Raw genomic sequence first — 57,671 nt, 5'->3', positions numbered from 1 at the left:
AATATATCATTCAAGAAGCATGGTTAGAGCTTAATTCTAAAAACGAAATCGGTTTACAAGAAATGCGTCAATTGTTAAACCGTTTTCAAAATTTTCTGACTATGGGGATATACCAAAGCGTTTACCCTCATAAAATTATTCTTTATAATAATAATTTAAAAAACGATTTTGGTATGGCTGGAAAATATAGAAAACCAATTAAATTTTATTATTCAAGTAGCCGTCAAAGAAAAAATAAAAAAGAAAGACATTCATTTGAGATGCTTTTTAATTATACGAAAATTAAAGATGTTTTTCCGTCAATTATAAAAAACTGGTTTGAAAAGTATGATCGATTAAGCCCTGCTTTTAATCTTTTGTTTGATCAATTTTATAATGGAGCAGTATTCAATGAAAATACATTCCTCAATCTTGCACAATCAGCAGAAACCTTGCATTCAAGAATTTATGATCATACAAAAATACCGAAGGAAGAATATGAGGCAATGAAAAAAGAAATATTAGAAAAATTACCACAGTATCATAACTGGATGAAAGAACAGCTACACTTTGGTAATCATCTAGATTTATCACAAAGACTAACAGAATTAACTGAGAAATATTCTAATGACGTAATAGATAAGATTATTCCAGAAAAAGCTGATTTTGTTAAGCAAGTAAAAAATCTACGAAATTATTACACTCACTATAGCACATCCCTAGAAAAAAAAGTAATTCCTGAAAGAGATTTACTGTTTTTATCTGAAAGATTAAAAATGTTACTTGTAAGTGGATTTTTATTTGAAATTGGTATTCCTAAAGAATTGTCAAGTATACTATTCAAAAGTGCTAGTCCTAACTTATTTAGGCATTTAGTTCCTTGATATGGACATAAACATAGAATAGCAATTATTCAAAAAAATAAAGAGACTCATCAGTCTCTTTATTTTTTTGAATTAATATATATTTTAAAAGCTTATTTGGCTTTCAGTAATTTTTCCAAATATTCGACTTTGTCTTTTTCTGCTTGAACCAAACGTTCATAAAGCTCAACAACCTTATCTAGCGGATTAAAGTTAATAGTGTCTTGTCGCCCAAAATTATTATTTGCAACAGCTTCATTAAAAGTGTTGAAATAATTAATTACGCCTTCATCAGAAAAGTTTTTAATGGCCTCCACACTTACATCTAACGCTTTTGCCACTTCTTTTAATTTTTCATCATCAATGGTTTCGCTGTTTTCCAAAATAGAAACAGCCTGCTGGTTTGTTCCCATAGCTTGTGCGAGTGCTTCCTGCTTCATGTCTTTCAGTTCACGGATACGGCTGATCTTGCGCCCCATGTGATTTGGTTTTGTTAGTGTGCTCATAGCTCAAAGGTAATAATTAAGAATAAAAAAGCCAGATTTATGTATGATACATATTTTCTTATGTACGGTACGGGACATTTTGATAGCGTACCATACGGGTAATTGCTTACTTGCCAGTGTGTTTAGCAAAAATACAATTTTTCAGACAAGTATTAACTAAAATGAGTAAAATTATGAAAGCAATTCAAAACACCACATCCGACTTAATTTATCGAGTTATTTCACAGAACATCGATCCGATAGGCATTTACTGTTTTGCAGAGAAGAAAAGCAGTTATACTTTTAGTAAGCCTTTCCAGAAGCCCAGCCAGAAAGAAAAGCATATTCATCTTTATCTGCTGGTTATAGCCGAAGAGTTCGAAGATAACATAGGCAATGACATCACCGATAAGATAAAGAGCAGATCAAGAGGACAGATAACGGTAACCATTCTGCTTCACAGAGTGAGAAATATTATAAAACTATATGGAGACCAGAAGTATTTCTTCTGGAATATTTTTAAGAATGCGCAGAGAATCCATATAGACGCATACAGATCGCCTACAATCTGGGCTAAGCATCCAGAAAAGAGATATGTGAAAAGCACTTCAGCATACGCAGGAGACAGAAGAAATGTTACGGCATCGATCTGGGATCTCATTTATAATAACGACCAGTATTTTTCATATGAAGTAAGAATGTGTTCCCTTCATCAGATAGTGGAACAGACCTGTCTTTCCCTTATAAGGGTATTTTTGGGATATACGCCTAATCATTTTTCTCTTGGCTACTTATTTGAGCTTTGCGAATACTTCACGAGCTTGACTTCTGAATACTTTCCCCGAAACAGCAGGGATGAAAAAAATATGTTCAAACTTCTGAAAAAGAATCCAAACACGCTTCGATTCAGCAGAAGTAACAGTTTTGATTATCTGTATTATGGGCTGATGGAAGACAGATGCCGTGATTTTATGAAAGAGGCAGAAGCCACTATTCAGAAGGAACTGGAGAGGCTTGAAGGAATTCATCAGGATGTGACATTATCAGCATAAAAGCCGAAATCATGAAAACCGATGAAATCAAAAAACTAGAAGACATCAGGGTGTTAAGCGGAAAACTGCTTAATACCCTGAAAAAAGCAGAGGATAAAAGAGGGATGTATAATGCAGAAATCAGGGTTTATGGCTATTGTGAACTCGGTTCTGTTGTCAGAAACCTAATGAAGCTCTGCATTATCGCTTTAGATCAGGACAGCGCAGAAGTTCCGTCTACGATTCAAAACCAATACATTGATGTTGGGCTTATACTGGGAATTGCTTTGCAGTTATTTCCAGTTGACGAACTTGAATTTTTAAATGAGATTACGGATCTGTTTTCAGAAAATAAAGAAGAAACAGAATGTCAAGATTAAGATTTAATATTTGAAAATTATGGAGACTGATAAAATAAAAACACTGGAAGAATTTAAAGATTTTGCATCCTATCATTTTAGGCTTCTGAAACCTGCCAAGGACAAAGACGGGGAATCAGTACGCGAGATAAAATTTTATGGATATTCGGATATGACATGTCTGGCAGTGAATCTCATCCGTATGTGCCTGAATGTGGTTTATTCGGATGAACTGGATAACAGGGAGATTTATATAGGCTCTGTTTTGGAACTTGCACTTCAATTAATTCCAAGCGCAGAAATAGAAGTTCTGGATGAAATCTACAGAATGCTTGATAAGAGGAATGAAGATAAATGAACACTGGCAATCACAATAATTCCAGAACCGCTTTCACGGACATATTATGTCCATGACATTGATGGAAATACATGGTATCTTTACCGAATAAAAAATTACGTTCTACGGCTTTCACAGGTATATTTTACCCTTGACAAAGAAAACAATACCAATTATCTTTACATGATCCTGCCCAAATTTTGGGCAGGATGCGTATCGAATTCTGGTTTATCTTTGCAGTAGAAATCCAGTTATAGATTTCTATTCTCATAAACGGCCGTCCCTGTCACAGACGGCCTTCAAAATTAACGCCCATACCGCACTTCCGCCTGAAAAATGATTTCAGGCTGGGCATCGCTGTGCTTATAACAGCGCAGAAACCAATTAAAAAAATTAAAGCATATGGAAAGTTTAGAATCACTGTTCCGTTCATTTGAGACTGGCATCAGAAGCGCAAAGGCTGTAAAGCCTAAAGCGTACCTGAAAAGCATCGGACTGGAATATTCAGACCTGAGAATAGGCTTTAATTCGGGACAGTTCCACCACCGCAAGACCCTTAAATCCAAAGAAAGGTTTGAGGAGCTTGGAGTAATAACCAAGAGTGATGCAGGAGTGCGGGATGATTCGCTGACTGCCTATACCGTCTTCGGGCGCTACGGGCTTATATTTCCCCTGCTGGACAGAGACAATGCGATTGTAAATTATTTTGCGCTCCGTTTTGATCTGGACAGCCCTAAGGAGGAATATCTAAACCAGAAAGGAATCTATCCTGCATATCCTCATCCGCTTACCAGAAAGCTTTATCTGGCGCCTACTGTTATTGACTGCGCCAGCCTGATGCAGAGCAGAATACTGGATCAGAGAGAAGCGGTCATTGCACTTCATGACGGTAAACTGCTCGATGAGCATATTGAAATTATTAAATCATTGAATGAACTGGAATCAATAGTAATCTTTAAGCGGTGAGAAAATGGAGAAGATCAGATTACAAATGCAGGAGGCAAGACCAGACGTTCCGCTTTCAATAGCGGAACTTCCCGATGGGCACAGTCTGAATGACATGTGGGTCAATTATGGAGCGGAAGGGATATCGAATCTTTTAAAAAGCGCAAAAACGGAAAAAGCAGGCGAAGGACTGCAGATTGTAAACGGCTACAAAATCAGCTACAAAGGCCTCTCGGGGACTTTCTTTGTTCTGGGAAACCTGCCGATGGACTTGGGAAATCTCAGGATTTCGCTTCAGATTGTGGAATACAATACCAACAGAAAACACAGGCTTAAAATCGACCTGTTCGATTTTTCAGGCGTTCAGAGCCAGTGCACGGACTTATCCGAAAAGCAGGGTTTTGATTATGACAGCCTTGAAAAGGATCTGGTAACGCTTACCGATCTTCTGGAACAGCACAGGGAATCGCTTTTTGAGGCTGAAATAAACCCGATGGCGGAACGTTTTGCCGAAAAAGAGCTTACGCCTCAGGCGCAGGAAAATGCTGTCGCATTTCTCGCAAAACCCAGACTGCTTGAAAATATAGACAGGCTTTTGGAACAGAACGGCATTGTGGGTGAAGAAGAAAACAGGATCGTACTTTTCATCCTCGCATCCAGCTATAAAATGCCCTACCTGATGCACGGGCTTGTTCAGGGATCAAGCGGTGAGGGAAAAAGCCACCTGATAAACGGCATTGCAGGATGCATGCCTCAGGAGGATGTGATGAATATGACACGAATTACAAGCAAATCGCTCTATCACTACAGGGAGAAGGAACTGATCAACAAGCTGATTATCATTCAGGATTTTGACGGGCTTGATGAAGAGGCGCAGTATGCCTTCAGGGAAATGCAGTCTGCCAAATTCCTAACCAGCTCCACTGTGGTTAAAGACATATTCGGCAATAACAGGGGAAAGATCAAACAGGTTCAGGCGCACTTTGCCAGCCTTACCACAACCACAAAAGCTGAGGTGTATTACGACAATATGAGCCGTTCGGTGATTTTGGGAGTGGATGAAAGCCAACAGCAGACACTGAGAATCATCAAAAAACAGAACCTGAAAACAGCAGGACAGGCAGACAGCGACAAGGAAGAACAGGCAAAACAGCTTTTAAGAAACGTGATGCGCGTGCTTAAATCCTATGAGGTCGTAAATCCCTTTGCCGATAAGCTAAGCCTTCCGCTGGAAGCCAGAATGCTCAGAAGACTGAACTCGCAGTTCCAGAACTTTGTCTGCCAGATTACAATTCTCCACCAGTACCAGAGAAAAACAGATTCTAAAGGAAGGCTGATTGCCGATAAAGCAGATATAAAATCAGCCGTAGATGTTTTCTTCAGTTCGATCATCATCAAAGTGGATGAGCTTGATAAAAGCACCCGACAGTTTTTTGAGCACCTGAAAGATTTTATAAAAAAGCAGAAAGAAGGAACATCAAAAAAGTTCACGGCAAGAGAGATCAGACAAGGGCTGAATATCAGCAAAACATCAGCTTTCCGCTATATGAACCTGCTTCAGGAGCTTGAATACATCCAGCCTGTTGAAGGCTCTTTTAACAGGGGATTTAAATTTATGATCTCCTACTGGGATGATATGGAAAAGCTTAAAAGCAGAATCCGAAAAGAACTGCACAGACAGCTTGACGAATTTTAGAGAAATCAAGGAATTAAAACTCAAAAGTGGAACACCACGGAACGCCAGCGGAACACCGAAAGCATTGAAAACACTGGCAATACGATACTGGTGTTCCGCGTTCCGCGGAGTGTGCAAGCGGACACTTTTTTAAAGCAGAAGATAAACAGCAAAATCAACATTAAGAAATATAAGATCAAATGAAAAAAACGATACAGAGCAGGGAATTTCTAAGGCTCACAGTGGCATTCGGAGAATTTGTAAAAGTCAGGAATTACAAGCAGGGAAGATCAAATCTGTATAAAAACATCATAACGGAATTTCTGATCTGGCTCGAACAGGCAGGAATCAGCAGAATCCAGAATGTGACTTCAAAAGAATCGGTGAAGTATCTGGAGTATCTCAGTTCAAGGCCAAAGAAAAGAGGAAACGGAATTCTGGCAGAAAAGACCATCAAACTGCATCTTTTTGTTCAGGGGCTTTTTCAGGTTTATCTGCTTGAAAATAAAGAAATCCAGAATACCTATTACATCCCATCCATCACAGGCGGAACACAGAAACCGAGAAACATTCTCACCATTGAAGAAATCAGACTGGTCTATGAGCATGCTGAGAATGAAATGGAAAAAGCTTTGCTTTCCATTGCCTACGGTTGCGGACTCAGAAGATCTGAAATTGCAAACCTTGATCTAAAAGATGTAAACCTTATTAAAGGAATGCTGGTTGTCAGGCAGGGAAAAGGAAACAAGAGACGTGAAGTTCCAATGAGCGATACTGTTCTGAACTATCTGACAAAGTATGTCAGGGATGAAAGGCCTGAAAGGCTGACTGGGAGAAACCAGAATGAGGAAGCCTTTTTCATCAACAGCAGAGGCAGAAGATCGACAGGCGAAAACCTCAATGAGATTTTAAACAAGATGATTGAGCAGACGGGAAAATTCGAGCTTGTCCAGAAAGAAATAACGCTTCACTGCCTGCGCCACAGCATTGCCTATCATCTGGTAGAGAATAACGCGGGAATTGACTTTATACGGAGTTTTCTGGGACATACGCAGATCAATACCACCTACATCTATGCGATTCAGAACAAGAAAAGAAAACCAGTCGTAAACTTCTAAAAACGTAACCAATGGAAAACAAGAAACCTGATTTGGAAAATTACCTCAGAGGAATAGTAACAGAAAAAACAGCGGAGAGCTACCTCTATACAATCAATCACTTTTTAAAAACCAATCCAAAGGCTAAGAGATACCAGTACAAAGATATAGTCAAACACATGGATAAAGTCAGCCAGAAGCAGTCGAACGTGCAGTACCGAATCAGAATACTCTCAGCAATAAAAAAATATTATGACTATCTGGTGCTGTACGGCTATAGAAATGACCATCCATGCAGAAAGCTTAATATCAAGATAAAGGGCAACCAGACTATTCAGGTGCAGGATCTATTCAACAGCGCCGAACTACAGCTTTTAATGGAACGGGAGAACCGCTACAAACATCTTGATATCAGAAACAATGTTCTGATTTCCCTTTTAATCTATCAGGGGCTGGCAAGCGATGAAATAGCAAGGCTGGCTCTAAAAGATGTTGATCTGGATAACGGTACAGTTTATATTAAAGGTTCTGCCAATCTCAATAAAAGAACACTGGAACTTGTGCCAAAACAGATGATACTGCTTCATAATTATATAAATGAAACACGTCCAGCCTTACTGCGCGGATGCAGTGATAAATTCATATTGACAAAGCTTGGACAGCCTATTGTGGTGAACAGCATTCATGCAATGATTGAGCCGTTAAGAGGATTATTCCCAGACAGAAAACTAAATCCTCAGACCATCAGAATGAGCGTGATCTGCAACTGGCTAAACGAAAAAAACATTCCATTGGAAAGAGTTCAGGAATTGGCTGGGCATAAGTGGCCAGGTACAACTGAGAAATATATTAAAGTTAACAGCTCACATCAGAGAGAGCTGATTAATAGATATTTTCCAAGTATTTAATATAATAAGTTTTAATCTGATTTTTCTTGGTAAACTAATATTTATTCTTTACGTTTGATCTAAAACGATATTATAGTGACGGAAGAACAAACAAGCAGAATTGGAAATATTGAAGGACAGATTTCTAAAATTGATATTTTAATAAGTAATTATAGAACATTAGCTATATCGATTATTGTTGTAGGGTTTTTGTTGATTTTTGTTTTTTACGGTATTCTATTAAAAGGCAATACAAATCAAAATGAATTAATCGATAAGCTTGGGTCAATATCAGGAGGTGTCGTTTCATCATCATTTTCACTTGCAGGATTGTTTTTAGTTTATGTTGCTTTTTTAGGTCAGAAACAGCAGATCTTATATCAACAGATAGAGCTAATTCATAACAGATATGAACTTGAACTTACAAGGTCTGAAATGTCAAATCAACAGATTGAAATGAAAAAGCAAAATGAAACTTTGGAAGTACAGAAGTTTGAAAATTTGTTTTTTCAATTGTTAAAGAATCATAACGATACAAAGAAAGCCTTCTATTATATCATGGATATGAATCTCTTCTCTAAATTCAATTCAGCTTTTTCAAAACATTTGCCAAATAGTGATGGCAGAAATTATGAAGAAGAGACTTTACTTCGCTGCTATAGTGAAACTTTGAATTCAGTTTCTGCCTTTGATTATGCATTTTTGTACCAGATTAATTCATTGCTGAAATTTGTAATGTTAGAAGAAAACGAGAATATAAATAAGGATCAGTATATTCAATTTGTGCTTGAATCATTATCACTCTCTGAAAGAAAAAGCATGTTCCTTATCTGTAATTACTGTACTTCAATAAATTTTGAAAATAAAAAATATGTTTTAGAATGTGATGTTCTAAATGACATTAATATTTCCAACTTCGAAGATTTTGGCGGAGGAGTTTTTTTCTTTTAAATATGATGAATCAATAAATGGAAGAGACAATTTTTAATAATTCTTTAGATGAGGATTTTAAGTTTGAAAATCAGACTTTTGATAAAATACTTATTGAAAAAAAGCTTGATACAGAGCGAGATATTTTATTTCATAAATGCACATTCAAGGATTTTGCAGTATTTGAGAATTTTACAGCACGGGCTTTCGCTTTTATAGATTGTCATTTTGATAAAGGATTGTATATTGGGAAATCAACGTTACATTCATTATCTTTTTTCAATTGCGATGGGTGGGATATTGATATTGGTACTAATTCATCAGATTCACTATCACTGAGAAGTGTGAAAGCTAACATAATTGAAATAAACGGTGATTATACAGAACTTCAGATTGTTTCATCAACTATCAAAGAAATTAAGTTAAATAATGTAAACAGTACTTACTCGTTTAGAGAATCTAAAATTAATTTTTTAGCGGACAATAAAATTCAAAAAGTAAATTTAGAATGTTCAGCTAATTTTTCAATAATATCCTTTAAAGCAGGGATTTATGATTCGGTTTTTTTTGAAGGAGAATTTAAAAAAAGAATCTTATTTAGTGGAAATTTTGAGATAAAAAATTTATATCTCGACGGTTCTGTCTTTCATAGCAGAATTGATTTTGAATCTGGAATATTTGAACATGTAAGTTTTTATAGAAGTTTGTTTAAAGGTTTAATTTTAATAAATGATGTAAATTATTTTGAAAATAAACCAAGAGAGTTAATCATGCATTCTCTTACTTTTCATTCATGTAATTTCGAAAAAGACGTTACAGTACATATTAGAAAAATTCAAAGATTTGATACTTCTAATTGTAATTATCTTGAAATACTGAATGTGAATAATTTTGCCCTTCATAAGGTTGATTTGGTAATGATTAGTTTAGCAGGAGTAAATAAGGGAACAATAATAATTGAAAAAACATACGCTGATATTTCATTATTTGGTATAAACCTTGGAAATATATTCTTTAAAGATTTAGATGTTTCTACGTTTTATCTCTCTGAATTTCAAAATATAGGATCACTTTCGTTTTTAAATGTTATGTCAGGGCATTTTTTTGTAATTCAAGACAGTATATCAGGCAACTTAAATTTTTTAAATTCAGATATTAATGTATTTCGTGAGATAATTATAGCGAATAGTAATATTGATGGAGCAAATTTTAATAAATATCCTTTGAAAATTTTATCCTCTAGTAAGTATCCTAAGGCAGGCTATGGTATTGAGAAGAAATCTCAGCGTAATCATAATTTAAAAAATGTTTACAATCAGCTTAAGAAAACAGCAAGATTGAAAGGGGACATTGACAGTGCTAACCGATTTGAATCCCTTGAGCATAAACAATTGCTTCTAAGCAAAAGGTTAAGTTTCGACAGTGTTCTCTTATTTTTAAATTTAATATCAAATAATAATGGAAGAAGTTGGTTTCAAGGAATTATTTTTACTGTTTTAGTCGGATTATTTTTCTTTAAATGGTATTTAAAAACGATCGGGATCAATTTTAAATTGAGCGATTGTTATCAAGATTATATTTTATTTTTTACTTCCTTCCCAAGACTGTCCCTTGATGGCTATAATAATGATAATTGGGAGACGCAATTAGTTATATGGTTATCTAGAATTTTCATAAGCTATGGTATTTATCAAACAATTGCTGGATTTAGGAAATATGGTAAAGCTTAGAGAGATAAATTATGCTTTTTTAGTTCTCTTATAAAATTTAAAGATAGGTGTCTCATAGATAACATGAGCTTTAATCAAAAAGACATCTTAATAGTTGAGAAAGCTAATAATTTAATTACTGTGAAAGTATTACTAACTTCTTTTGAAAATTATCACTTTTAAGCTACATTCGCTTTAAATTACATTTATTTTAATTCGAGAAAGCAAAAAAATATTTTTGTTATTATTAGATGTTAGGATTATAATTAGTTAAAAATGATAAATCATATTTACATAGAGGGTTACAAATCTATCAAAGAAGTTGATTTCGATCTTGATTCTATTAATGTATTGATAGGATCTAATGGTGTTGGAAAATCAAATTTCATATCCTTTTTTAAAATGGTCAATAACATTTATGAAGAAAGACTTGAAAATTATTCAATCAGAAAAGGAGCAGAAACTCTTTTGCATTTTGGAAGTAAAAATACTGCTGAAATAAAGGCAAGATTAGAATTTGATAATACAAATGCATATTTCTTTACATTACAGCCTACTGCTAGTAATGCCTTAATACTAGGAACTGAAACAGGCTATTTTAATAGTGACAAAGGTTCTCAATTTACTTATGCGGGTACTTGGTTTCCAAAAAATATTAGCCGTAATTCTAAAGAGAGTAAATTAAAGGCTAGTAAAAGCAGTGTTTCAAACTATATTAATTCATATCTAGATAGTTTTAAAATATATCATTTCCATGATACTAGCGATTCGTCACCACTCAGAACTCCTGCAGATATTAATGATAACATTATATTAAGGGAAGATGGAGCAAATTTGGCGGCATATTTGTATTATTTGCAGGAAATACATGAAAAACATTTCAAAAGGATAGAATTTGTTATTAAATCGGTTGCTCCATATTTTGAAAGATTTCAACTGCAACCAGATAGGTTAAATGAGAGCAGAATTAACTTAGAGTGGACGGAAGTTAATCATCCAGATATTTTATTTAATGCATCGCATTTTTCTGATGGAACTTTAAGATTCATTGCATTAGCCACTCTTTTAATGCAACCCAAAATGCCAGAAGTTATATTAATTGATGAGCCTGAGCTAGGCTTACATCCAGTTGCTATAAATACACTTGCAGGTCTAATAAAGAAAGCCTCTGCTAAAAGTCAAATTATAATATCGACACAATCAGTTAATCTTGTAGGTAATTTTGAACCAGAAAATATAATAACTGTTGACAGAGTGGATGGGCAATCGGTGTTTAACAGATTAGAAAAAGAAAATTTAGAAGGCTGGTTGTCCGATTTTACATTGGGTGATTTGTGGCTGAAAAATATAATAAAAGGGCAGCCATATTAAGATGAAAAGAGTACATATTATAGTTGAGGGACAGACAGAAGTTAAAGTCTTTTATTCAATATTAGTGCCATATATACAGTCTAAAGTTGAGAATGTATATATTGAAATTACACCTATAAAGCATTCTGGAGGCGGTATTGTTAAATATTCAAAATTACTTCCCGAACTTAGAAACCATCTTGCTGATAAAGAAAAAATAGTTACTACCTTCTTTGACTACTATGGGATAGTCGAAGGACATAATTATCCAAAGTATAAAGAGGCAAAAATAGACCAGACAAATTCTAAGATTGGTGTCGCAATTCTGGAAGATGCACTGAAGGAAGATTTAACCGAGAAAGGAATAAATACAAGAAATTTTATTCCTTATATACAATTGCATGAATTTGAGGCGTTGCTTTTTTCTTCTGATGAAGGTTTTGAATTTCAGTATGACAATGAAAGAATACTCAGGGATTTAAAGGCAATTTCTCCCCGTTATGAAACTCCTGAAGACATTAATGATAGTCCTGTTACTGCACCATCTAAAAGGATAATTTCAATTTTAGAGAAGCGAGGAGAAAAATATGAAAAAGTTATTGATGGAGACGCTATTTCAATTATGGTTGGTATTGAAGCTATGATGGATAAGTGTCCAAGATTCAGGACATGGGTAGAAAAATTAATTGAAAAGATTCAAGAATAATTATTAAAATAACCACCGGCGAAATTGTAAGCCCTCATTTTGAGGGCTTCTTTTGAACTCAACCTCCGAAGATATTTTAATAACCTGTAAATACGTGAGATTGGTTATTTGTAAATTATTGCTTTTTTTCTTGTTTTACATTGTATACTTTCATCAGAGATGGATCTGCACCATAAATATCTTTATCGGTCATATAATGTGAAATACTAAAAGGTTCAATCTTGGAGTTATTTAGATGATTAATTAATTGGTTAAACATAGTTGCTAAACAAAGAATTCCCGATTTTCTAACTTCAATCAGACCATCTATATCGGATTCTTCATCAATTATTTTCGGAATTAATTTTTCATTTTCCATTTTTCCGTAAATGTAAAATCCCCAATTTAGGATGTAAATATCATTTGGCATGAATTCATTTGAATCGTCAATTTCTAAATCATCAATTTTTTCTTCATCTATTGCAAAAATGAATGAAAATAATGAATTTTTATATTTTTTGCTACTTGACATATTCATCATATCATTTAAAGTAGTACTTGGATTTAATTTTTCTCCAAAAAAAGTATTTTCGATAAGTTGTCTTTTCATATCAACTTTTAAAAATTTAATTTTTTTTCCAAAATCTACAAGATCATTCTGCCTTAAAGTCTTTTTGATTTCACCAACTGCTAGCACAGATTCAATCGGATAAAATACGGTTTGGTTTTTTGATTCGAAAAATTTAGGGGTACTTAAGCGATCAAAAATTATTATATCAAACTGATTACTAACTTTTCCTTCAGAATTTACGATATGCCCTTGTTTGACGAGATATCTTTCAGGAAGGAACAGACTTATTTTTTCACGAATTAGATCTTCGACTTCATCTCCAGAAGTTTTTATATTTCCAGCTGAGTATATAGAATTAGCTTTTCGCTTTGCCTCATTAATGTCTCCAATAATATTTTCTAATATTTCTTTAAATTTTAATTCTTTTTTCATTCCGAAATTTCTAAAAATGTTTCTTTAACGAAAATACGATTAAAAATAATAGTTCATTTAGCTTTTAACAAATTGAAACATCAGAGATTCATTAATGATGTTGTGTTAAGAAGTTTTCGATAGTTGTTTTTTAAATATTATTAGGAAAATAATTAAACTAAATCTACTTTCGTAACACAGAAAATGGTAAGAGAACGTTCTTTATAGATGGATTTTTTGCAAGAGGTCAATCATTGTATAGAAAAATTTTACAGACCCTTATAAGTATAAGTACAATGGAAAGGAGCTTCAAGACGAGCTGGGGCTTAACATGTACGATTATGGAGCACGTAATTATGACCCTGCTCTTGGTCGCTGGATGAACATTGACCCGTTGGCGGAAAAGTATGATAACTTTACTCCATACGCATATACTGTTAATAATCCAATCTTTTTTACTGACCCAGATGGAATGAGAATAAGATGGGCATCTTGGAGTGATGTGAAAAATGATGAAAATTTGAGCAAGCAATTTTCTTCTAGAAAAGAATACAGAGAAGCTAGACGAGAATTAAAAAAACAGTATAATGAGGTTTTAAAAAATTCAGAAACTGCTACAAAAATATATGGAGATTTAGATGCTGATTCAGCGGTACATACAATTTTTGCTACTAAAGATACTGGAGGTAATACAACAGTAGCCGAGGGAGGAGGGACAAATATTAAAATAGGTATCGGGGATGGCTCTTCAAGTTTTTTAGATGGAATTACAAGCAATGATTCTAATATTCAGGCTCAAGTTGGACATGAAGGTGGGCATGCTTGGCTAAAGATGAATGGTTTAGAGGTAGAAAAGAGTGTACCTAACATGTCAACTGCAAGTAGTTTTGATGTATTAATTTACAATAATCATTACGAACAACGTGAACGTGGCGCATCACATATTGAAAATATAATAAGAGGAGAGTTGATTTCGAATGGTGCAAAAAACATGAATCTTAGTTCGACTTATCACGCTCAAACTCTTAATTATACAGGAGGGTCTCTTTTTAAGTATGATTTTAAAACTTCTGCATTAAAACTATTACAAAATAATCCATATAACGCTAATGGCTATTTAAATAAAACGTATAACCTTCCAACACCGAAAAAATGAAAAAGATAATTGTAATTTTATTTGTAATTTTTAGTTATTCATGTCAAAGTCAGAAGAATAGTATTTTAGATAAAGAATGTAATGTTATAAATACAAAAGATTTAAAAGAATTTGAATCATTAACCAAAAATATTGATACTACAAAATTATTTAATGATGTATTACAAAATTTTACAAATATTAAAGAGGGAGTTTTATTTTACAGATTAGCATCGGGAAATAAGTATGGGTATTTTACAATATTTAATGAAGAGAAATCAAAAATCTATTGCCAAAAAATTTCCAAAAATCTCAACAAAAAAATAAATGTAAATGAAAAGGATAGTAAAAAAATACTTAATGAAATAGATTTAATTAAAGAACCTAGCACTTTTTACTACGAACAATGTATATCAGATTCTTTAGACTTTATTTACCTTTTGATTATTAAAAAAGATGGGAAGATAATTTCAAAATATCTTTCTCATAATTATAGAGAAGAAATAGTAGATAATAATATTGATTTAAAAAGAATTAAAAATATTTTGAAGGTTTCCTACGAATATTCTTTTAAGTAGGTTTAAAAGGAATCAAAAGCCACTTTGTAATGAAGTGGCTTTGATTTAAATATTGTTCTTGTGGAATCGCAATAAAACTACCTTTAGTGATGCTGAAAAATCTTTCTTTTATCTGAGCACCGTTACAGAATCCTATGTTAGAATATCCATTGCTGTTACTTAGGTTACTAATACTAAATTCACCCTTTATAGTTTCGCCATCAAAGCTGGTTATTTTAACTTTTCCTATTGTTTTATCATGGTTAAATAAGGTCACACTTGTATAACATAAAGCTGGGTCTTTAGCTAAAGGCAAATCCAAAACTAAAGCTACATCAATATCAATATCGTATGTTTTGTTGACCTGCAATGTCTTATCAGATGTTATAATATTAAAATCGACATAATGATAATATTCGTCTGCTTCTCCTTTTATTGAAACACTAGAACTAATTATGTATTTGCTTTCAGAAGTATTTGTAAACCGCTTCTTTTCCCATGTCGTTGGGAAAATATCATAGTCATTTATCTTTTCCCCCTGCTAGCGCGAGCATCTTGCTCGTGCCCGCAAAGAAATGGTAATCAGATGTATTGGTAGTTAATTAATGCCTCTAACATTTACAGAAAATCAGATATTTATATTAATATCGCATAAAAATTAAAAAAGCCTTCGGGCTGTTTTTTTATTTTATAGTGCCTTAAATCGAAAAAAATGTAGTCAAACCAGACTAGGTGTTGCAGGTGTGTTGATGATATTCAAAAGATGATAAAGTGTGGAAAAACAAAGTTTGGCAGTCAGAGATATTTTTGCAGAGCATGCAGGAAAATTAGAATTGCAAATTATGTATATGACGCTTATAAGCCAGATATAAATGAAAACATTATTCAATTAACCAAAGAAGGTTTAGGAAATAGACAGATTAAAATCCTTAAATTCGTTAATAAAAAACAACTTTCACTCAACAAAACTAACTAACAATCAATCATGCGAATAGTCTTTACAGGTTCACACAGAGTTGGAAAAACAACTTTGGCAGAGGAAATTGCCCAAAGTTTATCTAACTACGAATTTAAGACAGAGCCTTATTTACAGCTTGAAGAAGAAGGATATGAGTTTTCTGAAATACCAACAATTGATGATTATATAGAACAATTTAATTTTTCTATTGAGCAAATAAGTGACAGTAAAAAAGATGTAATATTCGATCGTTGTCCATTAGACCTTTTGGCCTATATTTATGCTAAAAGCAAAACAAAAAATATAGCAGTACTTTACCAAGAAATGGAAGAGGCAATTTCAGAAATTGATCTCTTAATTTTCGTTCCAATAGAAACACCGGATTTAATACTCTGTCAGAAATCAGATCTGCCAAAATTGCGATACGAAGTAAATGATGTTTTACAAGATTGGATTGGTGATTTTAGTAATCAAATTTTAGAAGTAAACGGCACTTTAGAAAATAGGAAAAAGCAGGTATTAAGTAAAATCAAAGCATTAAAAAATGTATAAAAAAAGCGCAAAGTCCAAAACGTTTGCGCTGTATGCATGAAGAATATTGTAGTTTTAATGAAAATATTTAAGACCAATTATATTCAAAATATTGTTTGTTGCCTGTTTGGTTATTAAATACAGAATAGAAATAATAATAACCCTAATAATTAGCTGTGATTTTTTTAAATCAAAAGCAGAAAAGTATTGATAATAGAAAATTGATACATATAAACAAGTCAATACAGTTAAAAAGTAGTTTACAAAAACAAGAAAGTTTTCGTTGTCACTAAAAATCATACAAATTACCAGTATAAAACTTATTACTAATGTCCCGCATAACAAATATGAATTAAGGACTAGATTTTCTGTATAATTTTGTTTACTCTTTTTAAACAAAAAATAACTTAAAAGAGAAACAATCGGTATGTGCAGAAAAATTGTAATTTTCGCATAATCTTTTAAGACTTTCAAAACACCTTCAATCTCTTTTTTATCATCATAAAAGTATGATGCATCAAAATTGGTCCATTTTTTTAGAAAATATCCTATTGCCAATAAAAGAATTATAGTTGAAAAATAATTAAAGTGCTTTACCCTTTTTCCTTGTACATATTCTCTAATACTATGTCCCGGTCTGGTAAATAATTCTTTTATGGTATAGAAAAAACCTTTGTCAAAGTGAAAAATTCCGTGAATAAAATCGTGTTGAATAACATGATGTAATGAAAATCGATGTGTAGATGCTGCCTGGCTGCAGTTGCTGCAAAATTTTCCTAAAATTTCTTGATTACAATTTAAACAGTTATTAGTCATTGTCTGGTTCTAATTCTTTTTGTTGTTTGGGGTTTGTTTTGACTGGTTGAGCCGTGGCTAAAATACAGAAAAAATGCAACACCCGCAGCATAGAAAGTAAAGGAAATGTAAACTTTAAATTAAAACCATTATTCTCCAATTTTGTCAAATACTATATAAATTTTTGCTTATATTTTTATAGTTTTTTTGTTTAAATAATTCAAAAAAATAATTAGAGACCTATTTTAATCTAAATAGTTATTAATTACAACCAATAAAAATATATCAATTCCGGATGCGTTCAAAAATAGAAACAAAACATAAAGATTAATGGAGAACGGAATCGAAAATATACATCAATTAATTTTAAATTATATTGAAATTAATGATGCCGAATGGGATTTTTGCCGTTCATCATTTAAAACGGCTTCTTTTAAAAAGAAAGAAATTTTGGTTAAACAAGGCGATATCTGCGATACCATTTATTTTGTAGTCAGCGGTTTACTGCGAATTTATTTTCTTGATGAAAAAGGCGAGGAGAAAATATTTCATTTTTGTCTTGAAAACACTTTTGCAACAGATTATGAAAGCTTTTTAAAAGGAATACCTTCCAGTTTTTCTATACAGGCAATGGAAAACACAAAGGTAATTATCATAACATTTGAAATGCTTCAAAACTTATACAGCGTTCTTCGATACGGAGATAAACTGGGAAGATTAATTGCAGAAGATTATTTCTTTATTATAAACGATAAAATAAAATCAATGTATATTCACAGTGCTATGGAACGCTATAAAAAGATGAATACAAGATTTCCAAAAATCTTACAGCGAGTGCCGCAGCACTATATCGCTTCATACCTTAATATTAGTTCTGTTCATTTAAGCCGTTTAAAATATGCCCATAAAAATGAATGACAAAAAACTGATAACATTTGTTATTGTTTTGTGATTTGTAACATATTTAATTTGTAAAACCATACCAGTATTAATAACTTTAATACAAAAAACACTTTTGCAAAGAATACAAATCAATCTTTTTTCAAAAAAAATGGCTTCACAAATTAAAGATAAAATCAAGAACATCAGAGAACTCAAAAACTACACTCAAAATTATCTGGCAGATCAATTAGGAATCAGTCAGGCTGCCTACAGTAAAATTGAAAAAGGAATTACAGATTTAAGTTTTAATAAACTGGAAGAAATCGCGGTTATTTTAGAAGTTAATTTAGAAGATATTTTACATTTTGAAACGGATCTTTTCTTAAATAACAATTCTGAAATTGTAATGACCGAAGCAAAAAATAACAATGATCTGGTTCAAAATTTATACAAAGACAAAATAATACTTTTAGAAAAACTTCTCAATAAAACAGATTTAGAATTAAAACGATACCGCGATAAGTTTGGTATATTTTGAACTTCATCTTTAACCAATAAAAGCTTTGTGTATTAAAATATCCGATATTTGCATCTCAAAAATGAACTAATTTTTATGATACAAATAAACGAAAAACATACATATCCGGCAGAAGAAGTCCTGTTTACATTTGCATTGGCCTCTGAAGCAGCAGAAGTTTTTAAAGATCATACCGCACTTATAACAGGAATAGGAAAAGTGAATGCTGCTTATGAACTAACTAAAGCTATACAACAGCATAAACCCTCATTAATCATAAACCTGGGATCAGCTGGAAGCACGCATTTTAAGAAAGGCGATGTAGTATGCTGTACGAAATTTGTTCAAAGAGATATGGACGTTCGAGGTTTGGGTTTTGAATTATATGAAACACCTTTGTCTGGTTTGCCTCCGGTTTTGGAATATGGTTTAGAAATGAACGGACTTCCGTTAGGAATCTGCGGAACGGGAGATAGTTTTGAAATGAAACATACTCAAACTATTTACGATCTTGTTGATATGGAATCGTATGCGCTGGCTATGATTGCCATGAAAGAAAATATTCCGTTTTTATGTTTAAAGTATATTTCTGACGGTGCCGATGATAATGCTGCCGAAGACTGGACTGTTCAGGTTCATAAAGCAGCAGAAGCGTATGGCAGTATTTTAAAACTGAATGTAAAAGAGTTTACCGCAAACTGATTTTTAAATAATAAAAATCCCATCCGGTTTAATGGATGGGATTTGTAACTGCAGTTTTTAAGTACTAATTCAAAAGTTTACGACCAGTAGTTACTTTAAGATTAGTTAATTCCACCTCCTAAAGCCTTGTACAATAAAACCTGAGACTCTGCATTTTTTAACTGAATGTCTACAAAGTCAAGTTCGGCCTGCAGTTTATTTTTTTGTGCATTAATAATTTCCAGATAATTGGCATAACCGCTTAAGTACAAATCGTTTGAAACATTTACTGCAATTTCCAGATGTTCAATTTCTTTTGATTTGTATTTTAAAACATCTACAAAAGATTCTGTTCTGTGCAGTAAAGCGCTCAATTCGTTATATGCCGTTGTAATCGTATTTTGATATTGCAATAACGAGATTTGCTGTCTCTTATTGGATACAAAAAATTCCTGTTTAATTTGTCCTTTATTAAAAACAGGAGCTGTTAATCCGCCTAGTAATTGCCATGCAAACGATCCGTTGTCAAAGAAAGTCGAAAACGAAAACGAGTTAAATCCAGCATAACCGCCCAAATTTAAAGTCGGAAAAAAAGCAGCGCGAGCCGCTTTTGCATCAGCATTTGAAGCGCGAAGTTCATGATATGCTTCGGCTACGTCAGGTCTTTTATGAATAATCGAATCTACGCTTATTTTTTGATTTAAAACAGCCAAATGACCAGATAAAAAATCAGAACTTCTGTCGATTTTTCCACCGTATTCTCCTAAAAGACTCAACAGCGCTTTTTCAGTTTGATCGATGCTTAGATTTAATTGTTCGGCTTCAGCCAAAATATTATTATTCTGAGCATTAAACTGCTGAACGGCTAATTCTGTTGCTTTTCCCACAGATCGCTGCGCCGAAATAATATCAAGCGCTTTTTGCTGTGTTTTTAAATTTGTTTGGTAAATCAATGCTTGTTTATCTAAAGCAATCAGTTTATAATACAAATCAGCAACATCACTTAGTAATCTCGTTTGCAGCAAACGCATTCCTTGCTGTGAAGCAAAAAAACGTTCGCGTGCTGCTTTTTTACGATTGCTTAGTTTTCCCCAGATATCAGCTTCCCATGAAACTTTTCCGCCTAGAAACAGGTTAGGCGAAACATTTTCGTTTATTCTTTGTTTTTCGTTAATATTCTGCGAAAAATTGGTATCGAAATTCCCAACACCGTCCATTGTATATTTTCCGTAATGCGTTCCGGAAGCATCAGCAACAAGATCTAAAGAGGGAAGAAGCCCAAGTTTAGCCACTTTTAAATTTGAATTGGCAATCAAAATTCTTTCCTGCATAATTAAATAATCAGGATTTTGAGCCATGGCTTTCTTTAAAAGCTTTTCCAGTTTTTCGTCTTTAAAATATGTTTCTGTTTTCAGCGGAATAAAATCCTGAAGACTGTCTGTCGCTTTTTTGCGTTTCAGATCGAAGTTTTCGGGTAGTTCTTTAGCCGCTAAATTATCATTGATTTTGGGAGCAGAACAAGCTGTAAGCAGCAAAACTCCTCCGCAAATTATATATCGATTTATTTGATGTGTCATTTTTTAATTTTTATTCATTGCTTTTTCTAATTTGGCAAACAGAATGTAAAGTCCCGGAATTATGATTAATCCAAAAACAGTTCCTATAAGCATTCCTCCGGCAGCAGCAGTACCAATAGAGCGGTTTCCTATCGCTCCGGCTCCGCTTGCAATACACAACGGAATTAATCCTGAAATAAAAGCAAATGATGTCATAAGAATAGGTCTGAAACGAAGTCTTGCGCCTTCAATCGCTGCTTCGGTAATATCACGTCCTAATTTGTTCTGTGCCATGGCAAATTCGACAATCAATATGGCATTTTTGGCGAGTAGACCAATCAGCATGACGAGCGCCACCTGAGCATAAATGTTGTTATCTAATCCTACCATTAAAAGTGCCAGATAAGAACCAAAAACTCCAACCGGAAGACTTAATAGTACCGGAAACGGAAGCAGTAAACTTTCGTATTGTGCCGCAAGCAATAAATACACAAACAAAATACATAATGCAAAAATGTAAATGGTTTGGTTTCCTGAGAGAATCTCTTCACGCGTCATACCAGACCATTCCAATTCAAAACGGCTAGGGAGTTTTTCTGCAGCAATTCTTTCAACAGCAGCAATAGCATCTCCAGAACTGTAACCTTCTGCTGGTTCACCGTTAATCATTGCCGACATATACATATTGTATCGTGTTAAAACTTCGGGTCCGTAAACGCGTTCCAGTTTTATAAATGTCGAAAACGGAACCATTTCGCCAGCGTCATTTTTCAAATACATATCTAAAATGCTTTCCGGATTTTGACGGAATTGCGGACTTGCCTGAACCATTACTTTATACATTTGAGAGAAACGGATAAAATTGGTTGCATAAAAAGAACCTAACATGGTCTGTAAAGTGCTCATGGCATTATCAACCGAAATTCCTTTTTTAGCCGCCAAATCATAATCAATATGAATTAAATATTGCGGAAAAGTAGCATCAAAACTAGAGAAGGAGTTCTGAATTTCTGGCGAAGCATTTAATTCTTTTATAAATTCTTTGGTTACTTTATCTGTATTGGTGATGCTTCCGCCAGATTTATCCAGTAAACGAAGCTCAAAACCACTTGTGTTACCAAATCCGGGAACAGTTGGCGGTGCAAAAATCTCGATTTGTGCGTCGGTAATATTTTTTGTTTTTTCTGTAAGCTCCGCCATAAATTCGGTAACCGAAATATCACGTTCGCTCCAGTCTTTTAAGTTAATCATTCCCATTCCGTAAGAAGCTCCGGCGATTTCAGTTACAATACTGTATCCGGCAAGAGTAGTAACGTTGTCAACACCTTTAATTCCTTGCGCAATTTTGGTTACTTCGTCTAATGCTTTTTCAGTACGTTCCACTGTTGCTCCCTGTGGTGTTGTAACGCTCACATATACCATTCCCTGATCTTCAGTTGGGATAAATCCTGATGCTAAAAAGCGGGTTGTTCCCCAGGTTAGAACACAAAACAGCACCAATAAACCAACTGTAACGGTATTACGATCAGCAAATTTTACTAATACTTTGATGTATTTTGAAGTAATACTATCAAACCAATTGTTGAATCTGTGGAAGAAACGATCTAAAAGCGATTTTTTTTCTTTATTTGGATCGTGTGCTTTCAGCATAATAGCACATAGGGCAGGAGTAAGGGTAAGAGCATTAATACCCGAAATCACGATACTAATTGCCATTGTTAACGAGAACTGCCTGTAGAAAACTCCAACCGGACCGCTCAGGAAAGCAACCGGAATAAATACCGCGGCCATTACAATTGTAATTGCGATAACGGCACCAGTAATCTCTTTCATGGCGCTGATTGTAGCATCCATTGGCGACATGTGTTCTTCGGTAATTTTTACGTGAACAGCTTCGACAACGACAATCGCGTTATCGACCACAATTCCAATAGAAAGTACCAGAGCGAAAAGAGTCAATAAGTTAATCGAGAATCCCATCATCGACATAAAAGTAAATGCACCAATAAGCGCGACAGGAACGGCTAATACCGGAATTAAAGTCGATCTCCAATCCTGAAGGAAAAGGAAAACTACGAATGCCACTAAAATAAAGGCTTCAACCAAAGTTCTTAATACTTCATGAATCGAAGCGTCAAGGAAACGAGATACGTCATACGCAATGTTAAATTCCATTCCGGGAGGAAAAGAAGAACCTTTTAATTCCGTCATTTTTTCTTTTACGCTCGCAATTACTTCAGAAGCGTTTGAGCCCGGACGCTGTTTCAACATGATTGATGCAGAAGGTTTTCCATCGGTTTTAGAAACCATTCCGTAACTCATTGCACCAAATTCAATTTTCGAAATGTCTTTTAATCTTAAAATTGTTCCGTCTGGATTGGCTCTTAACGGAATTTCTTCGTACTGATTTGGCTCAAAGAATTTCCCTCCGTATTTAATTACATATTGTAATTGGTTGTTCATTTGTCCTGAACCTTCGCCCACTTTACCCGGAGCGGCAGAAATGTTTTGTTTTTGAAGTGAAGCAATAACTTCATTTGCCGAAATATTATACGAAAGCATTTTTTCCGGATCTAACCAGACACGCATCGAATATTCTTTCTGTCCCATGATTTCGGCACGACCGACACCATCGATACGTTTTAATTCCTGAAGAATATTAATATCCGTAAAGTTGAAGATAAACTGTTCGTCCTGCGTTTTATCTGTACTGGTAATGTTCAGGTACATCAACATACTGTTTACCTCTTTTTCGGTTGTAACTCCGGCGCGGATAACCTCTTCCGGAAGTTCATCCAGAATCGTTGTAACCCTGTTCTGCACGTTTACGGCCGCCAAATCGGGATCTGTTCCTACTTCAAAGAAAACCTGAATTAAAGTTAAACCATCATTAGATGTTACGGTTGACATATAGGTCATTCCCGGAACTCCATTTATGGCTCTTTCTAACGGAAGGGCAACGGCATTGGCTGAAACCTCTGCATTTGCTCCTGTATATTTTGCTGTAACGGTTACAGACGGTGGTACAATATCTGGGAATTGGGTAATGGGAAGCTGAAACAATGCCAGCAATCCCAGAAGGACTATCATAACCGAGATGATTAATGACAATATTTTCCTTCTGATAAATAACTCTATCATTTTAAATTTTTTAGATAAATAATTAAATAACTGTTTTACAAGTCGATAACCTACATTTGTTTAATGTTGATTTTATCGCCGTCTCTTAATGACTGTGTACCTTCCTGTACAATAAGGTCGTCGCTTTTTAGACCTTCATTCAGGATATACACATCATCCAGAGTCGTTTCAATTGTAACATTTGTCATTTTAACTACTCCATCTTTGTTCACGCGGAAAACGTATTGTTTGTCCTGAATAGAAAAAACAGCTTTCTGCGGAATTAAAATTGCATTGGTTTTGGCTTCTGAAATAATCAATTTTCCAGAAGTTCCGTGTTTGATAAATCCTTGAGGATTGTGAAATTTTGCTTTGTATTGAATAGAACCGGTCTGTCTGTCAATATCTCCATCAGCCGTTCTTAATTCTCCTTTTTGATCGTAAACTTGTCCGTTTGGCAATACAAGTTTAATATCGCCTTGCGTGTTTAAGCTTTTGTCTTCCATCATTTGGAAATACGTGTTCTCAGGAATTGAGAAATAGGCGTAAACATCGTCTAATTGAGAAACAGTGGTCAATAATGAACCGTTTTCTACTAAACTTCCTTCTTTAAACGGAATTCTGTCAACAGTTCCGTCAAATGGCGCGCGGATAGTGGTAAAACTAATCTGCTGGTCAATAGCTTTTTTCTCTGCAGCGGCGTGTGCTACTTTCGCAGAAGCAGCTTCATGTTTTGCTTTCGATAATTCTAATTCTTTGTCTGCAATTACTTTTTTATTGAAAAGTGTTTGAGCTTGTTCTAATTCAACAGTTGCGATTCTTAAATCGGCTTTTGAGCTTTTGTAAACGGCTTCGGCTTTTAAAAGCTGAATCTGAAGTTCAACATCGCTTATTTTGAAAAGGATTTGTCCTTTTTTTACTTTTTGTCCTTCACTGACGTATACTTTATCTAGTAAACCAGGAATACGAACGTGGATTTCTACATTGTTTTTAGCATGTACATCGGCAACAAATTTGCTCGAAACTATAGTGTCTTTTAGTGTAACCTTATAAACAGGAAACGTTTTAACTTTATTAGAATCTTTTTTTGATTTATCTCCGCACGAGACCAAAACGAATAAAGCCAGGGCGCATAAAAGAAATTTATTTTTATAAATACTGATCATTAGGTTCAAATTTTTGAATAAATAGATATTCTCCCATGATACTAAAATATCGGGAGTATGAATTTGGATTTTGTTTCCGAAAACATTCGGAATGAAAAATAAAAATGGATTGCGATGCTTCTCTGCTGGAAAAGTACCGTTTTAGGAATGTTTTTATAGCAATAACAGCTCAATTACATAGGTAAATGAGTTATTGTTCCGGAAACCAGAATATAAAAACGTCAAAAAATTAAAGCCTAGAACAACTGATACAAATGAAGATGTGGATGTCTATCGATGTGGTATATTGAAGCTATACCATATATCAAAGTCTCTTTGCAGAGCTTGAAGTTGACTAAATTACTAAAATACGGAGCTTTGATCGTACTTTGTTCCAAAGTAGTCGCTCTGCATTTCATTTTCTTTTTGAGCTTGTAATGAACTTCTAAATTTTTAGAAGAAGAAAAGTCTGTAGAAAAAATCTGCGTATCATCTGCTTCAACGCTGTCTAAGGTAATGCAGCTGCTGGTGTTTAAAATCGGGTGATACGTTTCGGTGCTTCTAAAAAAGCAAAGCAGCGAAAGTAAAACGACATATATGAACTTAGCAGGTTTCATTTAAAGTGTATAGCAGATATTATAAAATTCGTCCTTAAAAAAGAGGATTTATTATTGTTTAAAGTGCGTCAAATATAGTAATTTGAAAAATAAGGTTTCTTAATTTTTTCAAAAAAAGATGCAGAAAAAAAGGAAAATTGAGGATTTTCCTAAAATTAGTTTTGTAATTTGGTTTTTGTAAATCAATATTTTTAAAACTATGCCCCAAAATCCTTCTCCAGAAGATGTAAAAAAGATTTTTGATTCGTATTATCCTTCCAATACGAATATCTGGGACGGATTTTCAGAAAAGATTGAAGTTCGGAAATTCAAAAAATCGCAGATTATAAAGGAATACAATCAGGTAGAAAAATTTCTGAATATCATTATTAAAGGTTCGGCAGGATTATTTGTCTGGGACGGAAACCGGGATATCTGTATTAATCTGCTTTACGAAAGATCTTTTATAAGCGATTATCTTTCGTTTCTAAATCAAAAACCGTCTATTATTAAGGTAGAAGCTTTAGAAGATATTGTTTTATGGTCTATTTCTCATAAAGATCTGAATGAACTTTATAGCCGCTCTGAAGCCGGTCTGCGGGTTGGAAAAGCAGTTTCTGAAATGTTATATATACAAAAACAGCAGCAACAAATCGATCTGTTAACGCTCTCGCCTCAGGATCGTTATTTAAAATTGATAGAATCCAGACCTGAGATTTTCCAGCGAACGCCTTTAAAAGTAATTGCTTCTTATCTTGGATTAACGGCAGAAAGTTTAAGCCGTATTCGAAAAAGAATTAACGAGAAGTAATTTCTTACCCAAAGTCAATTTTATTTTGGTTTCCTATTGCTAAGTTTGTCTCAACCTAAACAAAAAGATAACTTATGAAACCAAAAATTAACTACGGAGCCATTACAGTTTTTTACATCATCGCTATTGTATGCCGATATATAGCAGTAAAAACAGATATAATAAGTGCTAATGTTCATGATTACATTTTTATTTTACTTCGCGGAGTTGGGCCGGCTTTGGGCGCATTTGCAGCTATAAAAATATTTTCACTAGAGAATCCAATGTCATTAAAAGGAATATACAGTAATCTTGTTTTGCCTTTTGTTGTTTTTTGGGTGCTTCCGGCAATTGTAATAACAACATTATTTTACTTTTTATACGGCACTTTTCCAATCGTATTTGCTTTTACCGTTTTAGTATATGGACTTTTAGAAGAAATTGGATGGCGTGGTTTTTTGCAGGAACAATTAAAAGGACTTCCAAAATTTACTTCCATTTTAATTATTGCCGTTCTATGGTTTGTATGGCATTTAAATCTTAACATGACGCCAACAAATATGATTTTTCTTGGTATTATTTTCTTCGGAACCTGGGGAATTGGTAAGATATATTCTAAAACAGGTTCACTTATTGCCGTTGCAGGAGTTCACTCGCTGAATAATTTCTTTGTAAAAGGAGTACGCGATCAGGAACTTATGGTAATTATAGCGCTTTTAGCGGTCTGGATTACCTTTGTAATTGTTTACGACAGAAAAGTCACTGCCAAATTAGCTTTAGAAAACTAACCAGCCAATAGTTCCATTTATATTGTAGAAAAAAGCCAATGAACTGATTGTCATTGGCTTTTTACTTTTCTGTTTTCTGATTAATCAATTTTGTATCCATCATCAGAAAAGCTCTCTATTTCACGGTCGTTTTCGTCATAATCTTCAACTAAATCATCGTCGAGGTCATCTTCATCCAGATCATCGTCTTCATCCCATTCATCTTCTTCCAGTCCATCTTCTTCCAGTCCATCTTCATCATATTCCGGTTCTATTTCGTCATCTTCATCTCTGTCCAGCGCATTTGTAAATTCGTTATCCAGATAATTTTGATCCTGATTTAGTAATTTTTCTTCTTCAAAAGCCTCATCGCCAATGTGTTCTTGTTCATATTGGTCAACATAACTCTGATTATCGTTTGTGAAATTATAATCGTCCTGATTATAAAATCTATTAGTATCTGTTGTCATATAAAATCTGTTTTTAATAATTTATCGTATATAAGTTTCAATTCAAAAATAATCACATATCCAAGTAATTATTTTATAGCATTTTATGTAATAGTTACTTAATTATAAGAACGATTTTAGATAAAGCGGCAATTAAAAGCGACCGTTTTTGAACTATTTATAATATGTTCATAAGGTGTTGATAAATAATAGGTTGTGGGGTGTGTTAAAATATTTTTTCGAATTACTAATTATTATAAATTTATAATTGAATGAGAGTTAACTATTTAAAAATATTTACAAATGGAAAGAGCTATAAAACTACAGGTTCGTAAAGAGCTGGACGGCAAGCAGCAGTCAAACATTATTAAACTGAAAGGCACTTTGATATCGAAAGGATATACAGAAATTATCCACATCAGCGATCAGGATGATGAGTTTCATATCAATTCATTTGAAACAAAGGTCGAAGCCAGCCATGAAGTTAAGGAGTTTATTCAGGACTTTATTATTAAAGAAAATCTAAGTAATACTATAAGCGTATTGGTGAAATAGACTCTCTCAAATTATCTGGAATATAAAAATCAGGGATTTTCGGTAGAATTTCCCTAATGGATTATTTGTTCAGATATAATTCTTTCTAATGTATTTTCTCGATTCCTGATGATATTTTGTTTATTATCAGGATTATTTTTTTCCTTCTTACAGCATTATGGTTTTTTAAGATTTTACACAGAATGTTATTTTCTGTATTATCTGCACTTATTTCAGATTATAGGACTTATTTTGTTTTGTTTTCTATGCAGAATGAACAATTAGGTAATAAATAAGTAAAAAAAAGCAGATTAAAATGAGTAAAAATACCCGTTTTAGTAACCTGCTACCGGATATTTTTATTTGATATAACTTATTGGGTAAATGACCTGTTTTAAAGGGTAAAATACAATGAAAATCGAGCTGCTCGATTATTTACGCTGTTAACAGCAAATTACTTATAATTTTAAGAAATCTAAAATCTACGCTGTTTTTCCGGGTATTGCGCTATTTTTCAGAAACTAATTTTTACGGTTGGGTCTTCAATATTGATTATTGGGTAACTTTAAAAATAAAGGAAAGGAATAATTAGACATTTTTACCCTAAAAATGTTTAATCAATATATTTATGATTCCTCCACTTACTATAATCGCCGCCACTAATTTTTCTTCAATAGCAAACAACGCTGTAGCGTATGCTGCAGGATTAGCTAAAGCTACGGGAGCTAAACTTATTTTATTTAATTCGTTTTCTTTAAGCGTTCACAGCGCTAATTCTTTAATTACTGCTGAATCAATGCAGAAGCAAATGGATAAAGCAGCTTTAAGACTTAAAACATTAAGCACTGAAATTGCTGATTTGTTTAAAATATCAACAGACAGTATTTGCAGTTATTCTTTTTTAGAAGATGAACTTCCGGCTATAATTAGCCAGACTGAAGCAAATCTTGTTGTAATGGGAATGGCAGAACGTTCTCTGGAGCAGGATTTAATGGGAAATTCGACTACATCGGTCATAAAAAATTTAAATATTCCGGTTTTAGCCGTTCCGCAAAATGCACGTTTTAATAATGCTAAAAAAATCCTGTATGCCTGCGATACTTTAAGTTTATCGTCAATACGAAGATTTACCTGGATTAGAAGCGTAATTGGAAACTTAGGTTCTGAAATTGAATTTTTCAGCGTAGACAAAAAGCTGGATGAAATTAAAGAAGAACAGGGCAAAATTTTACTTAACTCATCTGTCGAAAAAGAACTGGAAGAAGTAAAATATATTTACAAAAATGTACGATCAAACGCCGTAATCAACGAAATCAAGAAAGAAATCAAGAATTTTGAGGCCGATATTTTAGTAATGGTGCCTCAAAAATATGGTTTTTGGGACTCACTGGTTCATAAAAGCAAAACCAGAATTATGGCAGCAGGATTAGATATTCCGTTATTATCTATTCCAAAGAATTAATAAACAATAAAATAGAAAAACAGCCCCAAAATAATCAAAAAAGGGAGTTATTAATTCTTTGTTAATATTGAAAACAGTGCGTCTTGTTACGCTAAAAAGAGGTAATTTTCTGTACTGTTTAATAAAAAATAAAATAACAAAAAAACAAGAAAAATGAAGGCAGTAATTACAGCTATAGGCGGTTTTGTACCCACTTCAATCCTAAACAATAAAACAATTTCAGAAACTGTTGAAACTACAGAAGAATGGATTGAAAAAAGAACCGGAATAAAAGAGAGGCGAATTGCAGTAGGCAAGGGCACATCTGATCTTGCCAGTGCGGCGATTGAAAATTTAATGAGCAATTATGAAGTTGATCCTTCAGAAATTGATGCGCTTATACTGGCAACAGCAACACCAGATCATCTTTTGGCACCAACCGCGAGTAAAATATGCGAACTAAGCGGACTAACGAATGCTTTTGGTTTTGACATGAATGGTGCCTGCAGCGGTTTTTTGTATGCGCTTGAAATGGGTGCTTCGCTGATTGAAAGCGGACGTCACAAAAAAATTATCGTAGTTGGAGCAGACAAAATGAGCTCGATTGTAGATTATGAAGACAGAAATACCTGTATTCTTTTTGGAGACGGAGCAGGTGCGGTTCTTTTGGAAAAAACAGAAACCGAATATGGATTAATGAAAAGCATCCTGAAAACTGACGGAAGCGGGACAGAATCTCTGGTTGTACCGGCAGGAGGTTCTAAATTTCCGGCTAGTATGGAAAGTCTTTTGCACAGAAAACATTACATTAAACAAGACGGATCATTTGTGTTTAAAAAAGCTGTAGCGGCAATGTCGAGCGTTTCGAGAGATGTTTTAATAAGCAATGATCTCGATGCTGATGAAATTGACTGGGTTATTCCGCATCAGGCAAATTTAAGAATCATTAATGCTGTAAGCGAAAGCTTAAACATTGACAAGGAAAAGGTTAAAGTAAATATTGACCGATACGGTAATACAACATCGGCAACTATTCCTTTATGTTTATGGGATTTTGCGGCAGATTTTGAAGAAGGTCAAAACCTTTTGATTACTACTTTTGGAGCAGGATTTTCATGGGGAGCAACCTGTTTAAAATGGGGAGTTATGAGAGAAAGAAAATCTCAAAAAACAACTAAAATAGAAAATAAAAAGAAAATTTTAGTACCAGAGTTGTCGTAAATCATAATTAACACATTAGAAACATAGGTTTTGATTGTGGTTAAAAAGAATTGAAAGAAAGTACATTTTCCATAACAGATATATGATGTTTGTTAATGAAACTGAAACGCTTTTTTTGAGGTTCCAAAACCTATGTTTCTATGTGTTTTTAAAACTATTAATTTTAGTAATTACCAAATTGTTGCAAATGTAAATGGGTTCAAATATTCAAAATAAAATCACCGGAAAAAATTTTTTCTACAAATACTATAGAGTTATAGTAATTCCTGTGGTTTTTTTAGTGTATTTGTCATCATATTATCTTCTAAACCCAAACCAGAAATTCGAACAAGATTCCTTAATATCATTCGACAAGTCATTTGATATTTTTATTATTCTGGTATACTGCGGCGTATTAACAGAATTAAGCCTTTTTGTAGGCCGAAGTTTAAACCGGTTAATTCGCTGGGAACACAATCCTATTTTTAGGGCCATAGCACAATTTATCTGCCTTATTGCTGGAAACATTCTTTTAAACTTTATTTTTTCGCATTTGTGGAATTATTTATATCCCGAAACTTGTTTAGAAGAAAACGAACTCCTTATTATCTGGCAGTCTAATATTATGGCCGCCATATTATCTCTTTTTATCAGCTCCGTTCATACCGGAATATTTTTGCTTAACCGCTGGCGTTTAACGTCAAACGAAGCGGCAGAACTTAAAATCAAAGCTTCAAAACTTCAGGAAGCCGTGACACGATCTCAATTAGAATCTCTTAAACTTCAATTAGATCCGCATTTTATTTTCAATAATTTCAGCACATTAACAGAACTTATTCATGAAGATCAGCAGGAGGCAGCTTCATTTTTAGAAAACATTACGCGCGTTTACCGCTACATGATTTCAAACTTAGATAAAGATATTATTACAGTAAGAGAAGAAATCGAGTTTCTCAATGCCTATTTCTATCTGCTAAAGAAACGATTAGGCGAAAAAATACAGCTGCAGTTAGAAGTCGACAGCAATTGTCTTGATCTTCATTTACCACCTTTATCACTGCAATTATTGGTCGAAAATGCCGTAAAACACAATATGGCAACCTTATCAAGTCCGCTGATAATTTCGATTTATTCCGAAGAAAATAATATAATCGTAAAGAATAATTTACAGCCTACATCGGGCAAAACTTTGGTTTCTACAGGCGTAGGACGTAAAAATATAGAGTTTCGTTATAAAATTTTATTCAACAAAAAACCGGTTTTTTCACAATCGTTAGAAAGTTTTACAGTGCGTTTACCATTAATATAGAGAGTATGAGAATTTTGATTATTGAAGATGAGAGTATTAATGCCAGCCGTTTAAAGAGGCTTTTGGAAGAATTAGAACCCAATTGCGAGATTCTGGATATTATAGACACGGTTGAAGGCGCCGTAAAATGGCTCAAAACAAACGATAAGCCAGATTTAATAACCATGGACATTCGTCTTGCTGACGGAATTAGTTTTTCTATTTTTGAAGAAGTAAAAATCAGCAGTCCCGTTATTTTTACAACAGCTTATGACGAATATGCAGTAAGAGCTTTTAAAGTCAACAGCATCGATTATTTGATGAAACCTATTGATAAAAGCGAACTCGAATTTGCACTGCAGAAATTCAAAACCTTATCTAAAACCGACAGTTACAGCGATATTGCCGGAATTTTACAAGGCTTTATCAATAAACCTACTTTCCGTCTTCGCTTTTTAGTTACGTATCGTGACGGTTATAAAAGCGTAAATGTTACCGATATTGACTTTATTTATTCAGAATTTAAAACCTCAAATCTGGTTTTAAAATCAGGAATGGTTATTCCTATTCCACAAACCATGGAAGAATTGGAGCAGGAACTCGACCCTGATATTTTCTTTCGTGCCAACAGACAGTTTTTTATTCGTGCCGAAAGCATAAAATCTATTGCGAATTACTTTAATGCCAAACTTAAAATTCAGCTGAAAGCCGATGCTGAACGTGAAGTAATTATCAGCAGAGAAAAAGCACCTTTTTTTAAGCAGTGGATGGATAGATAAATTTTTTTAAGTTGCTAAGGTTCTTAGGTGCTAAGCTTCTAAGGTTTCTTTTTTCTGAATTTGTTTCTTGCTTTTGTTATCTGCGAAAGCAATTTTTTCTTTATTACAATTATACCGATAATCATTTTCTTGGTTTAAAATGTAAACTATCCTCGTTGTGCTTCTCGACACTATATTGAACATTCGTTTCAGTATCGAAAAATTACGTTTGGGTAAATTTATCCCTTTTTAAAGGTGTTTTGAGCTGTTATTTTGCCGTCAAATTAGACGAATTCATTAAAGTGAAATTAAAATGACAAAACAATTTTTCCAAAATTATATAACACTCAGTAAAGCGGCTGTTTTATTGGTTATAATCAGTTTCTCATCCTGTGGTAAAAGCGGGAGCGATGCAGGAGCCCCTGCTGCGCCAAAGCCGGAAGTAGACTTTTTTCAGGCTGAATCTATTACGGGCGAAGTAGAAAAAAAATATCCCGGAACTGTAGAAGGTATGGTGAACGTTGATATAAAAGCACAGGTTTCAGGTTATCTTGAAGCTATTTATGTAAAAGAAGGAGATTATGTAAACAAAGGCCAGTCTCTTTTTAAAATTAAAGGAGATGTTTATGCAGAGCAGGTAAACAACAGCCTTGCGGCATATAAAAGCGCTCAGGCGAATCTGGCAAACGCTAAACTGGAAGTAGAAAAAATCAAACCTTTGGTCGACGGGAAAGTTTTCTCTGACATGCAGTTAAAAACAGCTCAGGCTAATTATGAGGCCGCTGTGGCACAAGTTGCGCAGGCAAAAGCTGCACTTGGATCATCACAATTAAATGCTGATTTCTCATTAATAAAAGCTCCGGTAAGTGGTTATATCAGCCGAATTCCAAATCGTGTCGGCAATTTAGTTACGCCGGCAGATGCAGTTCCGTTAACAGTGCTTTCAGACATTAATACTGTTTTTGTTTATTTCTCATTAACAGAAGCAGATTATCTTTCTTTTTCAAAAGATTCAAAATCAAATCAAACTGTAAGCCTGATTATGGCTGATGACAGTACTTATGACCAGAAAGGAAAACTGGAAGTTGCCAGCGGTAATATCGATCGTACTACAGGAACGATTTCATTAAAAGCTATTTTTCCAAATCCTAAAAAACTGCTTCGTTCAGGAGGTTCTGCCAGAATTATTTTAAATAACAGTTTATCATCTGTTATTACTGTTCCTATGGCAAGTGTTAAGGATATTCAGGATAAATTCTTTGTTTTTGTTTTAAAACCAGGAAACAAAGTAGCCATGGTTCCTATTGAAATTGGAGGAAGTTCAGGAACGAATTATTTCGTAAAATCAGGTTTAAAATCGGGGGATAAAATCGCCCTAAATTCTATCGACGTTCTTTACGACAGTATGGAAGTTGTACCCAAAACTGCAAAAGCTGTAAGCAGTAAATAATTTTTGATTTAATATAAATAACATTATCCATGTTAAAAAATATAATAGACAGGCCGGTATTGGCCACCGTAATCTCTATTGTTCTGGTAATATTGGGGATCATAGGTCTTACGAGATTATCCGTTACGAGGTTTCCAGATATTTCGCCTCCAACTGTAATGGTAAGCGGTTCGTATCCGGGAGGTAACAGTGAAACCGTTATTCGATCTGTGGTAACACCGCTCGAAGAACAAATTAACGGAGTAGAGAATATGCAGTACATAAAATCTACTGCAAGTAACGATGGATCGTTTTCGATCAGCGTAATTTTTAAACAGGGTATTGACCCTGATCAGGCTGCGGTAAATGTGCAGAACAGAGTGCAGCAGGCGACTCCAAAACTGCCTCAGGAAGTAGTCCGTATGGGACTTACGACTTCAAAACAACAAAATAGTATGATTGTTATTTTCAATCTTTATACAGATGATAACAGCAAATACGACGAGTTGTTTTTGCAGAATTATGCTAATATAAACTTGGTTCCGCAAATTAAACGTGTACCGGGAGTAGGGCAGGTGCAGATTTTCGGGCAGAAAGATTACTCGATGCGAATTTGGCTGGATCCTCGAAAAATGGCTAATGCAGGTTTAGTTCCTTCAGATGTAACACAAGCCATTGCAGATCAGAGTTTAGAGTCGGCACCCGGAAAACTGGGAGAAGAATCCAAAGCTGCTTTAGAATATGTAATTCGTTATAAAGGAAAGAAAAACAAACCGGAACAATATGAAAATATTGTCGTTAAAAACAACGGAGGCAGTCTATTACGACTTAAAGATGTTGCGAGAGTAGAGTTTGGTTCTATATCATACAGTGGAGACAACAAATCGAATTCCTTAAATGCCGTTACAATGGCTATTTTACAGACTTCGGGCTCCAATGCAAACGATATTGAAATTGGCGTAAACAAAGAGGTAGAAAGATTATCAAAATCTTTTCCTCCGGGAATAAAATACGTCAATGTAATGAGTACCAAAGAAAGACTAGATGAGGCAACCGGTCAGGTAAAATCGACTTTAATCGAAGCTTTTATTCTGGTATTTATTGTAGTGTTTATATTCTTGCAGGACATTCGTTCTACGATTATTCCGGCCATTGCGGTTCCGGTAGCGATTGTAGGTACATTTTTCTTCCTGCTTGTTTTTGGTTTCACGATTAATATTTTAACGCTTTTTGCTTTGGTATTAGCGATTGGTATTGTCGTCGATGATGCGATTGTAGTTGTCGAAGCCGTGCACAGTAAAATGGAAGAAGATGGAAGTCTGACAGCCAAAGAAGCGACTCACGGAGCCATGGCAGAGATTACAGGAGCCGTTATTTCGATCACTTTAGTAATGTCGGCTGTATTTATTCCAATTGGATTTATGACCGGATCTTCGGGAATTTTCTACAAGCAGTTTGCTTATACGCTGGCCATTGCAATTATTATTTCGGCAGTAAATGCGCTTACGCTGACTCCGGCATTGTGTGCACTTCTTTTAAAAAATGTCCACAACGGCGAACATGGCGAAAACCACCATAAAACAAGTTTTAAAGAACGTTTCTTTATCGGATTTAATACTGGTTTCAATAATCTGACTGGAAGATATATCAAAGCAGTTCGTTTTCTTATTGGAAAAAAATGGCTTGCTGCAGGATTAGTAACCGGAATATCTGCAATTGCGGTATGGATGATGATGTCGACTCCAAAGAGTTTCGTTCCGCTGGAAGACGACGGATTTATGGTTTACAGTTTATCTATGCCTCCGGGAACAGCGCTTGATCGTACGACTGAAATTGTCGAGAGAATGGAGAAAATATTGGAAACAGAAAAAGCGATTGATGTTAATACCAGTATTACCGGATTTAACATTTTGAGTAATAGTGCCAGTACGGCTTATGGATTAGGTTTCATTAAATTAAAACCTAAAAAAGAACGAGGCGAAGTTAAAGACATTGACGAAATTTTAAATAGTGTTACAGCGAAATTGTCGACAATTAAAGAAGGTTCGATCATGGTATTCAGAATGCCTCCGGTTGAAGGATTTGGAGTAACGAGCGGTGCCGAAATTGTTTTACAGGACAGAATGGCAAGAAATCCGGAAACTTTAAAAGCAATGTCTGATAAAGTGATTGGACAGATTATGCAGCAGCCGGGAGTTCAATATGCGTATACAACTTTTAGAGCCGATTATCCGCAGTTAGAATTAGAAGTTGATGAAGAAAAAGCGCGTCAAATGGGCGTGAATATAAAGGAACTTTTAGGAAATATTCAAACCTATTTTGCAGGAGATCAATCGTCAGATTTTACCAGATTTGGTAAGTTTTACAGAGTAAATGTAAAAGCCGACGGAATTTTTAGAATGGATCAGGATGCATTTAATGAAATTTTCGTTAGAAATGCCGATATGCAGATGGTTCCTGTAAAATCGATAGTGAAATTCCATAAAGTGTATGGACCGGAATCTGTAAACCGTTACAACCTTTACAATTCGGTAAATATTACCGCAATGGCTTTGCCGGGATATAGTAACGGTCAGATTATGGGGAATTTGGAAAAAGTTTTAGATAAACTTCCATCTGATTACAGTTACGAATGGACAGGTTTAAGTTTGGAAGAAAAAGCAGGAGGAAACCAGACTATTGCCATTTTTGGATTATGTCTTCTTTTTGTGTTCTTCTTACTGGCAGCACAATACGAAAGTTATTTATTGCCATTGGCTGTATTGCTTTCTATTCCAACGGGAATTTTGGGTGCATTTGCCGGAATTAAAGCAGTTGGTTTAGATAACAACATTTACGTTCAGGTAGGATTAATTATGCTTGTGGGGCTTTTGGCCAAAAATGCTATTCTTATTGTAGAGTTCGCGTTGCAAAGGCGTAAGGCAGGATTAACCATTACCGAAGCGGCTCTTGAAGGTGCAAAATCAAGGTTAAGACCTATTATCATGACATCGCTGGCCTTTATTGTGGGGATGATTCCATTGATGTTTGCTTCGGGAGGAACTGCAGTAGGAAACCGTTCGATAAGTGTAAGTGCCTCAATTGGAATGTTGAGCGGGGTAATTTTGGGAGTTTTTGTAATTCCGCTTCTTTTCATTGTATTTCAATATTTACAGGAAAAAGTATCAGGAAAAAAAGCCATTCAACCTATAAAAGAATAATAATGAGAATACTATATAAAATTGGAATCACGGTATTTTCGGGTATAATTTTAACGTCATGCGTTGTGGGCAAAAAATATGCCCGCACCGAATTGAACGCTCCCGATAAATACCGAGAGGAATTAACCGTAACAGGAGATACTATTTTACATTCCTGGAAAACGTATTACAAAGACCCGCTTTTAGTTAATTTGATTGATAAAGCCCTCGTTAAAAACAACGAGGTGCTTATCGCGGTCAAAAGCATGGAACAGCTGGATTTAAATTACAAACAGGCAAAATTATCATTGCTTCCAACATTAGATTTTGATGCTGCGGCAAGCCGTTCGTATTTGTCTAAAAATTCATTAAACGGTTCATTAAGTGCGCAGTTTACAAGCAAAGATTATATGGACGATTATAGTGCTAATCTTCGTATGTCTTGGGAAGTAGATATTTGGGGAAAAGCTGCTATGCAGAAAAGAGATGCAAAAGCCGCTTATTTTGCTCAGAAAGAAAATTTATCAGCCTTAAAAACCCGAATTATTGTTCAGGTAGCGCAGGCGTATTACAATCTTTTGGGATTAGACGAGCAGCTTAAAATTGCAGAGCAAAACATCGAATTGAGTGATAATACTTTGAATATGATGAAACTGCAGTACAATTCAGGATCAATAAGTTCATTGGCTGTAAATCAAACAGAAGCTCAGAAAAAAACCGCAGAATTACTGGTTCCTTTGGCAAAAGTCAATATTGCGATTCAGGAAAATGCTTTACAGATTTTATGCGGTGAATATCCAAATACAATCGCCCGTGCAGGGAATTTAAATGTAGATGAATTTGCATTTGAAATGCCGTCTGGAGTGCCTGCTTCGCTTTTAAGCAGAAGACCAGATGTAAAAGCCAGCGAATATGCCGTAATGTCGGCTACTGCGAAAACAGGACTTGCGAAAGCAACAATGTATCCAACGCTGAGCTTAAATCCGTCAATTGGAATTAATTCATTTGAATTTGATACGTGGTTTAATTTTCCGGGTTCGGTTACTAAAAATATAGCGGCAAATCTGGCACAGCCTATTTTTAGAAAAAAAGCTTTAAGAACGGCTTATGAAGTTGCTGTTATCGAACAGGAAAAAGCGGTTGTACAGTTTAAGCAGTCATTTATAACGGCAGTAGGAGAAGTTTCAGATGCAATGGCACGTTTAAAATATGCCGATGAGCGAATTAAACTGGCAGAAGAAAAAGCCGCTTCTTTAGAAAAAGCAACAACAGATGCCTCTCTTTTATACAAAAGCGGTATGGCTAATTATTTAGAGGTTATTGCGGCCCAAAACAGTGCGCTGCAAAACAACCTTGATGTAGTTACCATAAAATTAGAAAAATTAAATGCAGCAGTAAATCTTTACCGGGCACTGGGCGGCGGTACAGAATAAAGCTAAAATCTTTAATCCATCATCTTGTTAATTTAAGATGGTGGATTTTATCATTTTGAAGTTTAGTAATTATGGACAAAGTAACCTTTACACGTCTGGAACTTTATAATTTAGTTTGGAAATTTCCAATAATTCAAATTGCAAAGCATTATGAGATTTCGAGCATGGGAATCAAAAATGCCTGCGAAAAAATGCATATTCCGCTTCCGGGAAGTAAACACTGGATAAGACTGTACTATGAACGAAAAAGCGTTCCAAAACTTTCCGGAGATTACAACGGAAGCAGTCAGATTAGTATTATGCGAAAGATGTATGAAAGTCCGCTTCGAAAAACAGCAAGATCAACACCTTTGATTGCTTTAATTGAAAATATTGAATCTGATGTAGAAGCGCCTTCAAAAGTTCCGGAAATTTTAAATAATCCAAGTTTTGTTGTCAGGAAAACTCAAATGTACTGGAATCACGCCGAACTGAATAAAAATGAAAATCTGGAAGAAAAAGGCATACTTCATCTAAACGTTGCACAAAAAAATATTCACAGAGCATTATTGTTTATGGATGCTTTAATAAAACTATTAGAATACCGGGGGCATCGTTTTTCAAAAAGTATAGATGACAGAGATATTATTTTAATGAATGGCGAAATCGAAATTGATATTCATCTTCGGGAAGCATTAAAAAGAATACCACCCAAAATACATCAGGATACAGCAGATTATATTTTTACAGGCGAATTTATCCTTCAAATTAGAAAAGGATCATATAAAAAAGAGTGGAAGGACGGCAAGATCTCTTTAGAAAACAGTCTCACTGCTATTACCGCGAAATTAGAATTAATCGCCCTTGAAGAAAAATTGTGGAAAGAAGGTTCTTTTTAATAAAACATTCGTGATTTTAAATAAAAATTTCCCGTTAACAAGGGGAAATTTTTATTTAAACATAGGAATACCGATTGCGTGGATTTGTAATCAGTGTACGCAACAGTGAGTATAATACAAAAAATCAAAAAAAATTAATCAATCTTTTTAGAAACAGATTGCAAATCCGCGCGATCGAGTTTTTGTCTCAAAATATACAGCCCTGCATTTTTTATAATAGGCTCATAAATACCTGTACTATCGTTTGCATAGCCACCAATATTAACTGCATAGTGCATAAAAGCCACTTTTGATTTTGTTCTAAAATGCTTGGGTAATTCGTATAAATATAAATCGCTTTCACATTCTAAATTTTTAGAATACATTATTGCTTTCTCCTTAAAAAATAAGCTTTCGTTGTTATAAACAACTTGATAATAGGCTGTGTTAATAAAAGATGGAAAAAACCAATCTGGAAAATTAAAGTAACCACCCGTGTGATAATACTCATCTTTTTTTCGAGAAATCAATTTAATTGAATTTGAACTTTGATAATCAAATTTTTGTTCTTTTAACAGTTGTGTAGAATACATTTTTAGATAATTATCATCTATTTCTTCGCCAATCTGTTTGGTAGAATAGATTCTTTTTTTCTGGTCTTTTAAAACAATTAACCTTTTATCAGCAAATTTTGCTGGAAAATTTAAAAAATCAATTTGCCCAATAGTTTCGGTTTCAAACTCGCTACTTAGAGAATGTGTAAACCTATTATCTCCTTTTTGTGAGAATAATAAAATCCAATTATTTTTTATTTTAAAATACATAGGAAGATTGTCAGCTTGATAATCAAAATTCCTAGCAGTATCATAAACTACAATTTCTGCGTCGTTGTAATATTTTTCAAAAAGTAGTTTAAAGTCAGCGTCCTTAATTTCATTTTGAGAATTTAATATTTGCAAAAATTTAGTATAAACCAACTTTTTTCCTGAAAAATCGTATACTCCATTTTCTGCAAATACATACGGAATAAAATTTGCGAAATCAAAAACAGAAGTATATTTTTCTTTTGCTAAATCATCAGAAATAACAATGTTACCAAAATAATCGTATTTAGTCAATCCCTTATTATTAGAAACGTAAAATTCATTATTAATAGTATCGTACAATATAGGAAAAGTACCCTCCACTAGTACAATTTCATAATTTTTAGATTGTGGTTTTTCTATAAGGCTTTTAGAATTTTTTAAATCTTTTGACCTAAACAAGTCATTTGTTGTTATGTTATAGGCTGTACATCTATCTAAAAACAATAATAGTAGAATAGCAATAAGAATCAAAGCGTAAATATTTTTTTTCATATTTTTTGAAATGAAATTGTTATCGTTGTTAATTAAATAAGGTACAGGAAATACTTTTTCATTTTATTCCCCTGCTGGCGCGAGCGTCTTATTTGAGCCAGCGGGGGATTTTATTTCCGTAGCTTGAAAGGTTGCAATTTTAAATTTTGTTTGATCATTTCCATTAAACTTTAGTATCCACACTGTAAGTTTACCTTTGGGCTGAACTTCCGCAATAAAATGAAGAATGTTATCTAAATCATAATGGTTTTTGATACTCGGAAGCATACCCATTTGAGCCGCTTTTGTTCGAATAATTTCAATAGGTAAAGAAAAACGACCACTATAAAATTTTTGTTCATTGTAAGAGAACCATTTTATGGACAAACTATCAGGAAAGAAAGTGTTCTTCATATAGTCTTCAAAATCATTTATTTCATCCCAGCTTTTGTCTGCTATTTTGTCTTTAGTAATATAATAATTGTTTCCTTTAAAATCGCAGATAGCAACCTGTATAATATTTCCTTTGCTGTTTATAACACTTCCACTCCAATCAAATCTTTCATATGATTTGTAATTATAATATTGAATAACATTTGCAATTATGGTTATTATCAAAACTATTGTAAGCAATTTATTCGTTCGATTATATATTACTCCTTTCTTCATAACTTAATTTTTAAAAGCTTTATCCAATTCCATCATATATAAAAAGAATAGATAAAAAATATTCGAAATAATTATACAACACACCAATAAAGTTCCTATTACTCTTCTGTAAACTAAATTTTCGTTGTCAAAAACATAAATAAGTATAAGTAATATATCAATTGTTATAAGTGCTCCAAAACAAACAGCCTCATCAGAATGCGATTCTCCATTTAAAAAATAGGTTTGTATAGACAAAGCAATTAGTATTAGCAAAAAGATGGTTATAGTTAATTTCATTTTGTAGTCTGATAAAAATTCTCGTTTTTTACTTTACATTTTTATACATCATTCCATGAATCATACTTGGTGACCAGTCAAATACTCTAATGCTTTCTGCTTCAAAAGGGTGGCCGTTTAGCAGGATTTCTATAGTATTTGTTTTTGATATTTTAATTTGCAGATCTATTTTATTGCCTGCATTTTTAAAAGCTTCATTTGCTTTTTCCCAGTTTAAGTAAATAAATGCCTGCTTTTTGTCGGCTTCATTTTTACTTGTAAGCCAGACCACATTAATTTCTGATGGAACAGCTCTTTCTTTATAATAAGAATCTGAAACCCACGGACGCAACATAGTTTCTGCTTCGCCGTTATAATAATTCATTTGGATTTGTATAAGTTCTAATTTAGGATTTTCTGCATGTACTACCGGACGCCAATGGTAACGGTTTCTATAATTATCCCATTTTTTTGGGCTGGCGTCTGAAAGAAAATATTCTTTGGCTGCTTCATCATATCTTTCTGAACTTATACGATAACTGGCTAAATATTTTTTCTTTGTTTTTTCGATAACGGCAGAATCTGTTATTACATTTGCTTGATATCTGCCTAGTTCAATTCTTGTAATTCCAAAGTTAAGCCATACTACTACCATTCCTTTTGGAGCAAAACCAAAAACAAGAGTGCTAAAACTATCATAGGATTTTCCGCTGGACGATTCGTGACCCCTGCCCAGTCTTTTATATTCATGAGTTTCTCCATTTAAATCATCTAATCTGGCATAAGCCCTTTCCATATAATCTTTAATAGTATCTACAGGAAAATCAACATTTAAACGATAATAAATATCTTCGTATCTGGAATAATACGTAATATCAGCACCAACAGGAGTGCCGTGCTGTGGTGTCCAGGTTGAACCTGAATCTCCCCAGCTGCCTGATGAACTGCCATAAGGCAGGCCTGCAGGAACATCCTCTAAGGTTTTTATTTTATCAAAAATGGGAGTAATCCTGTATTTGTTATCGGGAGCAGAAATTTCTACACCAAACTCGGGTAAGTTTTTTTTCATCTGACATTGTATTATCTGAATAAACAATAATAAGAATACCGTACTTACTGCTATTTTTATTAGTTTATCCATTTTGTATATTACGGGTTCTTTCGGTTGCTTTTTTTATACCTCCTAATCTTGGACCTAATCCAAATTTAGTAGCACTGGAAGACCAGTGAAGGTAATCTCTCCTGAGTGTTTTTAAATCGTCGAGATCAATAAAATCCTTATAATGTATTTTTTTTATCTCGTCTAAATACTCTTTTTGAACATTTTCTCCTTTATTGAATCTCTTTACATATTGATTCCTTAAAAGTGTACAGCTTTTAATATAATCTACAAGTTGTTTATTAACATTAGATAGAAAATTATCTTTTATTTTATTATCTTTCAGCATATCTTCAGAATAAAGTACATCAAATTGTTTCGAATAATGGAACATTTGATTGAGTGCTACTTTATCGTATGTATTATGTACAGCTTCTTTTATACCTACTAAACCGTAAAACCCTGCTGGATTATCATTATGTTCTTCGGGTACTTTGTTGGTAAAATCAGTTGTATACGAATGTATGATATGAAGTTGTTCTGGATTGTACCATCCTTCATCTATCAGAATTTGTTTAAATTTTTCGCATTCTCTATTAAAATAACGTTCATAAAAAAGATCTACTCTTTCTGAATCGTTCTCGACATAACAACCGCCAATATCAGAATGCACCCCAGGCAGCGTAATTTCTAAACCATCTACTCCGGCACTTTCAATATTGGTTAAATCAAAATTATCCCGGTGTTCGTCATCAGCGGCAAACTGTAGTACAAATGAAGCTTTTTTAACCGCATCTAATCCCAGTTGTTTAGTATCATTATCAATAATACTAATGCCAAAAATTTCAGTTCCGCGATGGTTTGCGCCATAAGCTGCTACTGTATCGTATAAGCCTACAAATCTGAAATAAATTTCACTTGGAGTAAATTCTTTAGCCGCCAGACAGGCTCCAAAAAATCCATGTTTTTGTATCAACATATCTGTCTTTTCTGTTTTAATATAGCTTGCTCCTTTAAGTCCATAAGGTGGGAGCGCCGTTTCATAACTGCTGAATGCAGGTTGATGAGTTTGAGCCGGTGTTGTAGCTATATGCAAAAAATGCCTTGCCGCCGTTGCTCCCCTGCTGAAACCGTATACGTTAACCTCTAATATCATTTTTTTTCCAGCATATTTCAACAACTCTTCAGCGGCTAGAAAGCAGGCTTTTGTCACCTTGGCTTTAATGCCTCGGTCACCTTCCCCTAAAGGTATTCCTGAATTGTCCGGCATGTTTCCAAAAAAAGTAGTTTCGCTCTCTAAATCTTCAGTACCTATACCTTCTATATAAATTCTAACTTGATTTTCTGCATTGGGATCTATAGCATCAAAGCCACGGGCTACATTAGAATAATCATTAGTATAACTATCATCTGTATGATTGGAGTTTTCGTGTTCTTTTCCTGCTTCAGTATTTGTTTTATTATTCTGTGTTCCGTCAAAAAACAGATTCAAACGCACTACTTTTTCATTTATAAGAGAGTCATTAGGGTTTAATGGTTCGTAATCACGATAATTTGTGCCTTCTTTTCCATGCTGGATGTTATTTCCTGTCGCAACAACAGTTAAATCTCCTCCTGTGGCATGTATTTCTATATTGCCAGTGGCAGTTTCGGTAAAAGTTCCTTCAATAATACTTATAATGCTCATAATTATCCATTTTTAGAGTTTTCGCCGCTATGGTTATTTACATTTTTTGCGCTCAGCATTGTAATATTTTTTTCAGTACTGTTTATGAATATTTCTTTGGCTCTTTTTTTAATTTCCTTGCTTTCAGTTTCTTTATTTCCTTTGATCCATTCGGTTACACTTCCTGTAACGCTAAGAATATAATTAATTCCAATACTAAGAATTTTCGAACCTGTAATTTCTTCGCTGTAATTACCTCCAACAATGTTGGTTTTATTATGACTAATTGTTGTATTCATGTTTTGCCCTGCATTTATATTGATGTTTTCTCCTGCATTAAGCGTTATGTTTTTAGGTGCGTCAAAACTAATATTGCCATTTCCATCCATAAAATATTTGTTACCGCTTGGATCTTCGATTAAAGCACTTCCTTCGGCATCGTTCATAATGCATTTAATTCCGCTTCGGGTTCTAAAAACTTTCAAATCATTATTTGGTGTGCTGAAACCGCTTTTTTCTGTATTGCTCGTCATGGTTCCTGTTACAATAGGCAGTTCGGCGTTGCCTCCCTGAAAATCTACAAAAACAGTGTCGCCAATTTCCGGCAGAACATGGCTTCCTCTGGCGTCTCCACCATATTTTTGCACCATGGGTATATAAGGTGTCGTTTGTCCTGATGCAGTCTGCCATGGCATCTGCACCTGTACGCCGCTAAGTCCGTCTGGATCGGCATTTGCAGTTACTACTGCGGTCTGGCTTTTGCATTTTGGCACCAAATCAGGATTTGTTTTAGGAGAAAACACAGAACCGTTAAAGTTTACCGCTTTAAAATGGTTTTCGTAACTGCCTCCGTCATCACATAAATGGGTAATCTGCGTTACGCGATACGAACTTTCGAGCTGTATATCAACGCCGTTTATTCTAACGAGGTTTCCAAGCGTAATTCCGGGAACTTCGCTTGATGCTTTTATCTGCATCATTTTGCTCATAACAGATCGCATTTTGTTTTTAGCATATTCTTCTAAAGCGCCATTTCCAGAACCGCCCACAGGATTTTGATTAAGCTGTATAATGGTTTCTTTATTAAAAAAGCCATTCGATTTATTTAAAAAATTCTGATGAAAACCATCAATTTCTTTTCGATATTTTAAGGTTTCATCGGCAGTAAAACCGCCTTGTCGATTGTCATTTTCTAAAACTTTAAAAAGAGACGGCACCAATTTCATTTCATATTCAAAATCCTGCATATTAACGCCGTAAACTAAATTAGGTTCGCCGCCTGTACTGCCCGGAAAGCCAAAAACCATTCTGCGTCCGTTATCATAAAACCAATGACCGTAACGTCTGGCAAGCTGGTTTAAGAATTTAAAACTGCTTGTATTGTACTGTACCGTATAAGGGAGATTTTGGGTATAAAAAGGTCTTATATCCATATCGATATCATATCCGGATTTTACACTGCTTACGATATCGTTCAGCGGCATTCTGGTAAAAGAATTTGACTCGGGACCATTGTCGAGAATTATGGAAGAACTGTGCCCTGTAATTAAAATCGTTTCTTCCATATCTTTAATACGCGATTTTTGAAGTTTGACTTTGGTTACTACACCGTAAAACTGCATGATATAATCGTTAGGGTTCTGTATAACCATTAAATCATCGAGACCGGGAATTGGTTTCACTTCGATACTTATTTTCTCGCCGTACAATTGTTGTGAAAAGGGCATAACACTTTTAAATTCTTCAACAAACAAATCCTGTCTTATCTCAAATGAAAATGTATGATGATCATGAATTTTTTGAATAATTTTTAAATTATTGAAATTGGTAATACTAGTTTGACCAATTTTAATTGTAGTATTGGTTTGCAGTGCCATGATAAAATATTTAAGCGTTTTTCCAATTATTTTCGAACATTGTATTTCCTACTTTCACTTCGTTTGAAGTAATTATAATTTCAGTAGTCATAGGCACAGATCCTTCGCTGTGGAAGCTTTTGCGAAACGAAATACAATACGCTTTTTTAAATGTTATATTTTTCATGGTGCTCATGGCATCTCTGCGGTAAAAAATTATTTTGCCGTCTTTTACGCCGGTCTGCGAAACCATCCAGTCTGAAAATAAATCAGTCTGAGTGCTTTCGACCACTAATCTAATTTCACCGCCCTTGGCTTTATTGGCAGGCTTGCCGTTTTTGTCGACATTCTGGGTAAACTGAATATCAAATTGCAGCACATTAAAAACTTCATTGTCTAATTCTAATTTGGCTAAAAAACTCATGTGTTATTTTTTTAATTAATTACTGGATATAAAGGCGTCTATTTGAGGATGAATGCGGGATTTAAATTTTTGAAACACAACAAAATACTTATCGGTTTTGTCGTCGCTGTTTTCAAAAAAGGACATACCCTCTATAACTGTCTGAATGCCAAAATGATGATTTATGTATTCTTTAAAATAATTGTATGCCATTTCTATAATAGCTTCTTTTGTTGTAAAAGAATACGATGTTCCGTCGTTGTTAATAATTCTGTCTCCGAGTTTTGGGTAGTACTTTTTGCCGTTTATAGTTAATTGGTTCGGAATGGTAAGCCAGCCATTTTTATTTTGATCCTGAAACATGAATAGAAAATCTGAAGCGACACTAAAAACAGTTCCGCTTTCAGGATTTAAAAGAGCGGCACTTTTACTGGCTGCGTAATTGCCTTCAACGACAATGGGTTTTATATACCTTTCGGTTAATAAATTTTGAAGTATTTCATTAGTCTGCATATAATTACTTTAAATAATTTGATGGTTTAGTAAATATATACTTACAGTTTATGGCAGACTGCCGCTAAAAGACATTTTTATAATAGAATAAGGTAAATTATGCAGGAAAAAAACAAACCCTGCTTTTTTAATACTAAAGTTCCGGATTGTCTGATTATTTGAATTACATACTTTTTAAATGGGTTTTAAAGCTTTTTCTTTCCGGATTGACATCTCCAGCTATCGCTTATTTTCTCAATTTATTCTGTTCAATTCCAAAATATTTTATAAATGAATTTTATAAATATCGATATTTCTTAAAATCACGTTTTATTTCTCAAAGAATGTAGAGAATTCTAATCTCATCTAAATTATTCAGTTCATTTTTTTATGAAATATCAATTACTGAAAAAAATTAAAAATAGGTACGTATTGCGGATAATTAAATAAATTGAGTTCTATAATTTTGTGTAAAATCCTAAAGAAAACGGATTCTGAACCCCCAAAATTAAACCAATAATATATGTCTGATTTTTTAAAACAATTTGGAGAAGACCTAAAAAAGAATGTACCAGGTTTTATCGCAGTTGCTGTGGCTGAAATACAAACAGGAATGTCTTATTATTCAAATTCTGTTTTGAGTGATTTCGATCCTGAATTAGCGTCTGCTTATAATCTTGAAGTAGTAAAAGCAAAAATGAATGCTATTAAAGCCTTAAAATTAGAAGGGCAGGCGGTAGATAATATCATGATTACGCTTACTTCACAAATTCATATCATCGATGTTTCTGATAGTGGAGATTATTTCATTTATCTGGCCGTAGATTCAAATAAAGCCAATCTAGGTATGACAAAATCAATTTTGAATAAGTACAAAAAAGATATTACCCAAAAATTGTAATAAACCTGATTTGTAATTAAAAGAGGATTTTCTATTTTGAATTTCCTCTTTTTTATTTCATACCGTTTTTTGTCTGTAAAGTTTGGTTTATATTTAATCCGAAAACAAATTTACAGATGGAATTACGGAAGTACTTCGAAAAATACCACGACGAAGAAATCTGCATTGAAGAATTTAAAGATAAACGGCTGCAAAATGGTCTTTTGTGTCGAAAATGTTCTCATAATCAGCATTCGTTTCGAAGGGTTGATTTAAAATTTCAATGCAAAAAATGCGGCAGCAGAATGAGCCTGCGTGCCGGTACCGTAATGGAAAACTCAAATCTGCCAATACGATACTGGATGATCTGTATTGAGTTGATGACGCTTTCTAAAAGAAAATTTTCTATTCTGCAAATACAGTATCTGCTGGGGCATAAGCGTTATGAACCCATTTGGCTTATGGTTCAGAAAATTCGTCTCGTGATGCATAAAAGAGACCAAAAATACACCCTGCGCGCGTACTCAGAATTTGATTCTGAATTTTTAAGCGAAATCGAAAAACTGACTTTTTCCAAAAAGAAAACATCAAACAGCATTGAAAACGGATTTAGTGAAGAAAATCTTCTCTAAAAACTTTGTTTCATATTATAATCTGCAACCTGTAATTTCCTGACCCAATATTCCTGCCTTTTATCTTTGTGACACTTTATAAGAATTTTTCTTTTTAAGGTGAAATCAAAAATTATGAGCATAATTAAAAAAGGTTTTATTGTACTGTTTTGCATCATGACGCTGCAAATCGTTAAAGCGCAGGATGCTCCGTATTCTATAGGTTTTATTCCGGCTTCGATAGAAGAGGCAGATGTGGCTTTTCCTATCTATGACAAATGGCATTTAAGCGGTCAGGCCGATGTACAGCTGGTTACACAGGGAGCTTATACAAACGGAAATCCTTTTGAATATACACAAAGAGTTGTAGTAAGACCGTGGCTTATATATTCTGGTTTTAAAAACATTAAATTATGGCTTGGTTATGCACACAATCAAAAGTATGCGGTGGAAGAAGCCGGAAATTACGAAACTCTGGAAAACCGACTTATTATAATGGGAACTTTTTCTCAGGATATGCCCAAAGGCTCCATTTTTGAACAGGTGCGTTTTGAAACTAAGTTTTTTGACGATAAAACAGGAACGCATCAAACCATTCCCAGAATAAGAGCAAGGTTTGGAGTGAATCATTTTTTGCGCCAAAATAAAGAAAAGCCTTTGTTTCTGGCACCAAATTTAGGTTACTACACAGAGCTGATGCTTAAATTTGCATCAAAAGATTATGCCAAAGAACATTTTGATATTTTTAGATTATCGGTGTATTACAGCGCAGGCATAACGCCTAATGTTCATTTTCTGGCGGGTATAATAGGGCAGATGCAGCTGCGTACAAACGGAACTCAATTTGATATTTACTACGGTCCAATGGTTTCTGTTAAATACAGCATTCGGCCAAAAGAAAGAGAAACTTTTGACAGCGTCGATGGCGGTGCTGATTAAAATTTATACGATGTTTTCGAATACTTTATTTAAATAATGGGTTGGCTTTATGAGTGGAATCCTGTTTGGTTTAGCTGAACAGGATTTTTTTTACATAAATATATAAATTTTAATAAATAGATTTTCTTAATAAAATCAAGCCTTTACAGCTTTTTTTTGTTCTTACAAGCGGCAGTTTTTTAAATCAAATTACTAACTCATTAGTTAAAAAACTAATTAATTAGTTGTACTACTAATTAATTAGTAGTATCTTGCATCAAAATATTTCAACTATGATAAAATTAGCCAAACGAGAAGAACAGATCATGCAGGTATTTTGGGATTTAAACAAAGCTTTTATTAGAGATGTAATTCCGTTGCTGCCAGATCCAAAACCACATTACAACAGTGTGGCCACAATAGTAAAGATTCTGGCAGAAAAAGGTTTCTTAAATTATGAAACGGCCGGAAACATGCATTGTTTTTTTCCTGTTATAAGCAGAGAAGAATATCAGCAGTTTGCATTAAAAGATATTGTAAGTCAATATTTTGATAACTCATATCCAAGAATGCTGGCTTTTTTTGCAAAAGAACAAAAGCTTTCAGAAAAAGAATTAGACGAAATCGTAAGCATCATTAAAAAAGAAAAGTTATGATACCTTATATTTTATATACAGCCCTTATTCTTTCTGCCTGTTTTATATTCTATAAACTGCTTTTGCAAAAAGAAACTTTTTTTCACTTAAACCGATACGTACTGCTGTTTTGTATGGTTTTGGCCTTTGCACTGCCTTTAGTTCCGGTGCCTCAGCAATTTTCGTTTAGAAAAAATGCTGTAGAAAATACTATTTCTAATATCAAAATTCCGACTGAAACCAAAGCATCGCAAACCATAAAAGAAAATCCGGCTGAACCTGTTCAGGAGACAAAACAAGTAATCAATGTTGATGTCGTACTGAAAGGTATACTGTATTTATACTGGTTTGGCGTGGTCATTTTTGGACTGAATTTTTTAATGCAGGCCTTTGTTTTATTGTTTAGATCTTATACAGGATCGGCTATTCAGGATGGTAAATTTCGTATTGTAGAAATTACCGGCGACAAAGCGCCGTGTTCTTTTGGAAACAATATTTTTATTAATCCCGAAAAATACGAATGGGAAACCTACAATCAAATTTTACTTCACGAAAAAATCCATATTGAACAAAAACATACTATAGACCTTTTGCTGGCAGAGATTGTTTTGGTTTTTCAGTGGTTTAATCCTTTTGCGTGGCAGTGGAGAAAAGCATTAGAAACAAATCTGGAATTTTTGACAGATGACCAGATGCTGCAACACGATACAGTTGAAAGAGAAAGCTATCAGTTTAGTCTTTTAAAAGTAGCTGCGCCCCAATTTCCTTTGAGTCTTACAACTAATTATAATCAATCATTATTAAAAAAACGAATCATCATGATGAACTCAAAAAAATCAAATGTGCACACCACATGGAAATATTTTTTCCTGGTGCCGCTAATGGTGCTTTTTGCCTGCCTTTTTAATCAACCGGCAGCGCAGAGCCAGACCCTGAATGTTAATGGGGAAGAGAAACAAAACGCAATTGTTCATGACGGAATGAAAACCGACGGAAACTGGTTTGCTGTTATTAAAGGAAATACGATAGAAATCACTTTTAAAAGCGATGAAAACAACAATTCTTCGACTACTTTTCAATTAAATGAATTGAGCAGTGTTCCAAGAGATAAACAAGGTGATTTTTCTTTAACCCGTGAAGCAGGAACCATGAATTTTAAAGGAAAATTTGAAGGCGACAGAGGTATGGGAACTTATAAGTTTACAGCTAATAAAGATTACAGCACTACAATGCGCAAAGAAGGATTAGACATTTCAAAAGATACTGATTTAATGGTTTTCTTTATGATTAATATTAAAACATCTTATGTGCAGATGCTTAAGAAAAACGGCTACAATAGTTTAGACAAAGATCAGGTTATTCCGCTTGCTGCTTTAGATGTAAACGAAGCTTATATTACATCAATTAAAAAAGCAATTCCAGATATTGATCTTGATAATCTTGTTCCTTTTAAATCATTAGATATCGACCAAAAATTCATCGACGAAATACGATCATCTGGTTATAAGGATATAAGTCCAAGCAATATCATAGCATTAAAATCGCAGGGAATCGACGGGAAATACATCAAAGATTTCCGCAGTTCTTCTAAAATCCAAAAGAATGCTGATAACAAAGGAAACAGCAAAAATAATGACGAAGACAGCGACGATGATATTATTGCTTTTAAAGCATTAAATGTTGATAAGGCTTTTATCGATTCTTTTAAAGAAATTGGTTTTGATAATATTTCAAACGGTGATCTTATAGGTTTAAAATCGCTGAATGTAACGCCGGAATATATTAAGAGTTTTCAAAAAGCAGGTTACAAAAACATCGATATTGAAAATGTAATGGCTTTAAAATCTCAGAATATTTCGCCGGAATTAGTAAAAGAATACAAAAGCCTTGGTTTTGACGATTTGAGTCTGGAAGATATTGTAGGAGCAAAAGCTATAGGAACTACACCAGCGTATATTAAATCAATGCGCGAAAAAGGACATAATTTTAAAAGTCTGGAAAAATACATTGCCTTAAAAGCTCTGGCTAATAATTAAAGGCTTGTGAATTAGTAAAATCAATCAGGTTGTAAGACACAAAAAGCCCGGATCTAAAAATCCGGGCTTTTTTATTTAGAATATTTTCTATTTGTTTTTTCTATTTAAACAGCGTCCTCGTGGTTCGTCGCCTTCATGAAGCACTATTTCTGAATGTAAAAACTGAGCCGCTTCTGCAGAACCTTTTACTTTTACGGCGCTTCGTTCCAGCATTTCGAGTTCAAATTCAGTTAAAACGTTTTTTCTGATTCCGTTTTTTCTCCATTCAGATGAAACTCTGCATCCTTTAAAAATTCCTCTTGCGAGTGTAAGAGCATCAAGCAGCGCCTGATTTGCCCCTTGTCCTTTAAACGGACTCATTGGGTGAGCAGCATCGCCAATGAGCGTTGCAGAACCTGCTTTTTCTAATAAATCGGCTTTCAATAATTCGCGGTCATAAACAGGATATCCAGAAATTTGAGCTTCGTTTGTAGCCATTAAAATCTGCGGAATAGGCTCGTGCCACTGCGTTCTGCGAATGGCTTCCTCTTTTAGTGCTTTCGGACCTTTTGCACTCAATGTTTTTGCTTCTTCTTCAGACATTGGAAAACTAAGCTGCCACATTACAGAATCAGCTTTATAAGGCATAACGTAAATACGCTCATTTCCATTGGCGGTTTGAAATACGGTTGCAGAGTCTAATAAAGGACTTTCAAGGTTTTCGAGTGCGCTCAAAGAACAAATTCCGAGTATAACAATGCAATCCAAATAACGTAAAGGAGCAATTTCATCATCAATCAATAATTTCCGTACAGAACTTCGAATACCATCGGCGCCCACAACAAGATCTGCTTTGCAGGTTTTTAATTCTCCATTTACCAGAAAATTTAAATCGATGCCATTTTCATTTTCTTTAAAATCAATTAACTGATGTCCCCATTGTATCGTATCATGACTTTCAAGCTGGTTAAGCAATTCCAATCGTAAAGACTGCCTTGCGATGTGCATATTGGTACGTTTAGAAGTGGTTTTTACTTCTTCCTGAAGCCATTTCCGAATTCCCCATTCTCCAATTACTTTTCCTTCGGTAGTATGTACCAAATGTCGGGTTGAAATTACTTTATCTTCTAATGCCATTATTCCTAAACTTTCAATTGCTTTGCTGGCCTGTTGTAAAGTTAATCCGTAACCCTGAGATCTTGCGGCAAAATTATCGTCGCGTTCATAAAGTGTAAACGGAATACCGCGTTGTAAACAAGCTGCAGCAAGCGCCGCACCGCCAATACCGGCGCCAATAATAGCAACGTGAGGGAAATTTTGAGTATCAGGTTCAGGATTTGTTAGTGAAGAAACCAGTCCGGAACCATTACATTTTAAACAGGTATATAAATGGGCTTTTGGGCGAATGGGAGCAGGGCCCTGATTGTTTTTTTCAAATGCTGCCAGAGCGGTTTGATAATCACGACGGGCTTTGTTGCTCAGTCCGCGGTTCTTTTTGCCCGTTCCCTGACATTCTTTGCAAATAGTCCAGTTTAATTTTTCTCTTACTGCTTTTTCCACTTTCTTTTTAATTTTACCGGACTTTTGTGCTGATTTTTTTCAGCATTTTAGGTTTGCAAATTTAAAACAAAAGCTGCGCTGTGCCAAATGGCTTTATATTTTATGATTAATACAAAAATATTTTTATTAAGTATTTGTAATTAAGTGTTTTATGAAAACTAAATCTTTATATTTATAGCTTGTTTTAAACGCATAAAAATCAAAAAACAATATGATTGAGACACATAAAGAAGTTTTTTTAAATTCAGTTAGGAAAATCTGTCCTAATGTTACTGATTTAGAACTGTCTCAATATGCCTTAAAACTGACAGTTGAAGAGCTGTGCAAAAAAGATTATTTTCTCGAATTTGGTAAAGTTCAGAAAAATATAGGTTTTGTAATAAACGGATTAGTACGCTCTTTTTTTGTAGATCAAAACGGCAATGAAATCACAGTAGGTTTTTATGCCGAAGGTGATTATGTAACACATTATCCGGCTTTTATTACCCAGCAGCCCAGTAAATATTCTATTCAGTGTTTAGAAAATACGACGATGGTCTGTCTTTCTTATGAAAACATGCAGCTCGTTTATAAAGAACTCCCAAATCTGGAACGTTACGGCCGATTAGTGGCTGAAGAAATTCTAAAACGTCAGCAGGCCCGTATTGAAAGCTTTATATTTCAAACGGCAGAAGAGCGTTATCTTGATTTTGTAAAACGGGATTCAAATTTATTTAACAGAGTATCTATTTCACATCTTTGCAGTTTTTTAGGAATTGAGAGACAAACACTTACGCGTATTCGCCATAAATTAGCCCACCAATAATTTTTGACACATTTGTGTCAGGAACCGCCTTCTAATATTTAAAATCTTTGCAGTGTAAAATTAAAACTACTGCAATGAAAACGAATATCTTACTTATACTTGGACACCCTTCTCAAAATTCCTTTTGTAATGCATTATTGGATTCATACAGAAAAGGAGCAGAAGCAGCAGGAGCAGATTGCAAAACGATTTATATATCGGAATTGAAATTTGATGTAAATCTTGCCGATGGTTATAAAACCGGAGAAACTTTACAGCTCGAAAAAGACCTTGTTCATGCTCAGGAACTTATTTTATGGGCAGACCACATGGTACTGGCTTACCCAAACTGGTGGGGTTTTATGCCTGCCGTTACCAAAGGTTTTATAGACCGAATTTTACTGCCCGATTTCGCCTTTAAACACCACTCAGGAAAACTATTTCCGGAAAAACTTTTAAAAGGAAAAAGCCTCAGATTGTTAGTTACGATGGATACGCCAAAATGGTGGTTTTATCTTATTTACCGTGCTTCACAATATCAAATACTAAAAAATATCGTGTTTGGGTACGTGGGATTTAATCCTATTAAGTTTTCCACTTTTGGTTTTATTCGAAAATCAACAGAAAAATTGCGCCTCAAATGGCTTAAAAACACAGAAAAATTAGGAACACAACTTCAATAAAAACAATCAATTAACCATAAAATTTAATATCATGAAAAATTTAGCAAACGAGTATAAAGTTACTCAGGTTAACCCTCAAAAAGGTTTTAGAATTCACTTATTAGTATTTGTATTAACCGTTCCTGTGCTTTGGGCAGTATGGTTTCTTACAGACAAAACACATTTATGGCCGCTTTGGCAAAGCAGTGCCTGGGCAGTAGGTTTACTGTTTCATTATCTGGGAGTTTATGTTTTTAAAAACAGAAAAACGAATTAAAAATGAAAGTAATAAACAAACAAATTCAAGGAATTTTTATCGTGCTGTTTCTCCTGCACAATGCATTTGCAAAAGCACAAAACACACCTGAAAAGAAAGAAAAAATGACAGCAGCAATTATACGTTACGAAGTAAAAAATGAATATCAGGCAGAGTTTCAAAAAGCGATAAGTAATTATGTTCATCAATCTCTTTTAAATGAAAATAACATGATGTCTGAAGCGTATTTTGAGCAGGACAATCAAACCGTTATATGGCTGTTTGAACGATGGAATAATCAAAAAGATCTGGATAAATTCAGAAATAATTCAAATGCTGTAACGACATTATTGAAAAAAGCATTGGTTAAACCCGAAGAAATAATCCATGTTAAAGATTTAGAACCCATTTCTAAACAAGAATGGCGAAAAAGAAGCAGAGCCGAAGACAAACAATTAACGATTATGCTTTTTGTTGATGCCAAACCGGGAACCGAAGAAAATTTTAAAAAGATTTATCATAAAGCAATGCCGGAATTTAGAAGTGAAGCCGGAGTGGTTACCTATCAATTATCTGAATTTGAAAATGATAAAACCAAGTTTGTAACCTTCGAAAAATTCCGCAGTAATGATGCTTTTCAGTTCCATCTTAATTTTCCGCCCATTCAGCCAGTAATTGATTATTTAAACACGAGCATCAAAAAACCGCCTTTTCACGACGGAATTCATAATCTGATAGAATTTGCTCCGCTTACCCGCGAATAGAATTAAATCTACAATCAATACATCAATAATTTAAAACTTAAAAAATGAAAACAATTAAAATTCTCGCAGCAAGTATTTTGACTGCACTAAGCACGCAAGCACAAGTAACCGTAAAAACAAAAGAAATGAAAACAAACTACAGTAATGAATTAGAAGTTGTAAATCAATTATCTACACAATCGGCAGTTGTAAATATGCCGGTAACAAAATTATTAAACGCACCCGGAAACGAAGCTTTAAAAGACTTCTTCTTTACTCCGGTTAAAAACAAACAGGCTCTAAAAGGGAAAAAAATAGCCGTAATCGCAGCCGACGGTTTTGAAGAAATCGAACTGACAGGTCCGGTATGGTATTTTAAAGAATTGGGAGCAGAAGTTGAAATCGTGGCTCCAAAATATAATCCGGCGCCGGAAAGATACGGTTTGGCATATCCTGAAATGTCTAAAACGCATATTATGGCGATACAATATTTACAGCCCGTTGGATGGCTTAAATTTGACCGCACAGCAGACCAGATAAAAGTAAGCGATTACGATGCTGTATTTATTCCGGGCGGCGCGTGGAATCCGGATAATCTGCGTTATGACAAAGATGTAATTAAATTTATTCAGGATTTTAATAAAGCAGGAAAACTTATTGCGGCTATTTGTCACGCTCCAGTTGTATTGGCTTCTGCAGATATTTTAAAAGGAAGAAAATTAACGGGTTACTGGAATATTCAGGTCGATTTGAAAAATGCAGGAGGAACTGTATTAGAAGAAACCGTAGTTACCGATGCCAATATTATTACAAGCCGACATCCTATTGATGTTGCTGATTTTTCGAGAGCAGTAGAAAAATGGTTGGTTAAAAAATAATTAAACTTTTTAAACATCAAAATTCCCTGAATGATTT

General features: G+C 34.2%; 55 protein-coding genes and 1 pseudogene (1 of these 56 running past the window's edge). 39 read left to right on the top strand and 17 right to left on the bottom strand.

Going from position 1 to position 57,671, the window contains the following annotated elements; all coding sequences use genetic code 11:
* Positions 1-863, top strand: partial view of an ApeA N-terminal domain 1-containing protein gene (locus tag ABD859_RS02815; RefSeq protein WP_345139958.1) — the 3' portion only. 547 nt of this gene lie to the left of the window's left edge; 863 of the gene's 1,410 nt are visible here — the last part of the coding sequence; its start codon lies beyond the left edge, outside the window; it ends in the stop codon at positions 861-863.
* A 92-nt stretch (positions 864-955) separates the two neighbouring features.
* Here the strand turns inward: ABD859_RS02815 and ABD859_RS02810 are convergent, their stop codons facing one another.
* Positions 956-1,348, bottom strand: coding sequence for a helix-turn-helix domain-containing protein (locus ABD859_RS02810; RefSeq protein WP_345139956.1), 393 nt, complete (start codon positions 1,346-1,348; stop codon positions 956-958).
* A 173-nt stretch (positions 1,349-1,521) separates the two neighbouring features.
* On the opposite strand from ABD859_RS02810, the gene ABD859_RS02805 reads away from it, so the two are divergent.
* From ABD859_RS02805 to ABD859_RS02755, 11 genes are all read left to right on the top strand, one after another.
* Positions 1,522-2,379: a hypothetical protein gene (locus tag ABD859_RS02805; RefSeq protein ID WP_345139953.1), complete on the top strand. Its 858-nt coding sequence runs from the start codon at positions 1,522-1,524 to the stop codon at positions 2,377-2,379.
* 11 nt (positions 2,380-2,390) lie between these two features.
* A complete protein-coding gene (locus tag ABD859_RS02800; RefSeq protein ID WP_345139951.1) occupies positions 2,391-2,738 on the top strand; it encodes a hypothetical protein in 348 nt (115 codons plus the stop codon).
* Between the two features lie 19 nt (positions 2,739-2,757).
* Positions 2,758-3,075, top strand: a complete 318-nt coding sequence (locus tag ABD859_RS02795; protein WP_338841165.1) for a hypothetical protein — start codon at positions 2,758-2,760, stop codon at positions 3,073-3,075.
* Between the two features lie 381 nt (positions 3,076-3,456).
* Positions 3,457-4,020 (top strand): hypothetical protein, encoded by a 564-nt coding sequence (locus ABD859_RS02790; RefSeq protein WP_345139944.1) that lies wholly within the window; start codon positions 3,457-3,459, stop codon positions 4,018-4,020.
* A 4-nt stretch (positions 4,021-4,024) separates the two neighbouring features.
* A complete protein-coding gene (locus ABD859_RS02785; RefSeq protein ID WP_345139941.1) occupies positions 4,025-5,695 on the top strand; it encodes an RNA-dependent RNA polymerase family protein in 1,671 nt (556 codons plus the stop codon).
* Between the two features lie 179 nt (positions 5,696-5,874).
* Positions 5,875-6,792: a tyrosine-type recombinase/integrase gene (locus ABD859_RS02780; protein ID WP_345139938.1), complete on the top strand. Its 918-nt coding sequence runs from the start codon at positions 5,875-5,877 to the stop codon at positions 6,790-6,792.
* Positions 6,793-6,803: 11 nt separating this feature from the next.
* Positions 6,804-7,679 carry a tyrosine-type recombinase/integrase gene (locus ABD859_RS02775; protein ID WP_345139935.1) on the top strand — a complete coding sequence of 292 codons (876 nt, stop codon included), beginning with the start codon at positions 6,804-6,806 and terminating at the stop codon, positions 7,677-7,679.
* Positions 7,680-7,754: 75 nt separating this feature from the next.
* Positions 7,755-8,609 carry a hypothetical protein gene (locus ABD859_RS02770; protein WP_345139932.1) on the top strand — a complete coding sequence of 285 codons (855 nt, stop codon included), beginning with the start codon at positions 7,755-7,757 and terminating at the stop codon, positions 8,607-8,609.
* Between the two features lie 17 nt (positions 8,610-8,626).
* Complete coding sequence (locus tag ABD859_RS02765) at positions 8,627-10,318, top strand: hypothetical protein (RefSeq protein ID WP_345139930.1); 1,692 nt, start codon at positions 8,627-8,629, stop codon at positions 10,316-10,318.
* A gap of 255 nt (positions 10,319-10,573) precedes the next feature.
* Positions 10,574-11,668: an AAA family ATPase gene (locus tag ABD859_RS02760; protein ID WP_345139927.1), complete on the top strand. Its 1,095-nt coding sequence runs from the start codon at positions 10,574-10,576 to the stop codon at positions 11,666-11,668.
* A gap of 1 nt (position 11,669) precedes the next feature.
* Complete coding sequence (locus ABD859_RS02755) at positions 11,670-12,353, top strand: DUF4276 family protein (protein WP_345139924.1); 684 nt, start codon at positions 11,670-11,672, stop codon at positions 12,351-12,353.
* A 115-nt stretch (positions 12,354-12,468) separates the two neighbouring features.
* Here ABD859_RS02755 and ABD859_RS02750 read toward each other — a convergent pair whose 3' ends face one another.
* Complete coding sequence (locus tag ABD859_RS02750) at positions 12,469-13,335, bottom strand: DUF6602 domain-containing protein (RefSeq protein ID WP_345139922.1); 867 nt, start codon at positions 13,333-13,335, stop codon at positions 12,469-12,471.
* Between the two features lie 310 nt (positions 13,336-13,645).
* On the opposite strand from ABD859_RS02750, the gene ABD859_RS24155 reads away from it, so the two are divergent.
* A complete protein-coding gene (locus tag ABD859_RS24155) occupies positions 13,646-14,470 on the top strand; it encodes an RHS repeat-associated core domain-containing protein (protein WP_425554217.1) in 825 nt (274 codons plus the stop codon).
* On the top strand, positions 14,467-15,027 hold the full coding sequence (locus ABD859_RS02740; protein WP_345139919.1) for a hypothetical protein: 561 nt from the start codon (positions 14,467-14,469) through the stop codon (positions 15,025-15,027). Before ABD859_RS24155 ends, ABD859_RS02740 begins: the two co-directional genes overlap by 4 nt.
* Here the strand turns inward: ABD859_RS02740 and ABD859_RS02735 are convergent.
* The gene (locus ABD859_RS02735; RefSeq protein WP_345139916.1) at positions 15,020-15,376 is read right to left on the bottom strand and encodes a hypothetical protein; all 357 of its coding nucleotides are present in this window, start codon (positions 15,374-15,376) and stop codon (positions 15,020-15,022) included. The two genes, ABD859_RS02740 and ABD859_RS02735, sit on opposite strands and share 8 nt — an antisense overlap.
* A gap of 615 nt (positions 15,377-15,991) precedes the next feature.
* On the opposite strand from ABD859_RS02735, the gene ABD859_RS02730 reads away from it, so the two are divergent.
* The gene (locus ABD859_RS02730) at positions 15,992-16,516 is read left to right on the top strand and encodes an AAA family ATPase (protein ID WP_345139913.1); all 525 of its coding nucleotides are present in this window, start codon (positions 15,992-15,994) and stop codon (positions 16,514-16,516) included.
* A gap of 54 nt (positions 16,517-16,570) precedes the next feature.
* Here the strand turns inward: ABD859_RS02730 and ABD859_RS02725 are convergent, their stop codons facing one another.
* Entirely contained in the window at positions 16,571-17,311 is a 741-nt protein-coding gene (locus ABD859_RS02725) for a DUF3667 domain-containing protein (RefSeq protein WP_345139910.1), read from the bottom strand.
* A 309-nt stretch (positions 17,312-17,620) separates the two neighbouring features.
* Here ABD859_RS02725 and ABD859_RS02720 point away from each other — a divergent pair, with 309 nt between their 5' ends.
* From ABD859_RS02720 to ABD859_RS02710, 3 genes are all read left to right on the top strand, one after another.
* Positions 17,621-18,208 carry a Crp/Fnr family transcriptional regulator gene (locus tag ABD859_RS02720; RefSeq protein ID WP_345139908.1) on the top strand — a complete coding sequence of 196 codons (588 nt, stop codon included), beginning with the start codon at positions 17,621-17,623 and terminating at the stop codon, positions 18,206-18,208.
* 133 nt (positions 18,209-18,341) lie between these two features.
* Entirely contained in the window at positions 18,342-18,710 is a 369-nt protein-coding gene (locus tag ABD859_RS02715) for a helix-turn-helix transcriptional regulator (RefSeq protein WP_345139906.1), read from the top strand.
* Between the two features lie 75 nt (positions 18,711-18,785).
* Positions 18,786-19,391, top strand: a complete 606-nt coding sequence (locus ABD859_RS02710; protein ID WP_345139904.1) for a 5'-methylthioadenosine/S-adenosylhomocysteine nucleosidase family protein — start codon at positions 18,786-18,788, stop codon at positions 19,389-19,391.
* 101 nt (positions 19,392-19,492) lie between these two features.
* On the opposite strand, the gene ABD859_RS02705 is transcribed toward ABD859_RS02710, so the two are convergent.
* The 4 genes from ABD859_RS02705 to ABD859_RS02690 form a co-directional block, all read right to left on the bottom strand.
* A complete protein-coding gene (locus ABD859_RS02705) occupies positions 19,493-20,947 on the bottom strand; it encodes a TolC family protein (RefSeq protein ID WP_345139902.1) in 1,455 nt (484 codons plus the stop codon).
* A gap of 3 nt (positions 20,948-20,950) precedes the next feature.
* The gene (locus ABD859_RS02700) at positions 20,951-24,067 is read right to left on the bottom strand and encodes an efflux RND transporter permease subunit (protein ID WP_345139900.1); all 3,117 of its coding nucleotides are present in this window, start codon (positions 24,065-24,067) and stop codon (positions 20,951-20,953) included.
* Between the two features lie 50 nt (positions 24,068-24,117).
* Positions 24,118-25,212: an efflux RND transporter periplasmic adaptor subunit gene (locus ABD859_RS02695; protein ID WP_345139898.1), complete on the bottom strand. Its 1,095-nt coding sequence runs from the start codon at positions 25,210-25,212 to the stop codon at positions 24,118-24,120.
* A 236-nt stretch (positions 25,213-25,448) separates the two neighbouring features.
* Entirely contained in the window at positions 25,449-25,808 is a 360-nt protein-coding gene (locus tag ABD859_RS02690; protein ID WP_345139896.1) for a hypothetical protein, read from the bottom strand.
* A gap of 199 nt (positions 25,809-26,007) precedes the next feature.
* On the opposite strand from ABD859_RS02690, the gene ABD859_RS02685 reads away from it, so the two are divergent.
* On the top strand, positions 26,008-26,598 hold the full coding sequence (locus ABD859_RS02685) for a Crp/Fnr family transcriptional regulator (protein WP_345139893.1): 591 nt from the start codon (positions 26,008-26,010) through the stop codon (positions 26,596-26,598).
* A 74-nt stretch (positions 26,599-26,672) separates the two neighbouring features.
* Complete coding sequence (locus tag ABD859_RS02680) at positions 26,673-27,365, top strand: CPBP family intramembrane glutamic endopeptidase (RefSeq protein WP_345139890.1); 693 nt, start codon at positions 26,673-26,675, stop codon at positions 27,363-27,365.
* 80 nt (positions 27,366-27,445) lie between these two features.
* On the opposite strand, the gene ABD859_RS02675 is transcribed toward ABD859_RS02680, so the two are convergent.
* Positions 27,446-27,814 (bottom strand): hypothetical protein, encoded by a 369-nt coding sequence (locus ABD859_RS02675; RefSeq protein ID WP_345139887.1) that lies wholly within the window; start codon positions 27,812-27,814, stop codon positions 27,446-27,448.
* A gap of 282 nt (positions 27,815-28,096) precedes the next feature.
* Between ABD859_RS02675 and ABD859_RS02670 the strand changes: the two genes are divergently transcribed.
* From ABD859_RS02670 to ABD859_RS02630, 9 genes are all read left to right on the top strand, one after another.
* Entirely contained in the window at positions 28,097-28,348 is a 252-nt protein-coding gene (locus tag ABD859_RS02670; RefSeq protein ID WP_345139884.1) for a hypothetical protein, read from the top strand.
* Positions 28,349-28,955: 607 nt separating this feature from the next.
* Positions 28,956-29,789 (top strand): universal stress protein, encoded by an 834-nt coding sequence (locus ABD859_RS02665; protein WP_345139881.1) that lies wholly within the window; start codon positions 28,956-28,958, stop codon positions 29,787-29,789.
* Positions 29,790-29,942: 153 nt separating this feature from the next.
* Positions 29,943-30,989, top strand: coding sequence for a 3-oxoacyl-ACP synthase III family protein (locus ABD859_RS02660; protein WP_345139878.1), 1,047 nt, complete (start codon positions 29,943-29,945; stop codon positions 30,987-30,989).
* Between the two features lie 193 nt (positions 30,990-31,182).
* Positions 31,183-32,277, top strand: a complete 1,095-nt coding sequence (locus tag ABD859_RS02655) for a sensor histidine kinase (protein WP_345139875.1) — start codon at positions 31,183-31,185, stop codon at positions 32,275-32,277.
* A 5-nt stretch (positions 32,278-32,282) separates the two neighbouring features.
* On the top strand, positions 32,283-33,035 hold the full coding sequence (locus tag ABD859_RS02650) for a LytR/AlgR family response regulator transcription factor (protein WP_345139872.1): 753 nt from the start codon (positions 32,283-32,285) through the stop codon (positions 33,033-33,035).
* Between the two features lie 292 nt (positions 33,036-33,327).
* Complete coding sequence (locus tag ABD859_RS02645; RefSeq protein WP_345139869.1) at positions 33,328-34,464, top strand: efflux RND transporter periplasmic adaptor subunit; 1,137 nt, start codon at positions 33,328-33,330, stop codon at positions 34,462-34,464.
* 29 nt (positions 34,465-34,493) lie between these two features.
* Complete coding sequence (locus ABD859_RS02640) at positions 34,494-37,643, top strand: efflux RND transporter permease subunit (protein ID WP_345139866.1); 3,150 nt, start codon at positions 34,494-34,496, stop codon at positions 37,641-37,643.
* A 2-nt stretch (positions 37,644-37,645) separates the two neighbouring features.
* Complete coding sequence (locus ABD859_RS02635; protein ID WP_345139863.1) at positions 37,646-39,055, top strand: efflux transporter outer membrane subunit; 1,410 nt, start codon at positions 37,646-37,648, stop codon at positions 39,053-39,055.
* Positions 39,056-39,126: 71 nt separating this feature from the next.
* On the top strand, positions 39,127-39,933 hold the full coding sequence (locus tag ABD859_RS02630; RefSeq protein ID WP_345139861.1) for a hypothetical protein: 807 nt from the start codon (positions 39,127-39,129) through the stop codon (positions 39,931-39,933).
* 134 nt (positions 39,934-40,067) lie between these two features.
* Here the strand turns inward: ABD859_RS02630 and ABD859_RS02625 are convergent, their stop codons facing one another.
* From ABD859_RS02625 to ABD859_RS02595, 7 genes are all read right to left on the bottom strand, one after another.
* Positions 40,068-41,270: a hypothetical protein gene (locus ABD859_RS02625; RefSeq protein ID WP_345139858.1), complete on the bottom strand. Its 1,203-nt coding sequence runs from the start codon at positions 41,268-41,270 to the stop codon at positions 40,068-40,070.
* 63 nt (positions 41,271-41,333) lie between these two features.
* The gene (locus ABD859_RS02620; RefSeq protein ID WP_345139855.1) at positions 41,334-41,918 is read right to left on the bottom strand and encodes a DUF2931 family protein; all 585 of its coding nucleotides are present in this window, start codon (positions 41,916-41,918) and stop codon (positions 41,334-41,336) included.
* A gap of 307 nt (positions 41,919-42,225) precedes the next feature.
* Positions 42,226-43,245 carry a DUF2931 family protein gene (locus ABD859_RS02615; RefSeq protein WP_345139852.1) on the bottom strand — a complete coding sequence of 340 codons (1,020 nt, stop codon included), beginning with the start codon at positions 43,243-43,245 and terminating at the stop codon, positions 42,226-42,228.
* 64 nt (positions 43,246-43,309) lie between these two features.
* Positions 43,310-44,962, bottom strand: coding sequence for a T6SS phospholipase effector Tle1-like catalytic domain-containing protein (locus tag ABD859_RS02610; RefSeq protein WP_345139849.1), 1,653 nt, complete (start codon positions 44,960-44,962; stop codon positions 43,310-43,312).
* A gap of 2 nt (positions 44,963-44,964) precedes the next feature.
* Positions 44,965-46,818 carry a phage baseplate assembly protein V gene (locus tag ABD859_RS02605; RefSeq protein WP_345139846.1) on the bottom strand — a complete coding sequence of 618 codons (1,854 nt, stop codon included), beginning with the start codon at positions 46,816-46,818 and terminating at the stop codon, positions 44,965-44,967.
* Between the two features lie 10 nt (positions 46,819-46,828).
* Positions 46,829-47,221: a type VI secretion system tube protein TssD gene (gene tssD, locus ABD859_RS02600; RefSeq protein WP_345139843.1), complete on the bottom strand. Its 393-nt coding sequence runs from the start codon at positions 47,219-47,221 to the stop codon at positions 46,829-46,831.
* A 15-nt stretch (positions 47,222-47,236) separates the two neighbouring features.
* Positions 47,237-47,713, bottom strand: a complete 477-nt coding sequence (locus ABD859_RS02595) for a hypothetical protein (RefSeq protein WP_345139840.1) — start codon at positions 47,711-47,713, stop codon at positions 47,237-47,239.
* A 502-nt stretch (positions 47,714-48,215) separates the two neighbouring features.
* Between ABD859_RS02595 and ABD859_RS02590 the strand changes: the two genes are divergently transcribed.
* The 5 genes and pseudogenes from ABD859_RS02590 to ABD859_RS02570 all read left to right on the top strand — a co-directional run bounded on the left by ABD859_RS02590 (position 48,216) and on the right by ABD859_RS02570 (position 52,772).
* On the top strand, positions 48,216-48,593 hold the full coding sequence (locus ABD859_RS02590) for a hypothetical protein (RefSeq protein WP_345139837.1): 378 nt from the start codon (positions 48,216-48,218) through the stop codon (positions 48,591-48,593).
* 116 nt (positions 48,594-48,709) lie between these two features.
* Positions 48,710-49,168, top strand: a pseudogene (locus ABD859_RS02585) (IS1595 family transposase); the annotation flags it as partial.
* Positions 49,169-49,318: 150 nt separating this feature from the next.
* Positions 49,319-50,122 carry a DUF2490 domain-containing protein gene (locus ABD859_RS02580; RefSeq protein WP_345139834.1) on the top strand — a complete coding sequence of 268 codons (804 nt, stop codon included), beginning with the start codon at positions 49,319-49,321 and terminating at the stop codon, positions 50,120-50,122.
* Between the two features lie 272 nt (positions 50,123-50,394).
* Complete coding sequence (locus tag ABD859_RS02575; protein ID WP_345139831.1) at positions 50,395-50,757, top strand: BlaI/MecI/CopY family transcriptional regulator; 363 nt, start codon at positions 50,395-50,397, stop codon at positions 50,755-50,757.
* Positions 50,754-52,772 (top strand): M56 family metallopeptidase, encoded by a 2,019-nt coding sequence (locus ABD859_RS02570; protein ID WP_345139828.1) that lies wholly within the window; start codon positions 50,754-50,756, stop codon positions 52,770-52,772. Before ABD859_RS02575 ends, ABD859_RS02570 begins: the two co-directional genes overlap by 4 nt.
* An 87-nt stretch (positions 52,773-52,859) precedes the next feature.
* Here ABD859_RS02570 and ABD859_RS02565 read toward each other — a convergent pair whose 3' ends face one another.
* The gene (locus ABD859_RS02565) at positions 52,860-54,311 is read right to left on the bottom strand and encodes an FAD-dependent oxidoreductase (protein WP_345139826.1); all 1,452 of its coding nucleotides are present in this window, start codon (positions 54,309-54,311) and stop codon (positions 52,860-52,862) included.
* Positions 54,312-54,522: 211 nt separating this feature from the next.
* Between ABD859_RS02565 and ABD859_RS02560 the strand changes: the two genes are divergently transcribed.
* From ABD859_RS02560 to ABD859_RS02540, 5 genes are all read left to right on the top strand, one after another.
* On the top strand, positions 54,523-55,116 hold the full coding sequence (locus ABD859_RS02560; RefSeq protein ID WP_345139824.1) for a Crp/Fnr family transcriptional regulator: 594 nt from the start codon (positions 54,523-54,525) through the stop codon (positions 55,114-55,116).
* 74 nt (positions 55,117-55,190) lie between these two features.
* On the top strand, positions 55,191-55,778 hold the full coding sequence (locus ABD859_RS02555) for an NAD(P)H-dependent oxidoreductase (protein ID WP_345139821.1): 588 nt from the start codon (positions 55,191-55,193) through the stop codon (positions 55,776-55,778).
* Positions 55,779-55,809: 31 nt separating this feature from the next.
* On the top strand, positions 55,810-56,034 hold the full coding sequence (locus tag ABD859_RS02550; protein WP_345139818.1) for a 2TM domain-containing protein: 225 nt from the start codon (positions 55,810-55,812) through the stop codon (positions 56,032-56,034).
* Positions 56,035-56,036: 2 nt separating this feature from the next.
* A complete protein-coding gene (locus ABD859_RS02545) occupies positions 56,037-56,777 on the top strand; it encodes a putative quinol monooxygenase (protein WP_345139816.1) in 741 nt (246 codons plus the stop codon).
* Positions 56,778-56,821: 44 nt separating this feature from the next.
* Complete coding sequence (locus ABD859_RS02540; protein ID WP_345139814.1) at positions 56,822-57,634, top strand: DJ-1/PfpI/YhbO family deglycase/protease; 813 nt, start codon at positions 56,822-56,824, stop codon at positions 57,632-57,634.
* Positions 57,635-57,671: the final 37 nt, after the last annotated feature.

The sequence above is a fragment of the Flavobacterium ginsengiterrae genome (assembly GCF_039539785.1).
In the GTDB taxonomy this organism is placed as follows: domain Bacteria; phylum Bacteroidota; class Bacteroidia; order Flavobacteriales; family Flavobacteriaceae; genus Flavobacterium; species Flavobacterium ginsengiterrae.
Note: the sequence above shows the minus strand (reverse complement) of the source record. Positions and strands in the feature narration are given on the sequence as shown.

Bases quoted from the DNA above. Each gene is read 5' to 3' on its own strand.
- ABD859_RS02810 (WP_345139956.1), bottom strand. From the start codon at position 1,348: ATGAGCACACTAACAAAACCAAATCACATGGGGCGCAAGATCAGCCGT.
- ABD859_RS02805 (WP_345139953.1), top strand. From the start codon at position 1,522: ATGAAAGCAATTCAAAACACCACATCCGACTTAATTTATCGAGTTATT.
- ABD859_RS02800 (WP_345139951.1), top strand. From the start codon at position 2,391: ATGAAAACCGATGAAATCAAAAAACTAGAAGACATCAGGGTGTTAAGC.
- ABD859_RS02795 (WP_338841165.1), top strand. From the start codon at position 2,758: ATGGAGACTGATAAAATAAAAACACTGGAAGAATTTAAAGATTTTGCA.
- ABD859_RS02790 (WP_345139944.1), top strand. From the start codon at position 3,457: ATGGAAAGTTTAGAATCACTGTTCCGTTCATTTGAGACTGGCATCAGA.
- ABD859_RS02785 (WP_345139941.1), top strand. From the start codon at position 4,025: ATGGAGAAGATCAGATTACAAATGCAGGAGGCAAGACCAGACGTTCCG.
- ABD859_RS02780 (WP_345139938.1), top strand. From the start codon at position 5,875: ATGAAAAAAACGATACAGAGCAGGGAATTTCTAAGGCTCACAGTGGCA.
- ABD859_RS02775 (WP_345139935.1), top strand. From the start codon at position 6,804: ATGGAAAACAAGAAACCTGATTTGGAAAATTACCTCAGAGGAATAGTA.
- ABD859_RS02765 (WP_345139930.1), top strand. From the start codon at position 8,627: ATGGAAGAGACAATTTTTAATAATTCTTTAGATGAGGATTTTAAGTTT.
- ABD859_RS02760 (WP_345139927.1), top strand. From the start codon at position 10,574: ATGATAAATCATATTTACATAGAGGGTTACAAATCTATCAAAGAAGTT.
- ABD859_RS02755 (WP_345139924.1), top strand. From the start codon at position 11,670: ATGAAAAGAGTACATATTATAGTTGAGGGACAGACAGAAGTTAAAGTC.
- ABD859_RS02750 (WP_345139922.1), bottom strand. From the start codon at position 13,335: ATGAAAAAAGAATTAAAATTTAAAGAAATATTAGAAAATATTATTGGA.
- ABD859_RS24155 (WP_425554217.1), top strand. From the start codon at position 13,646: ATGTACGATTATGGAGCACGTAATTATGACCCTGCTCTTGGTCGCTGG.
- ABD859_RS02740 (WP_345139919.1), top strand. From the start codon at position 14,467: ATGAAAAAGATAATTGTAATTTTATTTGTAATTTTTAGTTATTCATGT.
- ABD859_RS02730 (WP_345139913.1), top strand. From the start codon at position 15,992: ATGCGAATAGTCTTTACAGGTTCACACAGAGTTGGAAAAACAACTTTG.
- ABD859_RS02725 (WP_345139910.1), bottom strand. From the start codon at position 17,311: ATGACTAATAACTGTTTAAATTGTAATCAAGAAATTTTAGGAAAATTT.
- ABD859_RS02720 (WP_345139908.1), top strand. From the start codon at position 17,621: ATGGAGAACGGAATCGAAAATATACATCAATTAATTTTAAATTATATT.
- ABD859_RS02715 (WP_345139906.1), top strand. From the start codon at position 18,342: ATGGCTTCACAAATTAAAGATAAAATCAAGAACATCAGAGAACTCAAA.
- ABD859_RS02710 (WP_345139904.1), top strand. From the start codon at position 18,786: ATGATACAAATAAACGAAAAACATACATATCCGGCAGAAGAAGTCCTG.
- ABD859_RS02705 (WP_345139902.1), bottom strand. From the start codon at position 20,947: ATGACACATCAAATAAATCGATATATAATTTGCGGAGGAGTTTTGCTG.
- ABD859_RS02700 (WP_345139900.1), bottom strand. From the start codon at position 24,067: ATGATAGAGTTATTTATCAGAAGGAAAATATTGTCATTAATCATCTCG.
- ABD859_RS02695 (WP_345139898.1), bottom strand. From the start codon at position 25,212: ATGATCAGTATTTATAAAAATAAATTTCTTTTATGCGCCCTGGCTTTA.
- ABD859_RS02690 (WP_345139896.1), bottom strand. From the start codon at position 25,808: ATGAAACCTGCTAAGTTCATATATGTCGTTTTACTTTCGCTGCTTTGC.
- ABD859_RS02685 (WP_345139893.1), top strand. From the start codon at position 26,008: ATGCCCCAAAATCCTTCTCCAGAAGATGTAAAAAAGATTTTTGATTCG.
- ABD859_RS02680 (WP_345139890.1), top strand. From the start codon at position 26,673: ATGAAACCAAAAATTAACTACGGAGCCATTACAGTTTTTTACATCATC.
- ABD859_RS02675 (WP_345139887.1), bottom strand. From the start codon at position 27,814: ATGACAACAGATACTAATAGATTTTATAATCAGGACGATTATAATTTC.
- ABD859_RS02670 (WP_345139884.1), top strand. From the start codon at position 28,097: ATGGAAAGAGCTATAAAACTACAGGTTCGTAAAGAGCTGGACGGCAAG.
- ABD859_RS02665 (WP_345139881.1), top strand. From the start codon at position 28,956: ATGATTCCTCCACTTACTATAATCGCCGCCACTAATTTTTCTTCAATA.
- ABD859_RS02660 (WP_345139878.1), top strand. From the start codon at position 29,943: ATGAAGGCAGTAATTACAGCTATAGGCGGTTTTGTACCCACTTCAATC.
- ABD859_RS02655 (WP_345139875.1), top strand. From the start codon at position 31,183: ATGGGTTCAAATATTCAAAATAAAATCACCGGAAAAAATTTTTTCTAC.
- ABD859_RS02650 (WP_345139872.1), top strand. From the start codon at position 32,283: ATGAGAATTTTGATTATTGAAGATGAGAGTATTAATGCCAGCCGTTTA.
- ABD859_RS02645 (WP_345139869.1), top strand. From the start codon at position 33,328: ATGACAAAACAATTTTTCCAAAATTATATAACACTCAGTAAAGCGGCT.
- ABD859_RS02640 (WP_345139866.1), top strand. From the start codon at position 34,494: ATGTTAAAAAATATAATAGACAGGCCGGTATTGGCCACCGTAATCTCT.
- ABD859_RS02635 (WP_345139863.1), top strand. From the start codon at position 37,646: ATGAGAATACTATATAAAATTGGAATCACGGTATTTTCGGGTATAATT.
- ABD859_RS02630 (WP_345139861.1), top strand. From the start codon at position 39,127: ATGGACAAAGTAACCTTTACACGTCTGGAACTTTATAATTTAGTTTGG.
- ABD859_RS02625 (WP_345139858.1), bottom strand. From the start codon at position 41,270: ATGAAAAAAAATATTTACGCTTTGATTCTTATTGCTATTCTACTATTA.
- ABD859_RS02620 (WP_345139855.1), bottom strand. From the start codon at position 41,918: ATGAAGAAAGGAGTAATATATAATCGAACGAATAAATTGCTTACAATA.
- ABD859_RS02615 (WP_345139852.1), bottom strand. From the start codon at position 43,245: ATGAAAAAAAACTTACCCGAGTTTGGTGTAGAAATTTCTGCTCCCGAT.
- ABD859_RS02610 (WP_345139849.1), bottom strand. From the start codon at position 44,962: ATGAGCATTATAAGTATTATTGAAGGAACTTTTACCGAAACTGCCACT.
- ABD859_RS02605 (WP_345139846.1), bottom strand. From the start codon at position 46,818: ATGGCACTGCAAACCAATACTACAATTAAAATTGGTCAAACTAGTATT.
- tssD (WP_345139843.1), bottom strand. From the start codon at position 47,221: ATGAGTTTTTTAGCCAAATTAGAATTAGACAATGAAGTTTTTAATGTG.
- ABD859_RS02595 (WP_345139840.1), bottom strand. From the start codon at position 47,713: ATGCAGACTAATGAAATACTTCAAAATTTATTAACCGAAAGGTATATA.
- ABD859_RS02590 (WP_345139837.1), top strand. From the start codon at position 48,216: ATGTCTGATTTTTTAAAACAATTTGGAGAAGACCTAAAAAAGAATGTA.
- ABD859_RS02580 (WP_345139834.1), top strand. From the start codon at position 49,319: ATGAGCATAATTAAAAAAGGTTTTATTGTACTGTTTTGCATCATGACG.
- ABD859_RS02575 (WP_345139831.1), top strand. From the start codon at position 50,395: ATGATAAAATTAGCCAAACGAGAAGAACAGATCATGCAGGTATTTTGG.
- ABD859_RS02570 (WP_345139828.1), top strand. From the start codon at position 50,754: ATGATACCTTATATTTTATATACAGCCCTTATTCTTTCTGCCTGTTTT.
- ABD859_RS02560 (WP_345139824.1), top strand. From the start codon at position 54,523: ATGATTGAGACACATAAAGAAGTTTTTTTAAATTCAGTTAGGAAAATC.
- ABD859_RS02555 (WP_345139821.1), top strand. From the start codon at position 55,191: ATGAAAACGAATATCTTACTTATACTTGGACACCCTTCTCAAAATTCC.
- ABD859_RS02550 (WP_345139818.1), top strand. From the start codon at position 55,810: ATGAAAAATTTAGCAAACGAGTATAAAGTTACTCAGGTTAACCCTCAA.
- ABD859_RS02545 (WP_345139816.1), top strand. From the start codon at position 56,037: ATGAAAGTAATAAACAAACAAATTCAAGGAATTTTTATCGTGCTGTTT.
- ABD859_RS02540 (WP_345139814.1), top strand. From the start codon at position 56,822: ATGAAAACAATTAAAATTCTCGCAGCAAGTATTTTGACTGCACTAAGC.